This window comes from Streptomyces sp. NPDC005799, assembly GCF_040630525.1.
Taxonomy (GTDB): domain Bacteria; phylum Actinomycetota; class Actinomycetes; order Streptomycetales; family Streptomycetaceae; genus Streptomyces; species Streptomyces griseorubiginosus_B.
Map to the genome: position 1 here is coordinate 10061 of NZ_JBEXXQ010000010.1, position 57015 is coordinate 67075.

Here is a 57015-nt window from a genome sequence, read left to right on the forward strand (position 1 = left end):
GGGGGCTCTCCTTCTCTTATCTCGGGTTCCGGGCGCCGTGCCTTTCCGGCGCGGGCCCCCCGCCCCCCCTCTGTCGGGTCGGCGGGGCCCCGCTCGCGTCCGGAGTCAGCAGATGCGCGGCAGCTGCTCACCGAGCGGCAGGTCCACCACCCGGGTGCCGCCGAGTCCCGTGGCGACCACGACCATGCCGGGGTGGTCGGCGACGCACTCACCGATCAGCGTGGCCCCGGTGCCCTGCGGGTGTGCGCGCATCGCCGCGAGGACGGCCTCCGCCTCCGTCGGCGGCACGAAGGCGACCAGCCGGCCCTCGTTGGCGACGTAGAGCGGATCGAGCCCCAGGAAACCGCAGGCGTTCGCGACCGCGTCCGGCACCGGAATGGCCCGCTCCGTAAGTCGGACACCGGTTCCGGAGGCGCGGGCGATCTCGTTGAGGGACGCGGCCAGACCGCCGCGGGTGGGGTCGCGCAGGACGTGAATGTCCGGGGTGACCGCCAGCATGGACGCCACCAGGTCCGCCAGCGGCGCGGTGTCGCTGGCCAGCTCGACCCCGAACTCCAGCCCGTCCCGGACGCTCATGATCGCCACCCCGTGCAGGCCGATCGGCCCGCTGACGATGACGGCGTCACCGGGCCGCGCCCGCTGGGGCCGGATGTCCACCCCGTCCGGGACGAGCCCGACCCCGGCGGTGGTGACGTACACGCCGTCGCCGTGCCCCGACTCCACCACCTTGGTGTCGCCCGTGGCGATGGTGACCCCGGCGGTCTCGGCCGCGGCACCCATCGCGCGCGCGATCCGTTCGACGACGGTCAGCTCCACGCCCTCTTCCAGGACGAAGGCGGCCGACAGGTAGGCGGGCCTGGCTCCGCTCATCGCCAGGTCGTTGACGGTGCCGTTGACCGCCAGGTCACCCAGACTGCCGCCGGGGAAGAACAGCGGCCTGACGACATAGGAGTCGGTGGAGAACGCCAGCCTGGCGCCGCCCAGTTCGAGGACGGCGGAGTCGGCGAGGCCGGCCAGGGTGGCGTTGCCGTACGCGGGGACGAAGACCTGCTCCAACAGCTCCGCCGACAGCGCTCCGCCCCCGCCGTGCCCCATGACCACGACGGGCTGGTCGCGCAGGGGGGCCGGGCAGGTCCAGTTCGCGGGGTCGACGGTTTCGACGAGATCAGCCAACGGGGTTCACCTCCTTGCCCGCCGCCCCGGCCGCCTGCGGCGTCGCGGAGTTCATCCGGCGGTACAGGTAGTACGCGGCACAGGCACCCTCGCTGGAGACCATGGTGGCGCCGAGCGGGGTGCGCGGGGTGCAGGTGGTGCCGAAGGCCGCGCATTCGGTGGGCTTGATCAGGCCCTGGAGCACCTCGCCCGCGCGGCACTCGGCGGGTTCCTCGGTGCGGATGTCGGTGACCTGGAAGCGGTGCTCGGCGTCGTACGCGCGAAACGTCTCGGTCAGCCGCCAGCCGCTGTTCGGAATGGGCCCGATGCCGCGCCAGTTCCGGTCGGTGACCTCGAACACCTCCTCGATCATGCGTACGGCGGCCGGGTTGCCGTCCTCGCGCACGGCACGCGGGTAGGCGTTCTCCACCCGGTGCTCCCCGCGTTCCAGCTGACGCACCGCGCGGCGGATGCCCTCGAGGATGTCGAGCGGCTCGAAGCCGGTCACCACGAGCGGTACGCCGAACCGCTCGGCCAGCTGCGGGTACTCGGCCGTGCCCATCACGCTGCACACGTGCCCGGCGGCGAGGAAGCCCTGCACCCGGCAGGACGGCGACGTCATGATCGCCTCGACGGCCGGGGGCACCCGTACGTGCGACACCAGGAGGCTGAAGTTGGTCAGGCCCAGGCGGCGCGCCTGGTGCACGGCCATGGCGTTGGCGGGGGCCGTGGTCTCGAAGCCGATGGCGAAGAACACCACTTCCCGGTCCGGGTTGCGGCGGGCGAGCTCGAGGGCGTCGAGCGGTGAGTAGACCACCCGTACGTCGCCGCCCTCGCCCTTGACACGGAACAGGTCCCGGCCGGTGCCCGGCACCCGGAGCATGTCACCGAAGGAGCAGAAGATCACCCCGGGACGCGAGGCGATCTCCAGCGCCTTGTCGATGACCTCCAGGGGGGTGACACACACCGGACAGCCGGGACCGTGGATCAACTCCACCTGTTCGGGCAGGAGTTGGTCGATGCCGTGCCGGATGATGGAGTGGGTCTGGCCGCCGCACACCTCCATCAGGGCCCAGGGCCGGGTGACGGTGGCGCGGATGTCGTCCACCAGCCGCCGGGCGAGGTCCGGGTCGTTGAACTCGTCGATGTACTTCACGCGGTTCCCGCCTCCTTCGCCGCCTGCTCCCAGGCGTCACCGAACTCCTCCTCCAGCAGCCCCAGTTCCTCGAAGAGCTGCAGGGAGGCCAAGGCCGATTCCTCGTCCAGTCGCTGGAGCGCGAACCCGACGTGGACGATGACGTACTCACCCACGCGCACGTCCGACACGTACTCCAGACACGCCTGCTTCTGCACACCGCCGAAGTCGATCAGCCCGGTGAGCGGGTCGGCACTGTCGTCGATCGAGACGACCTTGCCGGGCACTGCCAAACACATGGGTCACTCCTCCTGTCGTTCGTGCGCCGCGACCACGAGTTGTCCGAGGGCCAAACCGCCGTCGTTCGGGGGGACTTCGCCGTGCCGCAGCACCGCGAAGCCGTCCTGGGCGAGAAGCCGCGCGCACTCCTCCTCCAGCAGTGCGTTGGCGAACACCCCGCCGCTCAGCGCGACGGTCGCCACGCCGGTCTCCCGGCGAGCCCGCCGGCAGATCTTCGCCACGGCCAGCGCGACGCCACGGTGGAAACGCGCGGCGAGCACCGGGACCGGTGCGCCGCGACGCAGGTCGGCGACGAGTGCGCCGAGCACGGGCGCCGGGTCGCACAGGCCGGAGACCAGACCGAAGGCGTACGCCGTGTCGTCGGCGTCCCGGGCCGCAGCGGCCGCGGCCTCCAGCTCCAGGGCGGCCTGGGCCTCGTATCCCGCGCGATGACACACACCCACCAGGGACGACACCGCGTCGAAGAGCCGGCCCATGCTGGAGGTCGCCACGCAGGCCACTCCGCGCGCCAACTGGTGCTCCAAGAGGCTCAGTTCGGCGGGTGAGCAGGCGGCGACGCAGGGCAGGTCCGGCTCCCACGCCAGCCCCGCGGCCCACAGCCGGGCCAGGGCCAGCCGGCAGGGGTTGGCCACCCCCGCGTCACCGCCGGGCAGCGGGGCCGGGGCGAGGTGGGCGAAGCGGCGGTGCCCCGTGTAATCGGCGAGCAGGAACTCGCCGCCCCAGACGGTGCCGTCGTCGCCGTAGCCCGTGCCGTCGAAGGCCACGCCGATCACGGGTGTGGTGCCGTCGAGGCCGTGCTCGGCCATCGCCGAGGCGATGTGCGCGTGGTGGTGCTGCACGAACACCGGTGCTGGAAGGGGCAGTTGGGCGGCGTGGCGACGGGCCCAGCGGGAGGAGTGGTAGCCGGGGTGGCGGTCGGCGGCGACGAGCTCGGGGGTGACGCCACTGAGCCGCCGCATGTGTCCCTCGGCCCGCTGGGCGGCCTCCAGCGTCGTCAGGTCGCCCATGTCGCCGATGTGCGGGCCCAGCCAGGCCTGGTCGCCCTCGCCGACGCACAGCGCGTTCTTGAGGTCGCCGCCCACCGCGAGCGCGGGCCGCACGGCGACCGGCAGGCGCAGCGGGCGGGGCACATACCCGCGGGAGCGCCGCAGCACCTGCTCCGTGCCGTCGGCGCGCACCCGCAGCAGGGAGTCGTCGCACGGGGAGGAGATGACCCGGTCATGGGCCAGCCAGGCGTCGGCCAGCCCGGCGAGGCGGGTCAGTGCCTCCTCGTCGTCCGTGACGATGGGTTCGCCGGAGCGGTTGCCGCTCGTCATGACCAGCACCCGAGGGCCCGGAGGGTCACCCGGCAGGCCCAGCAGCAGCGTGTGGACGGGGGTGTAGGGCAGCATCACACCGAGGTGCGGGCTGCCCGGACAGACACCAGGCGCGAGGGGGAGGCCCGCTGCCCCCGTCCGCCGGCGCAGCAGGACGATGGGGCGGCGGGGGCCGGTGAGGGCCGTCCGCTCGGCCGAGGAGACCTCGGCGATCCGCTCCACGGTGTCGAGGTCGGCGCACATGACCGCGAACGGTTTGCCGCCGCGCTCCTTGCGTGCGCGCAGCGTGTCCACGGCCCGTGCGTCGGTGGCGTCGCAGGCCAGGTGGTAGCCGCCGAGGCCCTTGACGGCGAGGATCCGTCCGGCCGCCAGCAGAGCCCGCGCCGCCGCCAGGGCCTCGTCGTCCCGTGCGGGGCGCGGCCCGCTGCCGGGGGCGGGCACCAGGCGCAGCCGGGGCCCGCAGTCCGGACAGGCGACGGGCTGGGCGTGGAAGCGGCGGTCGGCGGGCTCGCCGTACTCCCGGGCGCAGGCGGGGCACATCGGGAAGCCGGTCATGGTGGTGAGCGCCCTGTCGTACGGCATCCCCGTGGCGATGGTGAAGCGGGGTCCGCAGTGGGTGCAGGTGACGAACGGGTGGCGGTGGCGGCGGTCGGCCGGATCGGCCAGTTCCCGCAGACAGTCGGCGCAGGTCGCGGTGTCGGGCGGGAGCTGGGTGCGCCCCGAGGAGTGTTCGGTGGCACGGATGGTGAAGGAGGCGTCGACGCCGGTGACGGGCAGGTCCTCGACCCCTACGCCGGTGACGGTGGCCAGCGGCGGGGGCTCGGCGGCCAGCCGCTCACAGAACCGGGCGACCTCTTCCGGCAGGCCCTCCACCTCGATGAGGACGCCGCTCGCCGTGTTGCTCACGAAGCCGCAGAGCGCGAGGTCGGTCGCCAGACGGTGCACGAACGGACGGAAGCCCACGCCCTGCACGGTGCCGCGCACGGTGACGCGACGGCGCACCGCCTGTGCGGCGGGCGCGGTCACGAGACGCGGCCGGCGGTGAGGCCGGGGTCCTTCCGCGCATGCCGGTGGGGGTGCGGGGCGAGGGGCGGACGGTGCACGGGGGCCCCGTCCCGCACGGCGAGCACCCGTTCCAGTACGGTGCCGACGCCGTCGCCGTCCCGGGCGCAGGACCGGACGACCTCCACCCCGGGGTTGACCCGCCGCACATGGGCGAGGAAGGCGGCCTCGTCGAAACCGGCGGCCTCGGCCAGGTCGGTCTTGGTCAGCACGACGAGTTGGGCGGAGCCGAAGGCGGTGGGGTACTTCAGCGGCTTGTCCTCGCCCTCCGTCACCGCCATGAGCACGATGCGCAGGCTCTCGCCGAGGTCGTAGGAGGCCGGGCAGACGAGATTGCCGACGTTCTCCACGAACAGCACCGCGGTGTCCTCGGGCAGCCAGTCGCGCACATGGGTGCTCAGCTGCCGGGCCTCCAGATGGCACAGTCCGTCGGTCAGCAGCTGTTTCACCGGTGCCCCTGAGCGGGCCAGCCGCCGGGCGTCGTTCTCGGTCGCCAGGTCGGCGGTGAGGGCGGCCACCGGGACGCGCCGCTCCACCGCGAGGGCCAGCACCCGTCCCAGCAGCTCCGTCTTTCCGCTGCCCGGGCTGGACAGGAGGTTGACCACGCATACGCCGCGCCGGGCCAGTTCCTCGCGCAGGCTCGCGGCCAGGCCGTCGTTCTTCGCCAGGACGGCCTGGGTGACGTCCTCCATGGACTCGCACATGGGCGGTGCTCCTCGCGGTCGGTGAGGGGGAGAGACCGGGATGTCGGTGCGTCACCGATCCTCGACGCCGCCGGCCACCGGCAGCGGGAGCCCGGCCGCGGACGGGCCCGTGGATTCGTCCGGGCGGCTCAACGCAGGTGTGGCCAGGGGGTCGGCGAGCAGGGCCGGGACCAGGGTGTGCAGGGCCTCGACGGCTCGCTCGACCGCGTCGCGGACCGTCGCGCTGATGCCCGGGGTGATGTCCTCGTCGCCGCTCGGCCGCAGTTCGGGCTCGCAGGCCAGGACGAGGACGCGCGGCAGCGGCTCGTCGCCGAGGTGGGCGGCGAGGGCCAGCACCTTGGCCGGATCCATGCCGTGCGCCTCGGGCGGGGCGGCGCTCTCGCCGCCGTCCGGGAGATCCGGTTCGATCAGCGACAGGGTGCCCGGCCGGTGGCCCCGCACGGCCGCGTCGACGAGGACGGCGGTGTCGTAGCCGTCGAGCAGTTCGTACGCGAGATCCAGGCCGCGGATGCCGAAGTCCCGCACCCGCACCTCGGCGGGCAGCGGCCGCCGCTCCAGGGCGCGGATCACCTCGGGGCCGAAGGCGTCGTCGGCGAGGAAGATGTTGCCGACGCCTGCCACCAGCAGGCGGATGCCGGACCCGGTCACCGGTCACCCCCGGCGACGGGCTCGCCGACCGGGGCGAGGGGCCGGGCCGAACCGCCCGGCAGCTTGCGCACGAAGGCCGAGCGCAGGGCGTGGTACGGGGCCCGCGCATCGAAGAAGATGGCCCGCATCCGGGCGAGTTCGGCCCGCCGATGGTCGGAGAGCGGTCGTCGTTCCTCGTCGGCCCGGCGTGTCGCGGCCTTCGCGGCGATCTGCCGGGCGAGGTCCGGGGCACCGGCGAGCGCGGTGGCCAGCCTCTCGACCTCGGCGGCGAACGCCTGGGCCGGCACCGGCAGCAGACGGTCCACCATCCCGAGCCGTGCGGCGGTGGCCGCGCTCACCGGCAGCGCCTCGGTGGTCAGCCGCCGCGCGGTCTCGCCTCCGACGCGGCGCGGCAGCGTGTACGTCCAGAACTCCGAGCCGTACAGGCCCATCCGCCGGTAGTGCGGGTTGAGGACGGTGCCCGTGCGGCACCACACCTGGTCCGCCGCCAGCGCGAGCATGACGCCGCCCGCCGCCGCGTTGCCGCCGAGCGCCGCCACCACCAGCCGGTCGGTGGTGCGCAGGACCGCTTCGACCAGGTCGTCCATGGCGTTGAGATTGGACCAGGACTCACCGGCGGGGTCGGCGGCGGCCTCGATGACGTTGAGGTGGATGCCGTTGGAGAAGAAGTCGCGGCATCCGCCCAGCACCAGCACCCGACTGGGCCGGGTGAGCGCGTGCCGGTAGGCGGCGAGCAGCCTGCGGCAGTGGTCGGTGCTCATCGCTCCGCCGGGGAAGGAGAACGTCAGGAAGCCGATGTCGCCGTGCTGCCGGTACCGGATGTCGGTCCAGGTCCTGCGGCCGGCGGGCAGCTCCAGCGGGGCCGTGACCTCCGGCAGCGACGGAGCGGAGAAGGCGGCGAGCACGGAGGCCGCGGGACGGCGGAACGGCGCCGGGTCGCCGGAGCTCTTACGGGGCCGCAGCTGCGTAATCCACACCGCGCCGTCCCGGGTGGCCCGGCAGACCGCCCCGGCGCGCGTGGCGAGCAACTCCCCGGGGGCTCCGCGCAGTTCGTCCTCGGGGTGGCCGCCGTGCAGGAACACCTCGTGGCCGAGGAGTTCGTCCAGAACGCCCGGCTGCGAGTCGGCCCCACGGAGCTTGCGCAGCACCGTCCCGGTGCCGTCGTTCTCCCAGTCGATCCCGCGCCGCTCCTGGCGGAAGAAGTCGCGCCACACCACGCGGACCGAGGGATCGCTCTGCGGCTGCGGCTTGAACGCCCCCTCGGCGTAGCGCCGTACGGCCAGGCGGACGGCGGCCATGGCGGCGTCCGAGGTCTCGTTGCGGTACAGGTCGCTCTTGCCGACCGGCGCCGTCGGGAAGGACTCGGACGCCCACACGTCGCCCGCGTCCATGCCCGCCTCCGCCTGGAGCACCGTGACTCCCCATTCGGGCGCGTCCTCGGCGACGGCCCAGTCCAGGGAGGACGGGCCGCGGTCGCCGGGCGGCCCCGGATGCACGACGAGGCAGGTGTGCGCCCGCCAGACGTCCTCCGGCAGCGCTGTCCTCAGCATCGGGGCGATGATCAGTTCCGGACGCACCTCCCGTACGGCGGTCCTGATCGCCCCGGTGCCGTGCGAGGCGAGAACGACGTCGACCCGGTGCCCTTCGTCCGACAGTTCCGCGTACACGCGCTGGGACAGGCTGTTGAACGCGCTGGCGACGAGCAAGATGTCCATGACGCGGCATGATCGTCGGTGCGCCGGGGGGCGAGAAGGACCCGGGCGGCGTTTCGCCGTCCTCCGCGGGCTTGCTTCCACCATCCGGAGCGCATCCGAGGTTCTCGGACGCCTCGCCGGCCTCGGTCGGCCCGCCGTGCCGCACCGATGGACCGCGGCGAGCACCGGAGCCACACCGTCCTCCCCGCGGACGCGTGCCCCCGGATCGGCGGCGCGAGGTGCGAACGCCTGATCGCGGGTGGCCCGCATCAGGGCGGTGGCCAGGGTGTCGGCCGTCAGGTGGCGCAGCGGCAGGGCGCGGGGAACGACGCCCAGGGCGGCCGGGCGCGTGGCCCAGAAGCCCTCGTCGAACGGGATCGGGACCGGCACCGTCGGCACGTCGGCGCGCAGGGCGGCCGCTGTCGTACCCGTCGCCCGCGTGGTGGACCACGGCGGCCATGCGCTGGAAGAGCACCGAATGGGCGACCTCGGCGACCGTCAGCGTGTCCGAGTCGGAGGCATCGAGACCGGCCCAGCCCCGCTGGATCACGCCCGCAGCCCGGCCCGGCGCGCAGAGCGCGTACGACAGCCCCGCTCAGCCGCTCGGGGTCGGGCACGGTCGCGCTGCCCAGGCCGACGTACACCGGCGGTGGTCCCGCTTCGAGGAAGTCCCGTAGCGCGGAGGGGAGTTCGCTGTCGCCGTCGTACGGCCACCAGTAGCCGGCCACGGTGAGGCCCGCACCCCCGTCGTCCGGCCGCCGCACCACCAGCTCGCTGAAGCCGTGCAGCACCGGCCGCGCCTGCCGCTCCCGGGCCCGCCATGCCGCGGTGGCGCTCGTACGGGGCAGCCCCAGCCGCTGCCGTACGGACGGCAGCGCCCCGGCGAAGACCTGCTCCACGGCCAGGGTCACCCCGTGCCCGGCGATCCGGTTGCCCACCGCTCCGAGCGAGCGCACTCCGAGCGTGGGCGGCCCGAACTCCCGTGTCGGAGCGAGTGGTTGGAGGGGAACGTCCAGATACGGCAGGGACAGGCCCTCGGCGACGGTACGGCCGAGCGGGCCCACCGAACCGGACAGGAGCAGCAGATCGCTCGACCGGGCGGCCGCCACGAGGTCGTCCGCCATGCGCCCGACCAGCGCCCGCGCCATCGCGACCACGCGTACCAGCGTGCCCACCCCGGTCGCGCTGCGATGCGGCCCGCGTCCCCGCGCGGATTCCAGTTCGGCCCGCGGGTCGTGCCCGGCACGGACGAGTCCGTGCCCGAGGCCGGTGTAGGGGGCCACATCGCCCCGGGATCCCGCCGTCATGATCGCTACGCGCACGACGGCCAGTATGACGCCGTGTCAGTTCGTGCCGCGACAACGACCCGTGCGGAGCGGCCACTTCACCCCTGTCACATCCGTTGACTTGGCTCTCCCGGTGGCTCTACTTTCGGCGCGCGATACGTTCGGTTAACCGATCCTCGTTCGGTATCTCGAATAAATGCCTTGGTCTGCCTGAGATCCCCTCACACCGCAGGAGCCGCATGTACCCCCCGCCGCACCAGCTCCGCCGAGGTGCCCACGTGCGCCTCAGAACCGCCGCCGTACGCCTCCTCGTCCTCGTCCTGACCGCGACCGCCGCCCTTCTGTTCGCCGGGCCCGGTCCTGCCCAGGCGGCGACGAACCGTCAAATAGCCGTACCGACCGCCCCGATGGGCTGGGCCTCCTGGAACAGCTTCGCCGCGAAGATCGACTACAGCGTCATCAAGGAGCAGGTCGACGCGTTCGTGGCGGCCGGCCTGCCGGCGGCCGGATACAAGTACATCAACATCGACGAGGGCTGGTGGCAGGGCACCCGCGACAGCGCGGGCAACATCACCGTCGACGAGTCCGAGTGGCCCGGCGGCATGAGCGCCATCGCCGACTACATCCACAGCAAGGGCCTCAAGGCAGGCATCTACACCGACGCCGGCAAGAACGGCTGCGGCTACTACTACCCGACCGGCCGCCCCGCCGCGCCCGACACGGGCAGCGAGGGCCACTACGACCAGGACATGCTGCAGTTCTCCGAGTGGGGCTTCGACTTCGTCAAGGTCGACTGGTGCGGCGGTGACGCGGAAGGGCTCGACGCCGCGTCGACGTACCAGTCGATCAGTGACGCGGTCGCCAGGGCGTCGGCCACCACCGGCCGTCCGCTCACCCTCTCGATCTGCAACTGGGGCAAGCAGAACCCCTGGAACTGGGCGCCGGGCCAGGCCCCCATGTGGCGGACCAGCACCGACATCATCTACTACGGCGACTCGCCCTCGATGACGAATTTGCTGTCCAACTTCGACCAGACCCTGCACCCCCTCGCCCAGCACACCGGCTACTACAACGACCCCGACATGCTGATGGTCGGCATGGACGGCTTCACCGCCGCCCAGAACCGCACCCACATGAATCTCTGGGCGATCTCCGGCGCCCCGCTCCTCGCCGGCAACAACCTCGCCACCATGACCTCGGAGACCGCCGGCATCCTCAAGAACGCCGAGGTCATCGCCGTCGACCAGGACCCGCGCGGCCTCCAGGGCGTCAAGGTCGCCGAGGACACCAGCGGACTGCAGGTCTACGGCAAGGTCCTGTCCGGCACCGGCAACCGCGCCGTCGTCCTGCTCAACCGCACCTCCTCCGCCCAGAACATCACCGTCCGCTGGTCGGACCTGGGCCTGACCAACGCCTCCGCGACCGTCCGTGACCTGTGGGCCCGCACCAACCTGGGCTCGTACGGCACGAGTTACACCGCCGGCGTTCCGGCGGGCGGCTCGGTGATGCTCACCGTCACCGGCGGTACGGAAGCGGCGAGCAGCACCTACACCGGGACGGCGAGCTTCTCGGGCGTGGTCGCCGGAAACACCGGGGTCAAGGTGGTGGACGTCGCCTACACCAACAACACCTCCACCGCCCGCACCGCGACCCTCAAGGTCAACGGCCAGGGCTCGACGACCGTTTCCTTCCCGCCCACCGGCTCCGCGCAGGGCACCGTCTCGGTGATGGTCGGCCTGTCCAAGGGCTCCTCCAACACCCTTGCCTTCACCGGCGCGCCGACCCTCGCGGACATCACGGTCCGTCCGCTGCCCGGAGCCAACGGCACCCAGGTCGTCGGCAAGCAGTCCGGCCGCTGCCTCGACGTCTACAACAACACGATCACCAACGGCACCCAGGCCGAACTCTGGGACTGCAACGGCGGCCAGAACCAGGCCTGGACGTACACCTCCCGCAAGGAACTCGTCGTGTACGGCGACAAGTGCCTCGACGCCTACAACCTCGGCACCACCAACGGCACCAAGGTCGTCATCTGGGACTGCAACGGCCAGAACAACCAGAAATGGAACGTGGGCAGCGACGGCACGATCACCAACGTCAACGCCGGGCTGTGCCTGGACGCGTACAACAACGGCACCGCCAACGGGACGTTGCTGGACCTGTGGAGCTGCAACGGCGGCGACAACCAGAAGTGGACGCTCAACTAGCGCCGGTCTGGGTGCACGCCAGCACCACCAGACCCGCGGCCGCGACCCCGGTGCAGGCCAGCAGTCAGCCGGCCAGCAGTCGGTTGCGCAGGCCGCGGTAGGCAGCCTCGTACTCGCCCCGCATCTGACGGGCACGCTCCGCCGTGTGCTGCCAGGAGGCGCGGGCGAGTGCGAGGTACTCCGCCTCGAACCGCCCCTCCATCTCCGCCCGTTGGGCCGGAGTCAGCCAGTCGAAGGGGGCGCTGAAGCGGGCGGCGGCGCTTCGGCCCTCCTCCCGGGCGGCGGCGATCAGGAGGTGCCCCTCGATCTCGTTGAGAAGCGTCCGGGTGTCCTCGCTGCTCATGGGACGGTCAAATCCCGCTCGGCGACCGGCTTCTGTCCGTGGTGGAGGTCGAACGCCGGGGATTGACTGCGGATGCGGGGGAGTTGGACGAAGTTGTGCCGTGGCGGCGGGCAGGAGGTCGCCCACTCCAGGGAGCGGCCGTAGCCCCACGGGGCGTCGACCTCGACCTTCTCGCCGTACCTGGCGGTCTTCCAGACGTTGTAGAGGAACGGGAGCATCGAGGAGCCCAACAGGAACGAGGAGATGGTCGAGACCGTGTTGAGCGTGGTGAACCCCTCGGCCGCCAGGTAGTCCGGTATACGGCGCTGCATGCCCTGCGCGCCTAGCCAGTGCTGGACCAGGAAGGTGCCATGGAAGCCGGTGGACAGCGTCCAGAACGTGATCTTCCCGAGCCGCTCGTCGAGCATCCTGCCCGTGAACTTGGGCCACCAGAAGTGGAATCCGGCGAACATGCCGCACAGCCCTGACGACCCCGGAACTCCTCCACGCCGTCGCCGACCTGCTCGACCACTGGACCCTGGGTGCCCGTGAGAACGCCACCCTCGTCAGGCTGCTGGCCGGCACCCGGGGACTGCGGCCGGTCGGCGAGATCACCGACCGGCTCGGGCGGCGCGGACAGGCCTACGTGTACGACGGATCCGGCACCCGCATGATGCTGATCATGGACCCGTCCGAGGGTGCCGTACTGGGCCTGGAGACCACCTTCTCCCGGGCCGATCCCGAATACGGTGTCAAGGCCGGCGACGTGATGTCGTACAGCGCCTGGATGCGCTGATCACACCCCGAGCTGCCGGGCGGCGGCGTCGACGGTCTGCTCCAGCAGCGTGGCGATGGTCATCGGGCCGACGCCGCCGGGCACCGGGGTGATGAGCCCGGCCCGCTCCACGGCGGAGTCGAAGTCGACGTCGCCCACGTTGCCCGGGTTGTACCCGGCGTCGATCACGACGGCGCCGGGCTTGATGTCCTCGCCCCGGACGAGCCGCGGCCGGCCCACCGCGGCGACCACGATGTCCGCCTCGCGCACCACCGACGACAGGTCGGCGGTGCGCGAGTGGCAGTACGTCACCGTCGCGTCGCGGGCGAGCAGCAGCATGCCGACCGGCTTGCCCAGGATGGCACTGCGGCCCACGACGACGGCGCGTCGGCCGGCGGGATCGACGCCGTACTCGTCGAGGAGCCGCATGATCCCGCCGGGCGTGCACGAGACGAACCCCGGCAGGCCGAAGCTCATCGTGGCGAACGAGGCGAAGGTGACGCCGTCGACGTCCTTCTCGGGCGCGATCGCCTCGAAAGCGGCCCGCTCGTCGACGTGTTCACCCACCGGATGCTGCAGCAGGATGCCGTGCACGGTGGGATCGGCGGACAACTGCCGCAGCGCGGCGACGAGTTCCGGTGGTCGTGGCGGCCGGCAGGGCGACATGCCGGGACTCGATGCCGGACTTGCGGCAGCGGTTCTGCTTCATACGGACGTAGGTGACGGAGGCAGTGTCCTCGCCAACCAGAACGGTCGCGAGACAGGGCGCCGTTCCCGTGCGTGCGGTGAGCTCGGCCGCCTTCTTGGCGGTGTCCTCGACGATGCGCCCCGCGAGCGCGGTGCCTTTCATGAGCCGGGCCTGCGACATGATCCACTCCTGGGCCGGTGTGACGGGATCGCCCAGGCGCACGGCATCGACTGTTCGCGGCCGCTCCCCGGTGGTGCTCCACCCAAGCGCCAGTCACGGCCCGCCACGAGCCTAGCCGACCGGCTCCTCCCGCACCGGCGGGGCCGCCGTCGGGTCGACACCGTCGAGGAAGCCGGACGCCTGGGCGTGCAGACGCCCGGCACCGACGGCGCCGGCCCAGCGGGCGACCTCGGACGCAAGGGCCCTGGCCCCGGCCTCGTCACCCGTGGCGCGCGCCACCACGGCCAGCAGCAGCTGCTGGGACAGCGTGCCCGCGACGAGGCCCGCGCCGGCGCCGAGCGCGGTGGCCCGCCGCCAGCGTTCGAGGGCGCGCTCGTGGTTCCCGCCGTCGTGGTCGTGCATGCCGAGGTGCCGCAGTGCCTCCCGGGCCAGCAGCGGATCGGGGCCGGACTCCCCGGCCGCCAGGGCGGCCGCGTAGTGGGCCGGCGCGGCGGCGAGGTCGGCGAAGAGGTTGTCGGTGATCAGCCCCAGGTACATCGAGGCCCAGCCGCCTCGCACCTCGTCGGGCGCGCCGTCGCGCAGGTCCCGCGCCTGCCGCCTGAGCCCTGCGAGGACCTCGGGGTCCTTTCCCTCGGGGCCGAGGTGCGGGGTGCCGTCGACGACCAGCAGACGGCCGTAGGTGTGCCGCAGCCGTGCGAAGCCGAGGTCCCAGTCGGCCTCGGGCAGCAGTTCGGCCGCGGTCTCGAGGCGGGGCCCGGCGATGTCGCTGCCCGTGAACCAGTCGCTCTCCAGGGCGACTTCGGCGGCCGCCCGGGCGAGCCGGGCTCGGTCCGCCCGGTTGTCGGGAACGGCCGAGTCCAGCAGCCGCAGGGCTCTGGGCCAGCGGCCGGCGAGGGACAACTCCTGTGCGGAGGCGATCAGTTCGTCGATGGTGACGGATGTGCGCAAAGCGCTCGTCGCGTTCGTCATGACGAGAGAAGGTAGTTATGCAGAAAACCATCCACAAGAAAACCACTGCGGGAGACAGACGATGGAGGACTCGGCGGACCGGCATGTCGAGGATTGGGTGAAGGAGCTCGACTGGATGGACCCGGTGAAGGAGGCGATCTTCGTCCGCCTGGCCATCCTGTCCCGGCACGCGTCCAAGGCCCGGCGCGAGATGCTCGACTCCGACGGGCTGCGGCACTGGCAGTACAAGGTGCTGCTCACCCTGCGCCGGCTCGGCCCGCCCTACACCGCGAGCCCGTCACAGCTCGCCGACCGGCTGGGGCTGACCCGGGGCGCGCTGTCGGCCCGGCTGGGACCGCTGGAGGAGGCGGGCCTGATCCGCCGTACCCACGAGGAGGGCGACCGCCGGCGGGTGCGGGTGCGGCTCACCGAGGCAGGGGACGCCGCCTTCGAGCAGCATGCCGCGTCGGAGGAAGCGGGCGAGGTCGCGCTGCTCTCCGTACTGACCGCAGAAGAACAGCGGACACTGGCCGACCTGCTGCGGAGGCTGGTCGTCGCCGCCGAGTCAGGCCCAGAGCCGCTCGAGCCGAAAAGGTCCAGGTCAACCGGGAGCTGACCTGGACCCTCGCGGTTCCGGCTCCTACTCGTCCCATGCCTGGATCAGGATTTCCTCGGCGATCTTCCCGTCCCGCAGCGTGATCATCGACTCGGCCAGGACCCGGGTCCCGTCCGCGTACTCGCACGACTGGCTGTAGGCGGCGTGGTCGCCCTGGACGATGCACTGGTCGACCCGGTGCGTCATGTCCCGGCTGTAGATGTCCTCGAACAGCGCGCCGATCTCGTCGCGGCCGTGCAGGACCCGGGGTTTGCTGGGCTGGGTGTTGCGGTCCACGATGCGCACTTGCGCGTCGTCCGCGTAGAGCGACAGAAGGTCTGCCGCCGTGTGTCCCTCGACGCCCCTCTTCAGCGTGTCGGCGTTGAAGCTGCTGCTTGCCGCGGTGCCCATGGTGACCTCCTTCGAGGGCCGCGACCCGGTCGGGAGCGGGCCGCGAAGGCCCCACCTTCGAGACTCCTCCGCCCCGGCGGGCTCGGCAAGCGCAACCGTGCGCTACGCCTCGCGGGTGAGTGGAGGCGAGCGCCCGTGTCCGGCGGGCCGCGGTGGCGTTGCTCACAGCATGATCTCAACACGACGTATCGTCGCCGCCGTCGGTCTCGCCGCGGGCCTGACCGGGCTGGCGGCGCCGCTGGCCTCCGCGGCCGAGGCGGCGGCACCGGGCACGGGCGCGGTCCACCCGATGGCCACCCTCGACTCACTCACCGTGAGCGACCTGCCCGCGGCGCACAAGGCGGAGATTCCGCGGCCGTCCGGGCAACTGCAGCAGCTCAACCGGCTCAACGACCTCGGCCAGCTGCACCAGCTCACCGACTTGGCCGCGCCCGTGACCGGTCTGCTCGGCGGCATCCAGTAGTCGACCGCGTGCCGCGGAACGAGGGCCGCCCGGATCCGGGCGGCCCTCGTCGCGTGTCAGCCCGCCGTCGCCAGGAACTGCGTGGCCGCGAGCTCCGCGTAGAGCGGGTCGGCGGCCACCAGTTCACGATGGGTGCCCACGGCCCGTACCCGGCCCGCGTCCATGACGACGATCCGGTCCGCCATCGTCACCGTGGACAGCCGGTGGGCGACGACGAGGACCGTGGTCGTCCGGGCGACGTCCGCGACGGTGTCCCGCAGGGCCGCTTCGTTCACCGCGTCCAACTGGGAGGTCGCCTCGTCCAGGAGCAGCAGGCGGGGGCGGCGCAGCAGCGCGCGGGCGATGGCGACCCGCTGCCGCTCACCGCCCGAGAGCTTGGTGCCGCGGTGCCCCACCAGGGTGTCGAGGCCCTTGGGGAGACGGGCGACCAGCCCGTCCAGCCGGGTCGTCTTCAGCACCCGCGTGAGCGTCGCCTCACCGGCCTCGGGATTGCCCAGCAGCAGGTTGTCCCGCAGCGAACCCGACAGGACCGGGGCGTCCTGCTCCACATAGCCGATCGCGGAGCGCAGCCGGGGCAGCTCCCACGCGGCCAGATCACGGCCGTCGAGCGATATGGACCCGGACTCCGGGTCGTAGAACCGCTCGATGAGCGAGAAGACCGTGGTCTTGCCCGCGCCGGACGGACCGACGAACGCCGTCATACCGCGCGCGGGCACCTCGAAGGTGACCCCGTGATGGACGTACGGCAGGTCGTCGGCGTACCGGAAGCGGACCTCGTCGAAGGCGAGCGAGGCCGGCTCGGCGCCGGCCGCGGGCAACGGCGCCGCTTCGGCCGGGGGTTCGGCGGGCAGGGCCAGCGCCTCCTGGATACGGGCCAGGGCGGCGGCGCCCGTCTGGTACTGGGTGATCGCGCCGACCACCTGCTGGATCGGGGACATCAGGTAGAAGACGTACAGCAGGAACGCCACCAGCGTGCCGACCTGGATGGCGCCCGTCGCCACCCGCGCCCCGCCCACCGCCAGCACCGTGATGAAGGCGATCTGCATCGCCAGACCGGCCGTGTTGCCCGCCGCGGCCGACCACTTGGCGGCCCGTACGCTCTGCCGCCACGACTCCTCGGCGGCCTCGTGCAGCGTCCGCTCCTCCCGGTGCTCCGCGCCGGACGCCTTCACCGTCCGCAGTGCGCCGAGGATGCGTTCCAGCGAGGCACCCATCACCCCGACCGCGTCCTGCGCCTGCCGGCTCGCCCGGTTGATGCGCGGCACGATCACGCCGAGCACCGTGCCCGCGCCCAGGATCACCGCCAGCGTGACCCCGAGCAGCACCGGGTCCACCAGGCCCATCATCACCACGGTCGCCACCAGCGTGAGCCCGCCCGTGCCGAGGCCCACCAGGGAGTCGGTGGTGACCTCGCGGAGCAGGGTGGTGTCGGAGGTGATCCTGGCCATCAGGTCGCCGGGCTCGCTGCGGTCGACCGCCGTGACGCGCAGCCGCAGCAGATACGACGACAGCGCGCGCCGCGCCCCGAGCACCACCGACTCCGCCGTGCGCCGCAGCACGTACGAACCCAGCGCGCCCAGCGCCGCATTGGCGACCACCAGGGCCGACATGGCGAGCAGCGCGCCGGTGATCGCCCGGTCGTGGGACAGGTCGTCGATCAACCCCCTGGCCACCAGCGGCAGCAACAGCCCGGCGGCACCGGTGAGCAGTGACAACAGCCCGCCGGCCAACAGGGCCCAGCGGTGCGGGCGTACATAGCCGAGGAGGAGCCGCCAGGCGGGTGAACGGGTCCCGGTGTCTGCGATGCTCACGGCGCTCCTCGACGGTCGTGGAGCATTCAGGCTACGTCGGCGCCCACCCCCAGCCGCGGCCAGTCCCGGACCGGCCTGTCCGGAGCGTCCGCCCGCCGTGTCGCCGGCACCCTGGTCCACGTCCCGTACCGGCTCCCGACCGTGGGCGGTTCCTCCACTGACCGATGTCGTGTCGTTACTGATCAGTCACGCGTAGGGTCGAACGGACCGACAGTGGCCGATGAAAGGGTTCAGCACCATGGCGCAGGAAGTACGCGGCGTGATCGCACCGGGCAAGGGCGAGCCGGTGCGGATGGAGACGATCGTCGTGCCCGATCCCGGCCCGGGGGAAGCGGTCGTACAGGTGCAGGCGTGCGGGGTGTGCCACACCGACCTGCACTACAAGCAGGGCGGCATCAGCGACGACTTCCCCTTCCTGCTCGGCCATGAGGCCGCGGGTGTGGTGGAGTCGGTGGGCGAGGGTGTCACGGACGTGGCACCGGGCGACTTCGTGATCCTCAACTGGCGTGCCGTGTGCGGGAACTGCCGGGCCTGTTTGCGCGGGCGGCCCTGGTACTGCTTCAACACCCACAACGCCGAGCAGAGGATGACCCTCGCCTCGACCGGTCAGGAACTGTCCCCGGCGCTGGGCATCGGCGCCTTCGCGGACAAGACGCTGGTGGCCGCCGGACAGTGCACCAAGGTCGACCCGGGCGTGGCCCCGCAGGTGGCCGGCCTCCTGGGCTGTGGCGTGATGGCCGGGATCGGTGCGGCGATCAACACCGGCAACGTCGGGCGCGGTGACAGCGTGGCGGTCATCGGCTGCGGCGGGGTGGGCGACGCGGCGATCGCCGGGTCCCGGCTGGCGGGCGCGGCGAAGATCATCGCCGTGGACATCGACGACCGCAAGCTGGCCACCGCCCGGGAACTGGGGGCCACCCACACCGTCAACTCCCGCGAGGGCGATCCCGTCGAGGCGATCCGCGAACTGACCGGCGGCTTCGGCGCCGACGTCGTCATCGAGGCGGTCGGCCGCCCCGAGACGTACCAGCAGGCCTTCTACGCCCGCGACCTGGCCGGCACGGTGGTGCTGGTCGGCGTGCCCACCCCGGAGATGAAACTCGAACTGCCCCTGCTGGACGTCTTCGGCCGCGGCGGCGCGCTCAAGTCGTCCTGGTACGGCGACTGTCTGCCCAGCCGGGACTTCCCCATGCTGATCGACCTGCACCTCCAGGGCCGTCTGCCGCTGGAGAAGTTCGTCACCGAGACCATCGAACTCGGTGAGGTGGAGAAGGCGTTCGAGCGGATGCACCACGGTGACGTGCTGCGCTCGGTGGTGGTGCTGTGATGGCCGCCCGCATCGAACGCCTGGTCACCTCGGGTACCTTCGCCCTGGACGGCGGCACCTGGGAGGTGGACAACAACGTGTGGCTCGTGGGGGACGACCATGAGGTCGTCGTCATCGACGCGGCCCACGACGCCGACGCGATCGCCGAGGCGGTGGGCGACCGCTGGCTGACGGCGATCGTGTGCACCCACGCCCACAACGACCACGTCAATGCCGCACCCGCCCTCGCGGAGCGCACCGGTGCCACCATCTGGCTGCACCCGGACGACCTGCCGCTGTGGAAACTCACCCATCCCGACCGCGACCCCGACGCCCATCTCGTCGACGGTCAGGTCATCGAGGCCGCCGGCGCCGACCTCACGGTGATCCACACCCCGGGGCACGCGCCCGGCGCGGTCTGCCTCCACGACCCCGGCCTGGCCGCGGTCTTCACCGGCGACACCCTCTTCCAGGGCGGACCGGGCGCCACCGGCCGCTCCTACTCCCACTTCCCGACGATCATCGACTCCATCCGCGACCGCCTGCTCACCCTCCCACCGCAGACCAAGGTCCTCACCGGCCACGGCGATCCGACCACGATCGGCGCCGAGGCACCGCACCTGCAGGAGTGGATCGCCCGGGGCCACTGAGCGTCCTCGCCGCTGCCCGCCCGGGACGACGGCGAACCCCGTCCGCGGCGGCCACATGTGTGGCTCCGAACGAGTGGACTCGCTGCGAGGCCCGGGTAAGGGCGCCTTTCCGATCGGCCGCCGATGGTGATGTTGCCGTCCCGGCCCGTGACTGGAGAGGCGCCCCCGCATGCGACGTACCCCCCGCCGCCGACTGCTCGCCGCGACCCTGTTCGTGGCGTCCGTGCTGGTCCCGGCAGCCGTGGCCCCCGCCACCGCCGTCCCGGCCGGCACCGCCCATCCATCCGGTCGGCACCACTGTCCGCCGGGCGGTCTCGGGCAGGGCATGACCGCACGGCTGGACCGGACGATCGAGGACGTCCGCCGGCAGGCGGGCATCCCCGGTGCCGTCGTCGGACTGTGGATGCCGGGCAAGGGGTGCTACGTCCGGGCGAGCGGCGTCGCCGACAAGGCGACCGGCAGGCCGATGACCCCCGACGTCTCCGAGCGGATCGGCAGCGAGACCAAGACCTTCACGGCCACCGCCCTGCTGGAACTCGTCGACGACCATCGCGTCCGGCTGGACGACCCCATCTCCCGCTACGTCCACGGCGTGCCGGGCGGCGGCCGGATCACGCTGCGCCACCTCGCCGAGATGCGCAGCGGCCTGTTCCCGTACAGCTCCGATGCGGACTTCGTGCATGACCTGCTGAGCGACCCGGAGCGCTCCTTCACTCCCCGGCAACTGCTCGCGTACGCGTTCAAGCACAAGAACACCTTCGCGCCGGGCACGCGGTTCCAGTACTCCAACACCAACTTCGTCCTGCTCGGGCTGGTCATCGAGAAGGTCTCCGGTCAGCGGCTCGCGGACTTCATCGACGCGAGGATCCTGCGGCCGGCCCGGCTGCACCACACGCTGCTGCCGCGGGGGACGGAGTTCCCCGACCCGCATCCGCACGGCTACACGGACCAGACACTGACCGGCGCGGTCGCCGACGCCACCCGCTGGAACCCCAGCTGGGCATGGGCGGCCGGGGCGATGATCTCCGACCTGCACGATCTGCGCCGCTGGGCCGAGGTCGTCGCCACCGGGAGACTCCTCAGCCCCCGTACCCAGGCGCAACGACTCAGGATGCTGCCGACCGGTCTCCCCGGCCTCAGCTACGGCCTCGGCCTCTTCGACGCCAACGGGTGGATCGGGCACAACGGCTCCATCCCCGGCTACGAGACCGTGACCGTGTACCTGCCCGCGCGGCGGGCCACCCTGGTGATCATGATCAACACGGACTCGACCGTCCAGGGCCAGGAACCCTCCACCCTCCTCGCGCGGGCGGTCACGGCGATCGTCACCCCGGACCACGTGTACGACGGCGCGGTCTCATCGCGCTGAACCGGCACGCACCGGCAGGAAAAGGCGACAGAAGATGTCCGGCTTCCACGGCACCCTCGGCAGTGACCGACAACCGAGGCCAACGGGAGGCCGGACATGTCCGTAGCGCTGAACGGCAAGGTGGCGCTCGTCGCCGGGGCGACGCGGGGGGCGGGCCGCGGGATCGCGGTGGAACTCGGCGCGGCGGGCGCCACCGTGTACGTCACCGGACGCAGCACCCGCGCACGGCGCTCCGAGTACGACCGCCCCGAGACCATCGAGGACACCGCCGACCTCGTCACCCGAGCCGGCGGCCGGGGCATCGCCGTACCCACCGACCACCTCGAACCTGACCAGGTCCGCGCCCTGGTCGACCGCATCGCCGACGAGGAGGGCCGCCTGGACGTCCTCGTCAACGACATCTGGGGCGGCGAGAGTCTCTTCGAGTGGGACCGTCCGGTCTGGGAGCACGACCTGGACAAGGGCCTCAGACTGCTGCGGCTCGCGGTCGAGACGCACGCCGTCACCAGCCATCACGCCCTGCCCCTGCTGCTGCGCCGGCCCGGCGGCCTGGCCGTGGAGGTCACCGACGGCACCGCCGAGTACAACCGCGACACCTACCGCGTCTCCTTCTTCTACGACCTCGCCAAGACCGCCGTCCTGCGTATGGCCTTCGCCCTCGGCCACGAACTCGGCCCGCGCGGCGCCACGGCCGTCGCGCTGACACCGGGGTGGCTGCGCTCGGAGATCATGCTCGACCAGTTCGGCGTACGCGAGGACAACTGGCGCGACGCCCTCACCGAGGTCCCGCACTTCGCGATCTCCGAGACCCCGCGCTACGTCGGCCGCGCCGTCGCCGCCCTCGCCGCCGACCCGGAGGTGGCCCGCTTCAACGGCCGCTCCCTGTCCAGCGGCGGCCTCGCCCAGGTCTACGGCTTCACGGACCTCGACGGCAGCCGGCCTGACGCCTGGCGCTATCTCGTGGAGGTGCAGGACGCGGGGAAACCGGCGGACGTGACCGGGTATCGGTGAGGTCAGGAACCTGGCAACACCGGCAGCGGCCAGCGCGCGGAATGGCCCGGGGGCAGCGCGAGGTCCTCTCGGACGGCCTCGTAGTAGCCTTCGCGGCCGGCGCGCTGGCGTTCCAGCAGGACCTGCCAGGCCGCGGGGTCCCGTGTGCCGTCCCGCACGAACCGCTCCATCTCCAGCACGGTGACGATCCATGCCCGGGCCCGCTCCACGGCCTCCGGGCTGCCCAGCAGGATCAGCGCCTCCCCGTGCGGCTCACGGGCGGTCTGCACCTCGGCCAGCAGCGGCTCCGCCTCCCGCGGGGTCAGGGGGTGCGGGTGCGGGTCGTTGCCGAGGTGCGCCGCCACCCGGTAGGTCAGCGCCACCTGCTGCTTCAGCGCCTGGGCCCAGTCGGCGTACACCGCGAACCGCCGCTCCTCCCACCGAGCCGCCCGCTCCCGCCGGAACCGCGCCTGATCACCCCGCACCACCGCCAGATACGAGCCGAGGGCACCGATCACCACACCTATCAGCGCGGGGAGCTGCTGCAGAAAAGCGGACATGGACGCACGCTATCTGTCCCGTGGATCTTGCGGGGAGTAGGTTCGGGCCATGGCTGACATCAAGCGCTTCGAGGGGTACGGGGTTCTCGTCACGGGCGCGGCCCGCGGCATCGGCGCCGCCGTCGCCCGGCGCCTGGCCGAGGAGGGGGCGCGGGTTCTGCTCACCGACGCGGACCCGCCCGAGGTCGAGAAGACGGCGGGGGCACTGCGCGAACGGGGCCTGGCCACCGAGGCGTTGGCGTGCGACGTGGGGGACCGGGCGGCGGTGGAGGCGGCTGTCGCGCACGCCGTCGACGCCTTCGGCCGCCTCGACGTCCTGGTCAACAGCGCGGCCTCCTGCACCCCCGACACCCCGCTCTTCGAGGACGGCCCGGACGAGGCGTGGGCCCGCGACCTCGACATCACCCTCACCGGCGCCTACCGCTGCTGCCGGGCCGCGCTCCCGCACCTGGCAGCCTCCGGGCGCGGCGCGATCGTCAGCATCGGCTCCGTCAACGGCCGGATGGACTTCGGCAACCAGGCCTACAGCGCCGCCAAGGCCGGCCTCGCCTCCCTCACCCGCACCCTGGCCGGACAGGCGGCCGGACGGGGAGTCCGCGTCAACCTCGTCGTGCCGGGCACCGTGCGCACGTCCGCGTGGGAAGGCCGGGAGGACGACTTGGAAGCACTGCGCCCGCTGTACCCGCTCGGCAGGGTCGGCGAACCGGAGGACATCGCGGCGGCCGTCGCCTTCCTCGCCTCCCGCGACGCGGCCTGGATCACCGGCACCGAACTGACCGTCGACGGCGGCCTGACCGCGGTCCACACGGGGTTCAACGCGGTGACGGGGGTGCGCAGCGGCACCTGACCCTCACCGTCGGCGCAGCCCCGATGCGGCGGCCTAAGAAGTCGCGTGCGGAAGGCAGGAGTTGGGGGCCGAGGCAGCCCTGGGCGGGTGTGCGGTGTGTGTCCTCGGGGTAGGCAGCGGACGACCGCTGTGACCTGGCGCACTGCGAATGTCACCGTTTCGTCGTAACGTGCGGCGACTTACAACCGATCGCGGCGGACATCGGTCTAGCTGGCAGAGATCGCAGATCGGACGACCATTCCGCGCGAAAGGCAAAGGCAGACCATGGGGGACATCCGCAGACGGGGAGCCGTCGCACTCGGGATCACCGGACTGGTGGCACCGCTCACCCTCGCCCTGGGCACCGGTTCCGCCCAGGCGGCCACGAGCTGCACCACGCAGGCTGGGCCCTATCAGAAGCAGGTGGAGAAGTTCCTCGGCCGGCCGGTCGACGGAAAACAGTCCGCCGCCGACTGCCAGGCCATCAAGGCCTTCCAGACCAAGCACGGCATCACCCCGAACATCGGGTACGCGGGTTCCGTCACCTGGGGCGTGATGGACCTCATGAACAAGCAGAAGGCCGTGGGGAACAACCCCAACAAGGAAGGCAAGTGCCCGACGAACAAGGGGCGCATAGCCTGCGTGAACCTCACGCTCCAGCTCAGCTGGATCCAGGACGGCAGCAGGCTCGTCTACGGCCCGGTGCCGGTCCGCACCGGCCGCAAGGGGTACGTCACCCGCACCGGTCTGAAGAAGATCTACTGGCGTGACAAGAACCACGTCTCGAACATCTACAACGTGCCGATGCCCTACAGCCAGTTCTTCGACGGCGGCCAGGCCTTCCACTCGGTCAACCTCAGCATGTGGAACCCGCCGGGCTCGCACGGCTGCGTCAACATGACCACCGCCACCGCCCAGAAGTACTGGTCCCTGCTGAAGGCCGGCGACGACGTCTTCGTGTACGGGCGCAAGCCGGGCACCTGAGCAGGCACCCGGCCCGGCGTCCCGCCTACTGCGGGGCGTCCCCGAAGTCGGGGATCTCCAGCCGTACCCCACCCTGCCGCGCCGACTCGTGCGCGATGATGCCCGGCAGGGTGTAACGGGCGGCCACCCATGCGTTGACCGACGGCAGGGACCGCGTGTTGACGGCGGTCACGAAGTCGTCGACGAGGAAGTGGTGACTGCCCTCGTGCCCGTTGTGCAGGTTGTCGAACGCCCGCGGCAGCCGCGCCCGGTCGTGCACCGGTGCCGAACCGGAGGTGAAGGCCGCCCGCAGCTCCGGCGCGATGTGCTGGAGCGACGGATCGTCGGGGGACATGGTGGGCTTGGGCTCCAGTAGTTCACTGATGTCCTTCACGCCCTTTTTGTCCTGCCACAGAGCCACCGTGGCGAGCTGCTCCATGCTCGCCTCGGTGCCGAAGAAGCGGAACCGGGACTCGCGGATGTGCGAGGGGTAGCCGACGCGACGGAACTCGTTCGTACGGAAGGATCCGCCTCCCGCGACCTCGAACAGCGCGGTGGCGTTGGAGACGTCGTTGTCGAACTGGCTGACGGAGCGGTCGAAGACGCCGTCGCCGCGGTCGTCTCGGACGCCGATCGCCGACACGCTCACCGCGTGCGTCTGCCAGGCACCCAGCACCCCGCCGACCGCGTGCGTCGGGTACAGCAGCGGGGGATAGCTGGCGGTGGCCTTCCAGTTCTCGCCGCCGCTGTACTGGTAGGCGTCGTAGAAGCCGAGGTCCATGTCGTGGACGTAGTCGCCCTCGGCGTAGAAGAGCCGCCCGAAGGCGCCCTCCGCGATCTGGTTGCGGGCGTGCACCGTCGCCGGGTTGTACTGGCTGGTCTCGCCCATCATGTACGTCAGTCCGGTCGTCCCGACAGCGTCGATGATCGCGGCGATCTCTTCCGTGGTGATCGCCATGGGGACCGCCGAGTACACGTGCTTGCCGGCGTTCAGGCCCTGCAGGACCAGCGGGCCGTGCGTCCACCGCTGGGTGAAGATCGCGACCGCGTCGACCGCCGGGGACTCGAGCATCGCCTCGTAGCTGGGGAAGGTGCCCGCCAGTCCCTGCGCGGCGACGAGCTGTTCGGCTCGTTCGGGCAGCAGGTCGGTGACGTACACGTCGCTGACACCGGGGTGGGCCTGGAACAGCGTCGCGAACTGACCGGAGAACTGGCCGGCGCCGACGATGCCGAGGGAGAACGTCATGAAAGGCGTGCCCTTCACTGGGAGAGGATCGGACACTTACTTTTGTCGTGAAAGAATCCTGGCGTCAAGAGTCGGGTGGACATGTTTTCGTCAGGGTCTTCGGCGTCTTAGAGTGAGCACGTTGATTTCGTGATGAAAAAAATCATGTGGGAGCCTGACCTCCATGACCACAGTTGCCGCCAGCTGGCTTCCCCTCAGCCCCGGCGAGCGCTCGGTGGCGATCGAGGTGCTCGTCAACGGCCCCCTGTCGCGCACCGAGCTCGCCCGGCGGCTCGACCTCTCCGCGGGCAGCCTCACCCGGCTCACCAAGCCGCTGATCGAGTCCGGCCTGCTGGTCGAGGTGATCGAGGCCGGTGCCCCGGCCGAGGTGCGCCAGGGGCGGCCCTCCCAACCGCTCGACGTCGTCGCCGAGTCCTGGTCCTTCATCGGCTTCAAGATCACCGAGGACATGGTCTACGGCGTCGTCACCACCCTCCGGAGCGACATCGTCGCCCGCCACGACCGCCCGCTCACCACCCATGACCCCGCCGAAGTCGCCGACGTGCTCGCGGAGATGGCCGGCGGGTTCACCGCCGCGCACCCGTGCCCGGCGGGCATCGGCATCGGCGTGGGCGGCCGGGTCGCGGACCGGGCCGTGGTCGCCGAGTCCCCCTTCCTGGGCTGGCGGGGCGTGCCGCTCGCCGGGCTCGTCGAGGAGCGCACGGGGCTGCCCGTCGTCGTCGAGAACGACGTCGCCGCCCTCGTGGAGGCCGAGACCTGGTTCGGCGCCGGGCGGGGCCTGGACCGCTTCGTCGCCCTGACCATCGGTGCCGGCATCGGCTACGGCCTGGTGCTGGGCGGCAGACGGGTGCCGAACGCCGAGGAGGACCGCGGCTTCGGCCGCCACTGGATCGTCGACCCCAGCGGCCCGCTCACCCCGGAGGGGGAGCGCGGCAGCGCCGTCTCCCTGCTCGCCATCCCGAGCATCCGCTACCAGCTCCGGGCCGCCACCGGCCGCGACTGGACCTACGAGGAGATCCTCACCCGGGCCGCCGCCGGGGACCCCATGCCCGCCCGGGTCATCGACGAGGCGGCGCGCGCCCTCGGCACGCTGGTCGCGCAGATCTCCAACTTCGTGATGCCGCAGAAGATCCTGCTCGCCGGAGAGGGGGTCGGGCTGATGGATGTGGCGGGGAACACGGTGGGGGAGACGATCAGGACGCTCCGGCATCCGATGGCCGCCCCGGTCGCCCTGGAGACGAAGGTGTCCGATTTTCACGACTGGGCCCGCGGTGCGGCCGTATTGGCGATCCAGGTGCTGGTGCTGGGAGCGGCGGAGTCCGAACTGGCCGGTGGATCTTGACAGATGGACGTGATCAGTAACACGGTCCGATATGCCCCTTTCCAGGGTGATTACTCACGGCGCCTTCACCTCCGGCGCCGTATGCTTCACACCATGTCCACCACTGTTGAAACCGTCTCCGAGCGTTCGGCGGACGAGGTCAACGAGGAGATCCGGGCCCTGTGGCGCCGGTCGGGCGGGACACTGAGCGTCGAGCAGCGCGAGGAGTACCAGCGGCTCGTCCTGGAGTGGGCCGCCGCGGCTCCCCAGCCCGCGCGGGCGGCCTAGCCTCATCTGACGCCCGCCGCGCATCGGCGCGTCGGTCCGGGGCACCCCTGGTCGAATGGGTCCCCTCCTCGCACTGGCCTCGGCCGTCTGTTACGGCCTCGTCGACTTCGGCGGCGGGATCCTCTCCCGCCGGGCCTCCTTCACGGCCGTCACCTTCCTCGGCCAGGTCGGCGGTCTCGCGTTCGCCTGTGTCACCGCACTCCTCGTTCCCGCCGACGCCGTCCACCCCGCCGACCTGCTGTGGGGCGCCCTGTCCGGCCTGGGCAGCGGCACCGCCATGCACTTCCTCAACCGCGGCCTGAGCCGCGGGGCCATGACCGTCGTCGTCCCCCTGAGCGCGGTGACAGGCGTCGCCCTGTCCGTCCTGTGCGGCGTCCTCCTCCTCGGCGACCGGCCCGACCCGTCGGCCTGGGTGGGCATCGCCGTGGCGGTGCCCGCGCTCTGGTTGGTCTCCGGGGGCCGGTCCGGCGCGGCCCGCGGCGCCGGCGACGGGCTGCTCGCCAGCGCGGGCGTCGCCGTGCAGTACGTCGCCCTCGGCCTGGCAGGTGCGTCCGCCGGGCTGTGGCCGGTCGTCGCCGGCCGTGTCGCCGCCGTACTCCTGCTGCTGCCGACCACCCTGCGCCACGGACCCCTGCGAGTTCCGCCCCGGATCGCCGCCCAGGCGCTCCTCGTCGGGGCCGGGGCCGCGCTCGGTCTGATCCTCTATCTGCTCGCCGCCCAGCGGCAGTTGCTGGCCGTCGCCGTCGTCCTCGCCTCGCTCTATCCGGCCATCCCGGTGATCCTCGGCCTCGCGCTGCTGCACGAGCGCGTCACCGCCCGGCAGACCGCCGGACTGCTCGGCGCGGCGGCCGCCACCGTCCTGATCACCCTCGGCTGACCCGTCAGCCCCAGCTCGCGGAGTAGGCGCGCCGGTAGTCCTTGCGGTCCTGCTCCGCCCGGATCCACCGCGTGGCCACCAGCGCGATCATGCTGCCGCCGATGACCAGCATCCCGGGGCCGATGTTCCGCGGGTCGCTGAGCCGGGCCAGCAGGGTCGTGCCCGTCGAGGTGCCCGTCGCCGGAGTGGTGGAACCAGGGGACGTGGTGTTGGGCGCGATCGCGCTGTGCGTGGCCGACGCGGACGGCGCCGGTGAGGCGCCCTGCTGGGCGGCCGCCTGCTTGGAGACGATCAGCTGCACGTTGAGTGCCTGCATCGCCTTCGTCACCGGCTGGAAGAACGTCGTACCGCCCGAGGTGCAGTCGCCGCTGCCGCCCGAGGTGATGCCCAGCGCGATGCCCTCGGAGAACAGCGGACCGCCACTGTCGCCCGGTTCGGCGCACACGTTCGTCTCGATGAGCCCGGTCACCGTGCCCTCGGGGTAGTTCACCGTAGCGTCCAGCCCCTTGACCTCGCCGTCGTGCAGACCGCTGGTGCTGCCGCTGCGGAACACGCGCTCCCCGACCACCGGATCGCTCACGCCGGTGATCCGCACCCCGTTGCCGTTGCCGATGGCCACGATGTCCGCGCCCTGCCCGGCCGTACCGCTCGCGTACTGCACGAGGGAGAAGTCGCTGCCCGGGAAGTTCTGCTGCACGGTGGTGCCGAGCTGCTGGTTGCCCTGGCTGTTGGCGAACCAGATGGAACCGTTCGGCCCGCAGTGCCCGGCGGTGAGGATGAAGTCGGTCTGCCCGTTGGTCACGTTGAACCCCGCCGAGCAGCGCCCGCCGGTCGACAGGATCGGCGCCGCCCCGTTGAGCCGGGTCGTGAACGTGCCCTTGGTGCGCTCCATCCGCACGAAACTGCCGATGCCGGACGCCACCTTGGTCATGTCCGACCAGTCGGAGGCGGAGACGGTGCTGTCGGCCTGCACCACCACCTGGTTCGTCCGGTAGTCCATCACCCAGGCCGTGCCCGCCACCCGGGGCGCCGAACGCAGCGTCGCCGTGGCCGCCTTGAGCTCGTTCATGCTGTGGCCGACCATCTTCGCCTCGGCGCCCGCCCGCTCGACCTCGGTCGCCGCCTTCTTGTCGGTCACCGCGACCACCGTGCGCCCGTCCGCGCCGACCCACGTCCCCGCCGTACGGGCGGTACCCAGCTGCGACACCAGCGAGGCACCCGTGCCGGGCGTGTTCCCCTTGGCGCTGAACGGAAGGGCGGAGGTGCCGGGAGACTCGCTCGCCATGGCGGCCTGCGTCACCATGGCTCCCCCCAGGAGGAGTCCGCCGACGGCCGCCAGTCGTGTCACTCGCCGGACCATCCGTCGTCGTGCGTGCCTCATGCATGGCTCCCGAACCAGTACGCGCGGTGCCAACACCGCGGGGCCCTCCGGTCGTTGAGCACCCTCTCTCCATACGTTCCGGGAGCCGACCGCGTTCAGCGCGCCGGTGATCTGCTACGGCTTGCGCCCCACCCCGCCGTACATCGCCACCTCCACGGGCTCGTCCCCCTCCTCCGGACGCCAGCGCGAGCACGACACCACACCCGGTTCCAGCAGCTCCAGGCCGTCGAAGAACCGCGCCACCGCCTCGGGCGTGCGCTGCGTCAGCGCCGGCGTGCCGTGCTCGTTCCAGAACCGCACCGCCTCGTCCACCTCGGGCAGCGCCGGAGTCGTGATCGTGTGCGACAGCACCAGGTGGCTGCCGGCGGGCAAGGCCTCCATGAACCGCCGCACGATGCCGTACGGGTCCTCGTCGTCGCCGACGAAGATGACCACCCCGAGCAGCATCAGCGCGACCGGCCGGGACAGGTCCAGGGTGGCGGTGGCGCGCTCCAGGACCGCCTCGACATTGCGCAGGTCCTCGTCCAGATGGTCGGTACGGCCCTCCGGCGCGCTGGTGAGCAGGGCGCGGGCGTGCGCCAGGACGAGCGGATCGTTGTCGACGTACACCACCCGGGACTTTGGGGCCAGCCGCTGGGCGACCTCGTGGGTGTTGTCCGCGGTCGGCAGCCCCGTGCCGATGTCGAGGAACTGGCGGATGCCCGCGTCCGCGACCAGATGACGTACGGCGCGGCCCAGGAAGAGCCGGTCGGCGCGGGCGTACTCGCCGATGGAGGGATGCAGTTCACGGATGCGGTCGCCGGCCACCCGGTCGACCTCGTAGTAGTCGCCGCCGCCTAGCCAGTAGTTCCAGATCCGTGCCGTGTGCGGGCGCAGGGTGTTGATGCGTCTGCGCAGCGCCTCGGCGGGATCTTCGGTGGCTGCCGGGTTGTCCGTCACGTGCTCAGCTCCTGGAGGGCCTGGTGGTCGGGCGCGGGGGGCAACCGGCAATCTAGACGGCGGAGTTGATGTCTGCCGAGGGTGCGGCGCGAGAGATTTTCCCAAGAAGTGCCGCCCGGCCGGTCTCGTCGCCCCACACGGACGCCGGATCGACGTAGGGCCGCAGGAGCGCGGTCAGTGCCGGGTCCGCACGGCGGTTCAGTTCGTCCGAGGCGAGCTTGCGGGCGATCCCGGCGAGGAAGTCGGCCAGCTGCACCCGCGGATCCTCGCCGGCCACCACCAGCCGCAGCCCGACGAGCCGGATCCCGGCCCGCCGGGCCGTCTCCTCGATCCAGGCGATGCGCTCCGGCGTCAGCAGGTTCTGCCGGTCGTGCACGAGCCGGACCTCCTCGCCGCCCGCGCTCCAGTACGCGGCCGTGCGCACGATCGCCGGCAGCAGCGGATTGAGCAGCGGAATCAACGGCGGTCCGGCGAGCAGTCCGGCCCGGTAGCCGTCCGCCCGGGAACGGGCCGCCGCCAGCCTGTCCAGGACCGCTGCGACGGCCGTACGGGCATGCGCGCGCCGCAGGTCGTCCACCCTGCGGAAGAACAGCTCCGTCGGTTCCGAGGGCTCCCCGTCGTGCCGTACCCGCAGCAGCCGGTTCGCCGCCCGCACGAACTCCCGCCACCCCGCCTCCCCGAACGTCCGCCGCCCGGCCCGGTACAGGAACAGGGCCTCGGCCGTGTCGCCGAGCAGCAGGTGGACCGTCCGGTCGACGACGAAGAACTCCTTCTCGACCAGGTGCACATGGGCTCTGGTGTGGATCGGACCCCCCGGCGCGAGCAGCCATTCCAGCACGGCCCGGTGCTTCTCCCGCAGCAGGTGGGTCGCCTTGTACTCCTCCGCGGGAGAGCGGATGCGGTCCCGGATCTCCCGCACGCACGCGGCCGCGGCGTCCACCGGCAGCCCCACCCCGGCGTGCGCGAACACGTCGGTGTTCCCACCGGTGAGGTTCTCGCCGTCCGACCCCGACTCGTCGCAGGCGACTTCACGGTCGTTCCAGGTCACAGCACGGCCCCCTTATCTTGTGCGACATGACCAGGATCCCGCACGACACGTCCGGCGAACCGAACCCCCTGCGTGCCCTGTCCCTGGACCGGCTCCGTCGCCGTACGAGCATGAAATGGCGCACCTACCCGGCCGACGTACTGCCGCTGTGGGTGGCCGAGATGGACGTTCCACTGGCCGAGCCGATCGTCCGGGCGGTCACGGACGCCCTCGCGCTCGGCGACACCGGCTACCCGGCGGGCACCGCCTACGCCGAGGCGCTCGCCGCCTTCGCCGACAAGCGGTGGGGGTGGGACGGGCTCGCCGTGGAGCGCACGGCGATCGTGCCCGACGTGATGCTGGGTGTCGTCGAGATGCTGAAGCTGGTCACCGGGCACGGAGACCCGGTCGTCGTCAACTCGCCGGTGTATCCGCCGTTCTTCCAGTTCATCGCACACATGGACCGGCAGGTGGTCGAGGCCCCGCTCGGCGCGGACGGACGCATCGACTTCGGCACTCTGCAGGAGGCCTTCGAGCGGTCGGCCGCCGGCGGGCGCCGGGCCGCCTACCTGCTGTGCAGCCCGCACAACCCGACCGGCGTCGTGCACACCGCCGGGGACCTGGCCGCCGTGGCCGCCCTCGCCGAGCGGTACGGCGTCCGTGTGGTCGTCGACGAGATCCACGCGCCGCTGACCGCCTCCGGCGTGGACTTCGTGCCGTATCTGAGCGTCCCCGGCGGGGAGAACGGCCTGTCGCTCATGTCCGCGTCCAAGGCGTGGAACCTCGCGGGCCTCAAGGCGGCGCTCGCGATCGCGGGCCCGCAAGCCGCGGCCGACCTGGCGCGCCTGCCGGAAGAGGTCGGTCACGGCCCCAGCCACATCGGCGTCATCGCCCACACCGCCGCCCTGACCGAGGGCACGCCCTGGCTGGACGCCCTGCTAGCCGGGCTCGACGACAACCGGCGACTGCTGTCGGACCTGCTCGCCGAACACCTCCCCGCCATCACCTGTCGCCCCGGCCAGGCCACCTACCTGGCCTGGCTGGACTGCCGTGCGCTGGGCCTCGATCAGGACCCGGCGGACGTCTTCCTGGACCGCGGCAGGGTGGCCCTGAACTCCGGGATCCCCTTCGGTACCGGGGGCGCGGGGCACGTACGCCTGAACCTGGCGACCTCGCCCGAGGTGATCACCGAAGGCGTACGGCGGATGGCCGCGGCGCTCCGCTGACCCGCGCGGCGTCCTCGAACTCCCCGAGGCCGCACGCCGTGCCTAGACTTCCGGCATGGAGGACAGACAGCTGGAACGACTCGGCTCGGGCAAATATCTGTTGATCACCAGCTACCGCAAGAACGGCACCCCGGTCGCCACCCCGGTGTGGGTGGTGCGCGACGGTGACACGCTCGGTGTGTGGACGGCCGCCGACTGTTGGAAGGTCAAGCGGATCAGGGCCCGCGGTGACGTCCTCGTCGGCCCCTGCGACCTGCGCGGCAACCCCACGGGGGCGCAGATTCCCGCCACCGCCGAGATCACCGACGAGGCGACCGTCGCCCGCTACCGCGACCTCATCGCCCGCAAGTACGGCATCGTCGGCCGGCTCACCCTGCTCGGCAGCCGACTGCGCCGGGGCCTGAAGGGCACCGTCGGCATCCGCGTCACACCGCGGCCCTGAGACGCGGACGGCCGCGCGGTCCGTGGAAGAGGACCGCGCGGCCGTCATGGGGACACGTTCTGGGCTACGAGGCGTCCAGCACCGTGCCGTTCAGCACCGGGCCGCCCGGCAGCGGGTTGCCGACCTCGTCGCTCAGCTGGAACCGCACCGACTCCGCCGGCTCCGCCACCTGGTCCGTGACCGTCGGCAGGGACACCTCGGCGCTGACCTGCCCGGGAGGCAGGCCCGCGGCCACGGCCAGGTACTGCACCGAGGACAGCGGCCGCTCGGGATCGGGCTGCTGGCCCGAGACGTCCGCCAGCCACTGCGGATCCACGTCCTTCGTGGACAGCTCCGGCCTCCCGGTGACGGGCACCACGCCGAAGGACTCGAAGAGGTCCACGTCCGCCGCGGCGGACAGCGTCACCTTCCACTTCAGGGTCTGCCCCTCGGTCACCCGGTCCGCGACCGGCGTCACGGTGACCGTCGGCATCGGGTCGTCGTTCCGCACGGTGACCCCACCGCGGTAGGAGCCGACGACGGTGCCGTGCACGGCCTTGACCAGCACCGCGTTGTCGACGTCGTAGGCGAACCGCGTGTTGCCCTTGACCTGCACCTTCACATCGATGTCGTGACCGCCGGGACGGACCGTGACGAGGCTCTGCTTCTCCTTGCCGGTGACCGGGTCGATGACGTACACCCGCACCTGTCCGTCGCCCCGCCCGGACACCCGTACGGGGACCTGGTAGGTGCGGACGCCCGAGTCGCCCTCCTTCACCGTCGTACGGCCGATGTCGACGCGCGGCAGCGCGGCCTCCCGCACCGCCGGAGTGCCGGGGCGCCAGCCCCAGGCGTCCATCAGCCAGGCCTGGCCCCGGGCCGACCGGGGCGTCAGCTGCAGGGACGTGACGTGCTTCAGGTCCAGGCCCGCCCGGGACGCGGCGGTCAGCGGGACGCGGACCTCACGGGCCCAGTAGGAGGCGGTGCGTTCGGTGCCGGGCAGTCCGTCGACCGTGACCGCGCCGAGGGCGGCCCGCTTGCCGTGGGTGTCGGTCAGGGACACGTCGATGCGGGTGCCGGTCGAGTTCGGCGGAACGATCAGCCGCAGCGCCAGGTCCTTGGAGCCGGCGAGCGTGACCGGCGCGCCAGGACGGATCCGCGCCGGGGAACCGGCCGCCGACCACTTCAGCACGACGGCGCGACGGCCGACCTCGCGGGTGGGCTCCCACGTCGCGAAGTGCGGGGAGACGCCCTTCGCACCGGAGGGGAGGCAGGCCACGTGCTGGTCCGGGTCGACGGCCGAGCACAGCCGCCCCCCGGTCACCGACAGCTTGCCGTCCGGCAGGAGACCGCCGACGCGGTTCGCCCCGACGGCGTGGGTGAGCACGCGCGCCGGGTCCGCCGAGGGCGCCCGCCGGCCGGAACCGTCCAGCAGCGGCCGTACCCGGTCGTCCCCGGTGACGAACAGCCGCGCCGCCGCCGCGATGTACGTGCTGCCCGCCCGGTGCTGCTGGTCGGCGGTCAGCCGGGTCGCGGTGCCCGGCGAGCACACCGGGTCCCGGTGCTCGTCGTCGTCGAAGAAGTCGTCCTCCGAGGGCGCCTGGGACTGGCCCGGAGTCCACTCGGTGTTGAAGAAGTTGTGGTCGGCGCCGACCACGTAGACGGCGCTGTGCAGCGCGCCGCCGCGGCTGACCGAGCGGGTGCCGTCGACGTACACCTCGCCCTGCAGGTCGGAGACGTCGCCGTCGCAGCCCGGCAGGATCGTCGTCGAGGGGACGTCCGCGACCGGATTCTGGCCGAAGATCGTCGGTCCGATGAGCACGGTGCCGCTGATGTGCCAGCGCACCGGCCCGTGGTAGCCGTCCTGCGCGGCCGGCGGCGGGTAGAGGCTGTCCATCGCCGCCCGGTTGACGCCCTCACCGCCGCGGGAGTGGCCGACCAGCAGGACGTGCGAGAGATCCGCCGTCGGGGCGTCCCGGACGACCGCGGGGGCCGAGGCGGAGTGGGCGGCCCAGTCGGCCCAGCGGGCCAGGTGCTGCCGCACCAGCGAGGAGCGGGCCTGGGCGCCGCCGTCCTCGGCCGCCCAGTCCTGGCCGTTGATGCCGTTGGCGGCGATGGAGACGGTCACATAGCCCTGGGAGGCCAGGAGTTGCTGGTCGCGCAGGTAGCCGCGGTAGCTCGGGATCGGCTTGGTGCCGGCCGGGCAGGGCCAGTCGCCGCTGATGTCGTCGCCGTTGTAGCAGGTGCTGTGCCGGCCGTGCAGGAACAGGGCGAGCGGACGCTTGCCGGTGGCCCCCTGGGGCGCGACGACCACGGCCTTCATCTCGACGGGCTGCGGGAAGTCGGGCAGCTTCACCGGGTCCAGGTCGTACTCGCCGGTGGACGTACGGTACGGGCCCGGCTTCCCCGGATCGACGGAGTTCGCCGGCAGCCGCGCGGGCGGCTGGGCGGCCGCCGTGTCAGCCCGGCCCGGCGCCCGGGTGCGGCCCGCCGCGTCCAACTGCCGTCCCGCGGCCCGCACCTGAAGTCCCGTCAGGTGACCGGCGGTCTTGCCGAGCGCGAGCCGGAAGGTCCTGCCGTCCTTGCCGGGGGCCGGGTGGCCGAGCAGCCGCCCTCCGGCGTAGAAGTCGACGCGCGTGTCCCCCATCGGCACGGGTGCGGTCGAACGCCACACCAGCTGCCGCGCCGCCCCCTCGCCGGCGATCCGCCAGCCGGGCGGGAGGGGGCTGCCGCTGTCTGCCGTCGTCCTGAGCGGTCTGGCATCGGGCGGTCCGGCCGCCTGCGCCAGCCCTGGCGATCCCCCCGCCACCGCGAGCACCGCCACCGCGGTCACCGCTATTCGCCGGGCACGGAACAAGGTCTTTCCTCCTCAAGTACCGAGCGCAGGCGCCCCGTTGGTCAGCGGGGGCCTCTCGTGTACCGGAGGACGGCGGGTGGGAGCTGTGGGTTGCCTGTGTGCGCGGATTCGATCACCGGGCGCGAACAGGATCAGGCCATCGGAGTGCCGGAGGTCAGGTCCAGGCGCGGTACGGCTCGTCGACCAGTTGGAACACGGGCTCACCGCGCACCGGGTCCTTCACCGTCGACAGGCGTACCCGGTCGCCGCTGTGGATGCCGATCAGCGGGCCCATGACGCGGCCCCGGACGACGAACCCCTCGGCCATCTCGACGAGGGAGACATTGCGCGCGGCGGGGGTGTTGCGGTGCACCACCGTGGCGTGCCGGATGGTGCCCGTGCCCTCGCTGCGCTCCGTCCTGAGGTCGCTGCCCTGGCAGACGGGGCACAGCAGCCGGTGGTACATGGCGGTGCCGCACCAGGTGCAGCGCTGGAAGAGGAGGGTGTCCGTGTCGCGCGGGGCCGGATCGAGGAGCCCCGCCGCGGAGCCGGCGGTCTGACGGGCGACGCCTACTGAGTGGTGGTACACGCTGGTCAACTCCCTGCGCTCGGCCGGAATCCCACGTGCGCGGTTCGCCGTGCCACCGTGCACGGCATCAATGTATGACACTCAGTGTCATCCGTAAAGGAACTGCGTACCCTCAATATGAACTCGCCTTCGTCACTCCTTTTCGAGGGCGCCCTCGATCTCCTGGACGACCCGCCACAGGGGTGCGCCGCGCCGGGAGACGACCACCACGACCTCCTCGGTCCCCTCCTCGCCGTCCGGCGCCGAGGGGGCGGAGAACGCCGACTGCACGTATCCGAGGGCATGGTCCAGCGCGGCGCTCGCGTCACCCTGCCCGTCCGAACGCAGCCAGGAGCGCAGCGCGTTGTTGTGTGCCGCGGCCACCGCCGCCGCGATCACGTCGGCCCGCAGTGTCCCGTCCGGCCGGCCGGCCAGGCGCCCGCGCAGATAGTCGGCGAAGGCACGCTCGTAACGCCACACCACCGACAGCTCGTACGCCCGCAGCCCGGGCACCTTCTTCGTCAGGCGGTAGCGCTGCACGGAGAAGGTCGGGTTCTCGGTGTACATCCGCAGGACGATCCGGACCGCGTCGCACACCCGCCGTACCGGCTCCTGGTCGTCGGTGCTCTCGGCGAGGAACGCCGTCATCTCCGCCAGGCACCGCTCGTGGTCGGGGAAGACCACGTCCTCCTTGGAGGGGAAGTAGCGGAAGAACGACCGCCGTCCGACGCCGGCGAGCGCCACGATGTCGTCCACGGTCGTCTGCTCGTAGCCCCGCTCGAGAAACAGCTGGAAGGCCGCCGCGACCAGGGCGTCCCGCATGGGTGGCCGTGTGGCCGCCGGCTCCGTCTTCATGACCGCGAACGTAGCATCCGAGCGGGGCGAATGACACTCAGTGCGCTCCTGGCAGGGAACTCGGTGTCGCCCGAGGGATGGGCGAGGCCTCCGGCTGAACTGCCGGGGACGTGGGCGCGTATCACTCCCCGGGAACGGCGAAGAGTCCCGTCCCGGCACGGAAGGAGAGCAGTGTGCCCACACCTCCGGCATCCGGATCGCCCGACGACCGCCCGCCGCTGGAGCCCATCGTCGTCCTGCGCCCGCGCCGCACCGACGCCCTGGCGGAGCTGTTCAAGGAGATGGAGCAGGGCGCCGCCGGTCTCGAGCCGGTCGCCGTGCCCGACCCGCACTCCTGGGACGAGGGCGAGACCCAGGAACTCCCGCCGGTGCGCGCCCCCGCCCCGGACGGCGGACGCCGGTTCGGCTTCGGGTCCGGACTGCGCCGCGCCGCCGTCACGGTCGCCGTCGCTGCGGCCGCCCTCGTCGGTTTCGGCTGCGCCCTGCTGCTGCCCGGCCGCAGCGGCGAGGCCGCCACCCCCGCACCGTCACCCAGCCCGACGGCCTCGGCCGAGCCGACGCCGACGGCGTCCGGCGCGGCCGACCCCGACGGCGCGGGCACCCTCCGCGAGGGCGACAGCGGCCCCGCCGTCATCGACCTGCAGCAACGCCTGCGCGACATCCCGGACGTCTACCACAACGGTTCCACCGACGGCCGCTACGACGCCACCCTCGAGGCGGCGGTCGCCCGTTTCCAGCTCTGGTACGGCATCCGCGGCGATGAGACCGGCGTCTACGGCAACGACACCCGGCAGGCCCTCGAATCCCGGACCGCCGCCACCGGCTGACACCGTGGGACCAGGAGGAGGACGAGGGCCCGCCGCGGGGCTACTCCGGGTCGACCGGGACCCTGATGTCCACGATGCAGACGTCGTCGCGCCGGTCGCCCTCCAGCATCCCGGCCAACAGGGGTGCCAGGGAGCCGGGTTCGTCGGTGTGGTGGGCGAGCACCGCCTCGGTGAGCCGTGTCAGGCCCTTGTCGATGCCCTCGCCGGGCCGCTCGACCAGGCCGTCGGTGTAGAGGACGACGCGGTCGCCGGGCTCCAGCCGGCACTCCGCCTCCTCGAAGGCGGGCGTTGCGCTCGCGCCCAGCAGCATGCCGCGGGGGCGGTCGAGGTAGCGCGCGACTCCGTCGCGCAGCAGCAGCGGCGGCGGATGGCCGGCCTGGGCCCACACCAGGCGCCGCTCGGCGGCGTTGTAGCGGGCCAGCACCATGGTCGCGGTGCCGTGCGAGTCCCGGGAGTGCAGCAGCAGGGTGTTGAGCCGGGCCAGCGCGCCGGTCAGCGAGGAGCCGGTGATGACCATGCCCTTGGCGGTGAAGCGGAGCAGGGCCATCGAGGCCACCGAGTCGATGCCGTGCCCGGCGACGTCGCCGACCACGAACAGGGCGTCCCCGTTGGGCAGTTCGATGGCGCTGAACCAGTCCCCGCCCACGTGGATGCCCGACTGGGCGGGCAGATAGGCGACGTCGACCCGCAGCCCGGCCAGCGGCACCGGGCGGGTGGGCAGCGGCAGCAGCGCGTGCTGGAGCCGGCCGGCCAGGGTCCGCTCGGCCCGCAGCACGTCGTGCTGGGTGAGGATGGCCCGCTCGCTCTCGATGAGGGCGAGTTCCGTGCTGCGCTGGGCCGTGAGGTCCTGGATGACGCCGTGCACCTCGACGGTCGCGCCGTGGGAGTCCGGCACGGCCTCCGCGACGGCGCGCAGATGGCGTAGCCTGCCCGCCACCCGGATGCGGAAGGGCACGTCGAACGACCGCCCCGCACGCAGGAGTTCGGCGATGGCCTGGGTCAGGGCGGCCGCGTCCTCGGGCAGCGCGAGGTCGGGCAGCCGGGTCAGGCCGATCGGGCCGTCCGCCGGGTCCCGCCCGAACAGGGAGAAGACCTGGGAGGACCAGGTGACCTCCTGGGTGAGCAGGTTCCAGCTGGCCCAGCCCAGGTTGCCCAGCCGCTGCACGTCGGCCAGCCGCTGTTCCTGCCGGTCCGAGGAGCCGTGCCGGACCCAGGTGACGACGAGCCGTTGGTCCAGGCGTGCCGCCCGCACCGAGTAGGTGGACAGCTCCGCGATGCCGTCCACGACCTCCTGGTGCGCGAACTGCTCGCTCTCGTACGGCTCTCCGGTGGTGAGCGCACGCCGGAAGCCCTGCCACACCGGCTCGCCCAACAGCGTCGGGCAGCACTCCCGGAAGCCGCGGCCGACCAGTTCGCGTCCCACGTGGCCGACCACGTCCGGGGAGTGGGCCGTGGCCGCGTCGATGCGGTAGTCCCTGACGTCCCCGGAGGGGGTGCGCAGCGGGGTGAGCAGCATGGTGGCGCCGGGCAGCGCGTCGAACACCGCCCGCACGACGTCCATGGCGTCGTCGGCGGAGACGGGGGGCCGGGTGTCGAGGGCGCGCAGCCGGCCGGCGCACAGCCGGGCCACCGCCCGCAGGTGCTCGCGCGTCTCGTCGGCGAACGGCCCCCCACGGGCGCGCAGCACGCCGATGCACACGTCGCCCGGTGCCGCGGCGGTGGCCGTGCGCGTGACCGTCGGCCCGTGGGCCGGTACGGGCAGCCAGGCGCGGGTGGGCCACCGGCTGGGCGGATCCCCGATGAGCAGGTAGCGCTTGCGGTCCGACTCCAGGTCCTCCAGCCAGCGTGGTTCGCCCGCGCGCAGCGAGTCGAGCGCGGCGACCCCGCTCAGCGGCGGCACGTGCTGCCACTGGGCGGCCAGTTCCTCGTCGACACCGGCGTGCCCGATCAGGTCCAGTCCGCCCGTGGGCATCAGTGCGTAGAGCATCACCGCGTCGGCGCCCACTTCGGGCCCGAGGTGCTCCAGCAGACAGCCGGCGAGCGCCTGCGGGGTGGCCACATGGACGAGTTCCCTGCCGAGGGTGGCCAGGGTGGCGGAGCTCTCCTCGGCCGCGGCCGGCTCCCTGAGGGGCAGGGAGAGGGAGGCGGTGAAGGCGGCGGTGTCGGGTTCCGGGGCAGTGGCGGACGACGGCGCCAGGGAGCCGAGCGTGATCCAGCACTCCTCCAGAAGCGTGTGACGGCCCGCCTCGGCCCCCTTCTGCAACTGCTCCTCGGCGGCGTTCGGAGAGCAGCCGGTCAGCGCCATGACGGCACCTTTCGCGCGCTCCAGGACGGCCGACGTCGCCGCCAGGTCGCGCAGCCGGTCCAGTTCCGCTCGCTGCCTGGCGACGATCTTGGCCAGCGCAACGGTGTCAGCCGCGGTCGGGGACTCCGCCGGCGTGGCGGGCTCGCTCGTCACGCGTCGAGCATCGCACATCGGACACGCTTCGATCGCACCCTTGCCTGCCCGGGCTTCACTCGAAAGAGGACCATGGGTGTGTCGTGGTGGACATCCCGAAGGGGTGTGCTCCGGTCACTCGTCGGGCTGCCGGTACAGCCACTGGCGCACCATGCGGCTCAGCAGCGGCATGACGAGGTACGTCAGCACCGGCAGCAGCACGAGGGGGAAGACGGCCGCCCGCAGCGGCAGCGGCCAGGCCGTGGTACGGGGCGTCACCAGGGCCTGGACGAGCAGGGTGAACGGGTAGGCGCCGAGGAAGGTGGTGAGGACCATCTTCCAGCGGGGCGGGGACCGCACGGTGGTGCCCGGCAGGCTGAACCAGGTCTCCAGGCCGGTGGTCGACTGCCGCTCGCTGCCGACCTCGGTGGCGACGCCCTCGATCCGCTCGTGCCACTCCGCCCGCTCGGCGGACTCCAGCCAGCGGGTCAGCCGGCGCGGATCCGACCAGCGCAGCACCGCGTGGTAGCGGTGGCCGTCCTCGGGCCGCAGCCAGGAGACGCCCTCGTTGCCCGGGAACCGTCTGGCGCAGCGTGTGACGCCCTCGGTCCACTCCTCGAACTCCCGCTCGTGGCCGGGGCGCACCTGCCAGGTCAGGACGGTGGTGACCGGTTCCCCGCTGCGCAGCTCGGTGGTGCTCATGGTCACCACGTGTGCCACGCGCGGCGCGGATCATGCGCCGGGGGCCGGGCCGGTGTTCAGCGCCCGGCCTCGACCAGGGCCTGGGTGACCGCGCGGACGCTGCGCGCGATGTGCTGGAGCTGCAGCACCTCGGCCGCGTACAGCTTGATCGTGTGCTCGATGACCGACTCGGGCAGGCCCAGGCGGGGCAGGTCGGCGCGGGCGGTCTGCAGCGCGGTGCGGGCGACCCGGATCTCGTGCTGGACCTGGATCTGCGCGTGGCGGGCGAGCAGCACGGGGTGGCGGAGCATGGCCGGATAGCCGGCGTAGCGCGCCGGAACCAGCTCCCGCAGCCACTTGGCCGCCGAGCGCTCCCAGTCGTAGGAGCCGGGCTGCTTGACCTGGCACGGCCAGTCCGGGCTGAGGCGCGTGGTCGTCAGTTGCATGGGTGATCGCTTCCGGTGTGCGGCGTCGTGAGGGGTGGTCCGACGGGTGCGTGCGGGCGGCCCCGGCCTAGGGGATGACCGGGGCCACCACGGGCGCTCGCACGGACGAGGCCCGCCCGGAAGCCCGCGCGCCGACGCGGGTAGGAGACGGCGGCTACGGATGTCCGGGTGACGCGTGAGCAGTATTTATATATGCCGTCTGCTTTGCAAGACGTATGAAAACATTCATGCGCGATATGTTGTGAAAGGTCCCTTTGTAATTCGAGACGGTGCGTGGGGAAGGTGTTACCGAAGGTTACGGTGGACCCGCTCCGCCGTCAGTCCCGCAGGAAGAACTGGTGCTGGTCGGAGATCTGTTCGTACTCCTCCAGCCGGGCCTGGGTGCGCTCCGGGTCGGCATCGGTCATGGCCTGCAGCAGCGCGGCGGCGATCAGCCCGGGCGCGGCATAGGAGTCGAAGACCAGCCGGGAGCCGGTGCCGGTGGCGAAGACGACGTCCGCCTCGTCGGCGACCGGACCCAGCGCCAGATCGGTCACCAGGGCGACCTTCAGTCCGGCGCTGCGCGCCACCTGCACGGCCGTGAGGGTCTCCTGGGCGTGCCGGGGCATCGAGAACGCCAGCACCCAGGTGCCGCCCGCCTCCCGGGACTGCAGCAGGGCGTCGTAGGCGACACTGCCGCCCCGCGTCACCAGCCGCACGTCCGGGTGGATCCGCCGGGCGGCATACGCGAAGTACTCGGCCAGTGAGACCGAGATGCGCAGCCCGAGAACGGTCAGCGGAGTGGAGGCCGACAGCTTGCGGCCGACGTCGATCAGCTGGTCCGGGTCGGCGAAGTCGCGCCGCAGGTTCTCCAGGTTCTCGATCTCGGCGTCCACCGCCGACTGCAGTTCGTTGCTGCCGTTCTCCTCGGGCGCTCCGGGCCCGCCCGCCAGATGGCCCAGGGCGACCGACTGGAGCTTCTCGCGCAGCGCCGGATAACCGCTGAAGCCGACCGCCGCCGCGAACCGGGTCACCGACGGCTGGCTCACGCCGACGCGCTCGGCGAGATCGGTGATCGACAGGAACGCCGCCTCGGTGATGTGCTCGATCAGGTACTGGGCGATGCGCCGCTGGCCCGGGGAGAGCCGGGGCCGGTCGAAGAGGGTTCTGAGCTGGGACGCCGGTGCGGCCTCGGCCTCCGGAGCGGTCCTGCCCGAGGTGATCGCGGATGCCTGTGCGCGTGCCTGCTGCGGCGATGGCACCGGTGCGCCTCCTTTGTCTCCCACAGTGCTTCAACATAGCTCACACACCGCCGTGACCAGGGCTTGTACGGGCGCATCCGGCACCCCCGGACGGACCCTCGGATCGCCTTCCGGGACGCCGGTGTCACCGGCGGTAGACCGTGATCGAATGACCGACCTCGTCGACCGGGCGACTGCTGTCGATCAGGGTCCTGAGCTGCCCGCGCGCCTTGTCGACCGCCGTGTCCGACACGACCAGCAGGCCGTGCACCTGACGCGCCGGCACCTTGCGCGGATCGGACGCGTCGATGCCGTAGTACGCCGGCACACCGCTGCCCTTGTACACCAGCCAGACCCGCTCGCCCCGATAGCGCTCGCGCAGCCGGTCCGCGAGCCGGCCGAGGTCCTGCCCCCAGTCCACGTTGGAGTCGTGCAGCCGCAGATAGGTCCTGGACGGACCGCCGAACGCCTCGTTGGAGTACGGCAGGTAGTAGGGGAAGGTCCGCAGGGAACTGACCGCGACGAACACCATCAGCGCCCCCGTCGCGAGCGACGCCCACCGCCACCGCACCAGAAGCACACACCCGGCCGCCACTGCCAGGAACATCGGCATGAAGAGGGCGTAGCGGGTCCCGAAGTCCCGCGAGCCGGTCATCGCGGAGGCCATCAGCACGGCGGCCGGGACCAGCACATAGGGCGCGGCGGGCCGCAGCCGCCGTACCATCACCAGCACGACGGCACCGGCGGCCCACAGCGCGAGCATGCCCAGCGGTGTCTTCACCAGCAGCGCGGCCGGCAGGTAGTACCAGCGGGACCCGGTGTACAGATGCCCGAACAGGAAGCCCTGCCACGGGTACTTCTCCAGCCCGAACTGGATGCGCATCCCGTCCCGGTAGGACTCGGGGACCGGCATGAGCTGCACCAGCAGCCCCTTGAGCCCGTGCACGGCGGGCACCTGCTGCCCGGCCGGCGACCACCGCAGCCGCGGATCGACCACGAGATACGACGCCCATACGACGGCCACGGCGGCCACCGCGACGACGACGGCGGCCCCGAGCGAGCGCACCAGGGCCCGGCGCCGGTCCGCGGACCCCGGCCGCCACACCGCCCACGCGGCCAGCGCCACCAGCACGGGAACCACCGGCAGCACGCTCATCTTGGTCGCCAGGCCCGCCCCGAGGGCCAGCCCCGCCAGGGGGACGTACAGCCGGGGCCGCCGACGGGCCCGCCACAGCAGCCAGGCCGAGGTCAGCACGAATCCCGCGGCCGGCACGTCCAGCGTGGCCAGCGATCCGTGGGCGATCAGGTCGGGGGAGAAGGCGTACAGCGCCAGGGCCGCCAACCCGGCCGCGCCGCCCGCCAGTTCACGGGCGAAGGCGAACACCACGAGCCCGAACAGCAGCGTCAGCACGATCACCGGCAGACGGGCCCAGAACATCAGCCGCCAGGGATCGTTGCCGGAGGCGTACAGCAGATGCTGGGCGAACCGGCTCTGGTCGCCCTTGTAGGACGTGTCCAGGTGCGGGTCGGCGATCGCCACCCCGGCGGCGATGACGAGCTTGCCGAGCGGCGGGTGCTCGGGATTGAGGCGGACGCGGTGCTCGTGGACATAGTCGGCGGCCGCGGCGACGTAGATCGGCTCGTCGATCGTCGGCGTCTGCTGTACGGCCGTGGTGACCATGGCGGCGGCCATCTGGGCGAGCAGCACCACCACCAGGAGCGGCAGCAGCAGGCGCCGCCAGGGTCGGCCGGGCGGCGGGGCGACCGTCACCGGGGGTGGCGGCCGTTCCTCGCCGTCCGGCGCCCGGGGATCGAGGACCGAGTGCTGTTCGTGCGCCATCATCCGCCCCGCGGTGACAGGGACCGCGGGCGGGCGGGAGTGATCCGGGCCCTTCTCATGGCCCTACTCTCGCATCAGCTCCCGCCCTCGGGCGTCACCGCTTCAGGAGTCGTACCGACAGACCTTCCGTCGTGTAGACGGGTACGGCCCGCAGCCGGTCGGAGTTCAGCTCCACGCGGTCGAACTGGCCGCGCAGCGACGGAGCCGCCAGGACGCGCACCGTGCGGCCCGCGGCCGGCGGCCGGTCGGCGTCTAGCTGCAGCGACAGCACGCTGCCCGCGCCGAGCAGCGCCCGGCGCGTCACCTCAAGGGCGGGCTCGTGGCCCGAGCGCAGCGTGAGCGCCAGCGTGGCGGACTCCTGGGAGTAGACGCCGTGCACCTGCACCGGTCGCTGCACCCGCAGCGAGCCGCCGGACACCCGCACGTCTCCGTGGCCCAGCGCGTGGGACGAGGCGGCGACCAGCGTGCCGTCCTTCACCACGGTGCCGCCCGTGTACGTGTTGTGCCCGGTCAGGGTGAGCGTGCCGGTGCCCTGCTTGGTCAGCCCGCCGTCGCCCTCGATGTCGTTGCGCCAGCTGTCGGCCGCGCCGAAGCCGCCCGCGGCCGCGTCCAGCGTCACGGTCACGTCGGAGTCGAAGGCGCCGTAACCGTCGGCGGCGGCGAACAGGTTCAGCCGCCCCCACTGCTCGAAGCCGTCCAGCAGCACGTACCCGGAGGGCAGCGCGGTGGTCCGCAGCACCTCCCGGCGCTGGTCGGCGTCCAGGTAGGGCAGCCGCGTCTCCAGCAGCACCTCCGCGCCCTTGGGCACGGTCAGCGGCACGCTGCGGCCCTGGCGGGTGAGCACGTACGTCAGGCGGGGCTCGACCGCGCAGGCGTTGGCGTCCCGGTCGGCGTAGGCGTCGGAGGCGTCGGAGTGCGCGTAGGCGAAGAGGGTGTCGGCATTCGTACCGGTCTTCTGGGTGAAGTAGGCCAGGGCCTGGGCACGGGCGGCCGCCTTCAGGCTCGCGTTCGCCGGGTCGGCCAGGGTGGCGGCAGCGAGCGCGGTGGCCATGATGCGGCCCCCGATCACGTCGACCGTGGAGTGCATGCCCGCCACGATCCGGGTGTGGCTGAGTTCGAGGGCCCGCGTCACCAGTTCCTGGAAGCGCTCCGGCACGGCGTACGCGTAGGCGAGGCCGGCCAGGTGGAAGGCGTTGGTGTGGCCGCTGGGGAAGCCGCCGTCGTCCGTGGGGGAGGTGTTGCGCTGGCGCAGCAGCTGGGGCGCGACGACCACCTCGGAGTCGTAGACCGGGTAGCCGAGCGCGTCCGTCTTCCCGGTGTCGACGACCTGGCTGTTCTCGTTCATGCGCCAGGGCCGCGGGTACTGGTAGGCGTACTTGGACGGATTGCCCGACGCCCAGGTGCCGCGGACGGTGTCGACCAGCTCGGCCACCTTGCCGAGATCGGAGTCGTGCGAACCGGCGCCCTGCGCCGAGCCCGCCGGGGCGTCGGCCGGAACGGCGTCGCTGACGGTGGTGGGGGGAGTGCCGTCGGGGGCGCTGGTGATCGAGGTGACCGCCTTGGCGCCGGCCTTGTACACGTCGGCCAGCGGACCCAGGCCCGCGATCATCGCGTAGCTCTGGTGCTGGCGGTCGTAGATGAACGCCTCCTTGGCCTGCTCCTCCGTGCGCGCATGCGTGATGCGGACGCTGTAGCGGACGTTGGCGCGCAGCAGTTCGGGCTGCAGTGGCGTGCCGGTGTTCCAGGCGCCGCCCGTCTTCCACACCTGAGCGAAGCCGCCGAGGATCCGGACGACCGCGTTCGTCTCCGGCGTGAGGTTCGTCGGGAGGTTGGTCCTGTAGTCGTCGACGAACGCGGCGGGGCCGGTCGCGGCCTTGGCGTCCGCGGCGGCCAGCCAGGAGGCGAAGGTGGGCGCGGCCAGCACACCCGCCGAGGCGCCCAGGGAGGTCTTCAGGAAGCCCCGTCTGCCGACGGAGGGGGAGCGGTGCCCGGCAGATGACGGCATGCGTGTGCCTCTCTTCAGTTCTGCGGCCGTGCGGCCGAAGGGGGTGACATGGCGTGCGCTCGTGAGGGACTCGTGGACGGTGCGTGAGCCGCCCGGGTCGACCGACGCGTCTGTGCGAAGATCTACGGCCGGTTCGTGTCCCGGCGGAGGGGGTTGGGCGGCCGGGACCTGTCGTGCGGGTGAACGCGGTGTCAGTCGGGGCGCCGGCCGGACATGCTGTCGTAGAACGGCGTGCCGGGAGCGACGTCCGAGGGCGTGACGGGACGGCCGACGGCGCCGGAGGCGTAGAGGGCGGCCACCAGGGAGAGGGTGCGCCGGGACTCGGCCAGCGGCACGGGCGGCGGGGTGCCCTCCCGCAGACTGGTGAGCACCTTGGCGAACTGCGCCCAGTGACCGCTGCGGGAGTTCTGGGCGCCGGCCCCGTCCCCGGCGCCGGCCATGGCGGCCTTCCACTCGGTGAGGACGTGGTCGTGTCCCGGTGCCGGGGTCACCCGCCAGTCCTCGTCCCGGTAGCCGTACAGGTGGGTGACCTCGACGGTGGCGTACTCGAAGTCGTAGCGCAGATAGGACTCCTGGCGCGGCGAGAGGGAGCTGTTGACCACCGAGGCGACGGCGCCGTTCGCGAACGTCACGTGCGCCATCGAGACGTCCTCGGTCTCGGTACGGCGGGCCTGCGTCCTGGTGAGGGCCTGTATCTCGGTCCAGTCGCCGAGCAGGTCCAGCATCATGTCCATCTGGTGGATGCCGAGCCCCATGGTGGGCCCGCCGCCCTCGGTGTCCCAGCGGCCGCGCCAGGGCACGTCGAAGTACGACTGGTCGCGGAACCACGTGGTGTGGCAGACCGCCAGCAGGGGGCGGCCCAGCGCACCCGAGGCGGCCAGGGACTTGAGCGCGGCCTGGCCGCGGCCGAAACGGTGCTGGAACACGGTCGCGAACCACGGCGGTCCGCTCGCGGCACCGGCGATCTCGTCGAACTCCCGCAGGGACAGCGCGGGGGGCTTCTCCACCAGCACACTGGCACCGGCGCGCAGACAGGCGAGGGCCTGGTCGCGGTGGAGGCCGGGGGGTGTGCACAGGTACACCAGGTCGGGGCGGGACCGTTCCAGCAGCACGTCGAGGTCGTCGTAGCCGGCCGGGTTCCCGTGCTTGGCCTGGAAGGCCTCCAGCCGGGGCCGGTCGGTGTCCGCCGCGGCCACGATCCTCGAGGGGACCGGGCCCGGGGCGGTGAGGGCGGCCGCATGGTCCATGGCGACGTCGCCGGTGCCCACGACCGCTATCCGTATCTCTTCGTCCTTCACGCGTGCTCCGTCTTGATCGGGCTTGTGGGGGGCTGGAGGGCGGCTCATGCGAGGTAGGTCGCGGAGCGGGCGTGCTCGATCGTCAGCGCGCTCACGCCGGTGATCGCCGCGTCGAAGCCCAGGTCGCTCACCGCGATGCGCGGCACCCAGGGGATCCGGCCGACGAGGCGCCGGGTCAGCTGCTCCGCCGACTCCTCGCTGTACTGGGCGAAGGCGCCGGCGAGCACGATGACCTGGGGCGAGAGCACGACGGAGGTGGCGACGAGGGCGAGGGCGATGGAGTCGAAGAACTCGTCGCGGGCCTGCTCGGCCTCGCTGTCGCCGGCCCGGCAGCAGGCCATCATCGCGCGGAACGCGGGACCGATGCGCTTGCCGTGCAGACCCTCCCGCGCGGCGAACGGAAGCACCTGTGCCGCCAGGGTGGAGTCGACGTCGCCCTGTTCCGTGAAGTAGCGGGAGAAGGAGGCGCTGGAGGTCAGCAGGAAACCGATCTCGCCCGCCGCCGAGCGGTGCCCGCGATGCAGGCGCGCCTCGTTGATGATGCCCGCGCCGAGTCTGGCGCCGAGCACCAGCGCGACGGCGCTGTGCGCGTTCGCGAGGGCGCCGCTGTGCCACTCGCCGTAGGCCGTCGCGTTGGCGTCGTTCTCGACGAGGATCGGCAGTCCGCTGCGGGCCGAGACGATGTCGGCGAGCGGCACCTCCTGCCAGTCGAGCTCGACCGCCTTGGTCACCACGCCTTCGTGCACGATGCCGGGAACGGTGATGCCGACCGCCACGATCGGCGCCGTCACCCCCGTCTCGGGCGAGGCCAGCCGGTCGACGAGCGCGAGCAGTCCGTCGATGCGCGCGGCGCCCGCGTCCTGGCCCTCCAGGGCGAAGGTGTGGCTCTCCTCGTAGAGGGTGCTTCCGCCCAGGTCGACGAGGCGACCGCGGGCCGTGTACTCGGTGACGTCGACGGCCATGATGGCCCGGGCCGACGACGCGAAGCGCAGCAGGGTCGAGGGCCGGCCGACCGACTGGCGCACCTGGCCCGCGGCCTCGACCGCGCCCTCCTCCATGAGGGCGGAGCACAGCCGCTCGATGGTGGCCGAGCCGAGGCCGGTGCGCTGCTGGATGTCACGCCGGGACAGTGGGCCGTGCTCCCGCAGGACGTCTAGTATCGCGGTCCGGTTGATCTGGGTGACGTGCCGAGTTGTCGCCGTACGTGGCGCCGGTCGCTTCACAACCCTCCCCCATAATCCATCGGACTGAGGATAAGTCCCGTCCGTATACGTCTTCCCTGGCTGTCCGGAGGTTACCAGTCTTCGGCCCGTTGCCAAGGGTGGCTGAGGATTTCGGATCCGCAACGGGGCGCGATAACCCTTGTGGGTATTCAATCGCAGTGATAGGAAACGGGGACCTGCAACAACCAGCGGCCGGCGCCGGGCTCCGTCCGCTACGACGAAAAGGGATCGAAATGACCCGTGTGGGTGTGCGGCGCTCCCGCCGACTCGGCCGTGGCGGCATACGCCGCCTGGTTCCCCTCGCTGCCGTGGCCACGGCAGGTGCCCTGCTGCTCTCCGCCTGCGGGTCGGGTTCCGGCTCGGGCGGCAACTCCAAGTCGCTGACGTTCTGGATCTCCACGGTTCCGGGCCAGGACGCGGGCTGGAAGAAGCTGGTCTCCCAGTACAAGAAGGAAGCCGGCGTCACCGTCAAGCTCGTCAACATCCCCTACGACGGCTACACGACGAAGCTGCACAACGCCGCGCAGGCGAACTCCCTGCCCGATGTGGCGGCCGTGCCGGCGCTGGACCCGATCTGGTCGAACAAGCTGATCGACCTCAAGTCCATCGCCGACAACAAGAGCTACAACATCAACGCCAACTTCCTCGCCAAGGACTCCTCCGGCAAGGTGCTGTCCATCCCCTCGGACGTCACCGCCTCCGGCCTGTTCATCAACGAGTCGCTGTTCAAGAAGGCGAACGTCTCCTTCCCGAGCTCGCCCGACAAGACGTGGACGTGGACCGACTTCATCGCGGCGGCCAACAAGGTCCGCGAGAAGACCGGCGCCAAGTACTCCCTGGCGTTCGACCAGTCGCCCTCCCGGCTGCGCGCCATGGTGTACGAGATGGGCGGCAAGTACGTCCACGCGGACTCCTCCGGCACGTTCTCGGTGGACGACGCGACGAAGAAGGCCGTGAAGACCTTCGTCGGCTGGAACGACGACAAGACCATGCCGAAGTCGGTGTGGACCAGCGGCGCCGACCCGTCCGCCATGTTCCAGAGCGGTGACGTGGTCGCCTACTGGTCCGGCGTCTGGCAGGTCGCGTCCTTCGCGGAGAGCATCAAGAAGTTCGACTGGGCGAGCGTCCCGACTCCCGCCCAGCCGGTGCAGGCCAGTGACGTCAACAGCGGCGGCATGATGGTCGGCTTCAACAACAACGGCGCCGCGGCCACCGCCGCGAAGAAGTTCATGAACTGGATCTACGACCCGAAGCAGTACACCGAACTGGTGCAGTCCTCCGGGTTCCTCCCGGTCGAGAGCGGTCTGAACCCGAAGTACCCCTTCACCTCCCCGGCGGCGCAGGCGGCGTTCAAGCTCTACAACCAGGAGATCCCGCTCTACGCCCCGATCTCGGGCTACTTCAACAGCGCGCAGACCGAGTGGGCGCTGAAGGGCAAGAGCATCACCGAGGACCCGACCAAGACGGAGCTCGGCAAGGCGATCAACGGCCAGCAGTCGTCCGACAAGGCCCTGGAGAACATCGTGGCCGGCTACAACCAGCAGGTCGGCGGCGCATCGTAGGACAGTGGGTCGGGCGGCGGACCGAGACTCCGCCGCCCGGCCCCACGCGTGCCCACGTGATGTCGGGCTCATCGGCGTGAGCCCACAGGAATCCATTCCACCAGCACGGAGTCAGGAAGATGACCAAAAGCGCCTCGGACGTGTCCGTGAGTCCGCCCAGGAGACGCAGCAAGTACACCCTTGCGCCGCTCGTCCTCATCGCGGCCAATGTCGTGCTCTTCGGGCTGTTCTTCGTGTGGCCGGCGGTGATCGGGCTCGTCTACTCCTTCACGAACTACACCGGTGTGGGGGCGTTCCAGTACATCGGCCTGGACAACTACCACCACCTGTTCGGGGACTCCACCTTCTACGACGCCCTGATCCGGACGGTGTTGTACGCCGTCCTCTTCGTCCCGCTGAACTTCGCGCTCTCCCTGCTCGCCGCCAACCTGGTGGTGAACAAGCACGCCAAGGGCGCGTCGGTCGCCCGCGTCATCTTCTTCATCCCGTGGCTGCTGTCGCCCATCGTCGTGGGTGTCCTGTGGCGGTGGCTGTTCGGTGAGAACTTCGGCCTGGTCAACTACGTCATCGAGAAGCTCGGCGGAAGCGCCGTTCCATGGCAGTCGAACGCGGACCTGTCGCTGCTGGTGGTGGTGATGGCGGCATCCTGGATGTGGACGGGTTTCACGATGCTGCTGTTCATCGCGGCGATCAAGAACGTGCCGGTGTCGTACTACGAGGCGGCCTCGCTCGACGGCGCCGGGCCGTGGCGCCAGTTCATCAGCATCACGCTGCCGAGCATCGCGCCCACCTCGTTCATCGTCATCCTGCTCAACACGATCAACGCGATGAAGGAGTACCCGGTGTTCGTCGCCCTCAACAACGGCGGACCCGGAACCTCGAACAACCTGCTCGTCCAGTACATCTACGAGACCGGCTTCAAACGGGGCCAGATCGGCTACGCGAGCGCCGCGTCGTTCGTGCTCATGCTCATCCTGATGGCCGTCGCGATCATCCAGCTGATCGTCAACCGGCGGGTGGAGAACCGATGACAACCACAGACATCCCACGCCCGGTCGAGAAGGGCTCCGGACCGGCCGTCTCCAAGAAGCGGTCCGGCGGCACCGCCACCGGTGGGCTGCGGCAGGCGGTGTCCGCGACGACACTGCTGTGGATCCTCGCCTGCCTCTACGGGCTGCCGGTGCTGTGGTTCATCCTCAGCTCCCTCAAGCCGGCCAGCGACCTGTTCTCCTATCCGCTGACGCTGGTCCCGCACCACCCCACCCTGTCGGGCTACCTGACGGCGTGGCGCAGCGCCAACTTCTCCCAGTACTTCATCAACACGACCCTCGTGTGCGTGATCACGACGATCCTCACCGTGGGAGTCAGCTGCTGCACCGGATACGCGCTGGCCAAGTACGACAACAGGTGGCTCAAGGCTTTCTTCATCTGCATCCTGGCCACCACGATGCTGCCCGGCGAGGTCATGCTCGCCCCCGAGTTCCTGGTGGTCCGCAACCTCGGCCTCTACAACTCCTTCGCCGGCATCATCCTCCCGGCCGTGCTCACCGCGACCGGATGCTTCATGTTCCGCCAGTTCTTCCTGACGGTTCCCGACGAACTCGTGGAAGCCGCGCGCATCGACGGCGCCCGCGAACTGTCGATCTTCCTGCGGATCATGGTGCCGCTCTCCCGGCCCATCATGCTGACCCTCGCCATCCTGTCCTTCCAGTGGCGGTGGAACGACTACATCTGGCCCCTGCTGATGCTCAACGACCCCAACAAGTTCACCGTGCAGATCGGCATCCAGAGCATCGTCGGCGCACAGAACATCAACTGGTCGGTCCTGCTCGGCGCGTCGGTCATCTCCATGATCCCGCTGATCGTGATCTTCCTGGTCTTCCAGCGCTACGTCATGAGCGCCGACATCAACGCCGGACTGAAGGACTGACCCTTGCCCATCCCGCTCGACCACGAGTTCGTCCGCGCAGCGGCGCTCGCCGCCGACGGGTCGGCCGACCCGTCGGCGGAATTCATCGGGCCGCACCGCGCCCTGGCCCGGCGCGTGAAGACCCTGGTCGCGGCGTACCGCTCGCCGGAGTCGGCCCAGCACGGCAGCGAGCGGGCCGTCGCCGCCGCGCTGACCCACCTCCGTGCCCTGCGGTCCCTGCAGACGGCCTCCGGCCTCTTCGCGGGCGGCGACAACGTGCAGTCGCCGCCGGACTCCGCGTTCACCGTCAACGACGTGTGCGACGCGCACGTCCTCGCCGCGGGCGCGGGGCCGGAACTGGCTGACGTCACGGCGGCGCTCGCCGACATCGCGGGCGCCGCCACCGGTCCTCTCCTGACCGGCGGGGTGCACACCCCCAACCACCGCTGGGAGCTGTCCGCGGCGCTGGCCCGGCTGCACCGCTCGTTCCCGGAAGACCGGCTGCTCGCCCGTGTCGAGGAGTGGCTCGCCGAGGGCGTCGACATCGACGCGGAGGGCCTTTACTCGGAACGCAGTGCCGTCTACGCGTCCATCGTCACCAACCCGGCGCTGCTGTTGCTGGCCGAGGTGCTCGGGCGTAACGACCTGGCGGACGCCGTCGAACGCAACCTCGCTGCGACCCTGGACCTGATCAGGCCGGACGGCACGGTGGAGACCGTCCACTCGCGCCGCCAGGACCAGAGGATGTCGTTCGCGCTGTGGCCCTACCTGCCGCACTACCGGCTGCTCGCGATCCGCACCGGCCGGGGCGACTTCGCCCGCGCGGCCCGCCTGGCGGCCGCCGACGGCATCCACGACCCCGACCTGCTCGCCCAGACGCTCCTCACGCCGGATCTGTGCCGCCCCCTGCCGGCTTCGGACGCGGAGAAGCTCCCGCGCGACCGGTACCTCCCCACCGCACGCCTCGCCGCACACGCCTCGGCCACCGCGCACACCGTGGTGTACGGCGGCTCCGACGTGCCCGAGCACCGGCGCATCCGCTCGGGCCTGGCCTGCAACCCCACCTTCCTGCGCTTGTTCGCCGGTGCCGCGGTCCTCGACGCGGTGCGCCTCTCACGAGGGTTCTTCGACCTGGGCCCGTTCCGCGCCGCCGACATGGAACGGCTCGCCGACCACCGGTACCGGCTCACCCAGACCCTCACCAGCGCCTACTACCAGCCGCTCCCGAAGGACCGCAGGCGCGACGACGGCGCCTACCGCCTGGTGGACGAGGGCCGCTTCTCCGCGGCGATGGCCTTCCCCCACCGCCCTCAGGACGAGGTCTCCCACACCACCCGGGTCGAGGTCGACCTGCGGGACGACGGGGCCGACCTGAGGATCGACATCAGCGGCCCACCGGTGCCCTGGGCCCTCGAACTGACCTTCCGGCCGGGCGGCGAGCCGCAGGGCGCCGTACCGCTCGGCGACGGACGCTGGTGCCTGACGAACGGGCCGTTGACCTACCGCGTCGGCGACGACGAGATCCGGGTCGAGGCCTTCGTCGAGGCGGGCGAGCCGCTGGCCGGACCGGACCGGGGCGACGTACTGCGGTACGACCCGGGGGAGGACTACACCGTGGTCGGCGGCACCGACGCGACGACCGGGAACCGCGTCTACCTCGGTGGGCACGGACCGCAGACACTGACCCTCACACTGCGCGCCACATCTCAGGCATGAAGGGCTGATCTCCGTGCACCTCCCACGCCAGCGCGGTCCGCTCCACGACCTGCCCGACACCCCCGAGGCGTACGACGCCGTCCTCGCCGGCGTCGTGGAGCAGGCCCTCGCCCGGATCACCCCGGAGGGCAACCTCGAGCACCCGGACGCCGACGACGACATCGGCGACACCTCGCTCGGTGTCACCTCCCTGCTGGCCCTCGCCTGGCAGCGCTCCAAGGATCCGCGCCTGCCCGAGGCGGTGCACCGCAGCCTCGCCTTCCATCTGCGCGAGCGGGTCTACCGCGAGGACAACCCCGGCTACCCGAACCTCAGGGTCCGCGACTCCGGTCTGCCCTACGCCCGTTACGTCCTCGAGGCCGGCGCGCACCCCATCGGCGACTGGCCGAGCACGGTGTGGGCGCTGCTGCAGGCGGTCAACCTCCTCGACCTGGCCGAGGGACTCGTCGAGGAGGAGCAGCGGACCGAGCTGCTGGAGGTGGCGCGGGGCTACTGGCGCTGGCTCACCGAGGCGACCTTCTTCAACCCGCAGGAGGCCGGCAACCAGGCCATCGGGTGCGTGGTCGGCGGACTGATGCTCGCCCGCCATCTGCCGGACGCCCCGGCGGACGCGATGCGCGAGCGCGCCCTGCGGCTGTACCTCGACGAGATCCGCGCCCACCGGGTCCCGGACCGGGGCGCGCTGCTGCCGCCCGAGCACCGCGGCGCCTACGACAACAACTACGGTCCGATCTCCCTGTCCTTCCTCGCCCAGGCCCACCGCATCAGCGGCGAGCCGGTCTTCGCCGAGGACGGCGACGCGCTCGCCCGCTACATCGACGCCCGTCTGACGGGCGGCGGCTTCGACAACGGCGGACCGCGCTACAGCGAACAGCACTCCGCCTTCGAGTCGGTGCTCGGACTGCGCTACTTCAGCGCCCGCGTCGGCTCCGACCTCGGCCGTTACCGCGGCGACAGCCGCTGGGCGCGGTACGCCGCCCAACCGGACGGCGGCGTCGACGGCCACTTCGCCTGGATGCTCGTCTGGCAGATCCAGGACACCACCGGCTGGCACCGCGCACCGTCCACGGCACCCGCCCGCCATCAACTGCGCGCCGGCACGGTCTCGGTGGCCTTCGACGACCGGATGACCCCGTCCGTCATCGAGGCAGGCGGCACCTACTACCTGCCCGCCGCCGTCAACCGCCAGCACGGCTTCGGCCCGGTGCTCGACGGCTCCGTCTTCTGCCGTCCCATGGGCGAGGTCCGCGTCCGGGACGTGCGCACCGGCACGCTGACGGCGAAACTCGTCGGCAAACCGGTCGTCGGCCGCGACCACGTGCTGCGGCACGTGCGCTCCCTGTACGTCACCGACGGCACGCGGCTGTGGACGACGGTCGCCCTCGAACGCCTTCCCGGGGAGGCGTACCTGCTCGCCGGACTGCCCTACGCCGCCGACGACGGCGACCGGGTCCGCCGGACGGCGACGGGCGCGGTGGCGTCGGCCGGGACGCTGCGACTGACCCACCCGCGGACAAAGGGGCCGGAACACTTCGACGCCCGCGCCGAACTCACCCAGGAACAGGCGGCGTTCGCCCTCGCCGCCGACCCCCGCGGCTACGGCAACCCCGACGAGGGCTGGCGCCACCTCGTCAGCTCCACCGCCTTCGAAGCGGGTCCGGTGCCGGACGCGCCGGAGGACCTGCACGTGTTCGCCGTACGGTACGGCTCCGCGGAGCCGCTGACGGTGGCGGTCGAACGCACCGGGGAAGGGCTGACCGTACGGACGGACGCCTTCACCGCCGTGCTCGGGGCCGACGACGACCGGGGGGAGCCGACACTGACACTGCGGCCCTGAGCCGGCCGTCTCACACGCCGGGCACCACCAGGTCAGCCCGCTCGCGTGTCGCCGCCACCAGGTCGGCGTTGCGCTGGTCGCTGCCCAGGACCCAGTCCACCGCCTCCTGGTGGCCCTTGCCGAACTCCTCGTGCCGGGCCACCAGACGGCGGATCCGCTCCGCCTCGTCGAGCTCGCAGTACCAGACCTCGTCCAGTTGCTCGCGCACCCGCTTCCACGCCCCCGTGTCCAGCAGCAGGTAGTTGCCCTCCGTGACGATCAGCCGGGCCGTCGGCGGCACCGGGACCGCACCCGCGATCGGCTGCTCCAGCACTCGCTCGAAACCGGGCGCGTAGACGATGTCCTCGCTCTCCGTCTCGTCACGCAGCCGCCGCAGCAGCGCCGCGTACCCCGCCGCGTCGAACGTCTCCGGCGCACCCTTGCGCCGACGCAGTCCCAGCCGGTCCAGCTCTACGTCCGCGAGATGGAAACCGTCCATCGGCACCTGCGCCACCCACGGCCGCCCGGTGCCGTTCAGCTCCCGCACCAGCCGCTCGGCCAGGGTCGTCTTGCCCGCGCCGGGGCTGCCGGCGATCCCGAGGATCGCGCGCCGCCCTGAACCGGTGAGGTCGCGGGCACGCAGGAGCAGGTCGTCGAAGGTCGTCGTCAGCGGCACACCGCAGAGTGTG

General features: G+C 71.9%; 48 protein-coding genes, 4 pseudogenes and 1 riboswitch. Of the genes and pseudogenes, 21 read left to right on the plus strand and 31 right to left on the minus strand.

The window, feature by feature from the left end; genetic code table 11:
* Positions 1-105: 105 nt before the first annotated feature.
* From hypE to ABZ453_RS11970, 8 genes and pseudogenes are all read right to left on the minus strand, one after another.
* Positions 106-1173 carry a hydrogenase expression/formation protein HypE gene (gene hypE, locus ABZ453_RS11935; protein WP_359014102.1) on the minus strand — a complete coding sequence of 356 codons (1068 nt, stop codon included), beginning with the start codon at positions 1171-1173 and terminating at the stop codon, positions 106-108.
* Positions 1166-2308, minus strand: a complete 1143-nt coding sequence (gene hypD, locus ABZ453_RS11940) for a hydrogenase formation protein HypD (protein ID WP_359014104.1) — start codon at positions 2306-2308, stop codon at positions 1166-1168. The genes hypE and hypD overlap by 8 nt, the downstream gene beginning before the upstream one ends.
* The gene (locus tag ABZ453_RS11945) at positions 2305-2586 is read right to left on the minus strand and encodes a HypC/HybG/HupF family hydrogenase formation chaperone (RefSeq protein WP_133043694.1); all 282 of its coding nucleotides are present in this window, start codon (positions 2584-2586) and stop codon (positions 2305-2307) included. The genes hypD and ABZ453_RS11945 overlap by 4 nt, the downstream gene beginning before the upstream one ends.
* A 3-nt stretch (positions 2587-2589) precedes the next feature.
* Entirely contained in the window at positions 2590-4929 is a 2340-nt protein-coding gene (gene hypF, locus ABZ453_RS11950; RefSeq protein ID WP_359014107.1) for a carbamoyltransferase HypF, read from the minus strand.
* A complete protein-coding gene (hypB, locus tag ABZ453_RS11955; RefSeq protein WP_359014109.1) occupies positions 4926-5669 on the minus strand; it encodes a hydrogenase nickel incorporation protein HypB in 744 nt (247 codons plus the stop codon). The genes hypF and hypB overlap by 4 nt, the downstream gene beginning before the upstream one ends.
* Positions 5670-5720: 51 nt before the next feature.
* Positions 5721-6317 (minus strand): hydrogenase maturation protease, encoded by a 597-nt coding sequence (locus tag ABZ453_RS11960; protein WP_359014110.1) that lies wholly within the window; start codon positions 6315-6317, stop codon positions 5721-5723.
* Positions 6314-8032 (minus strand): hydrogenase maturation protein, encoded by a 1719-nt coding sequence (locus ABZ453_RS11965; protein ID WP_359014443.1) that lies wholly within the window; start codon positions 8030-8032, stop codon positions 6314-6316. The genes ABZ453_RS11960 and ABZ453_RS11965 overlap by 4 nt, the downstream gene beginning before the upstream one ends.
* Positions 8033-8176: 144 nt before the next feature.
* Positions 8177-9318: pseudogene (locus ABZ453_RS11970) on the minus strand (nucleotide disphospho-sugar-binding domain-containing protein); the annotation flags it as partial.
* Between the two features lie 218 nt (positions 9319-9536).
* On the opposite strand from ABZ453_RS11970, the gene ABZ453_RS11975 reads away from it, so the two are divergent.
* Positions 9537-11504, plus strand: coding sequence for a ricin-type beta-trefoil lectin domain protein (locus tag ABZ453_RS11975; RefSeq protein ID WP_359014112.1), 1968 nt, complete (start codon positions 9537-9539; stop codon positions 11502-11504).
* A 64-nt stretch (positions 11505-11568) separates the two neighbouring features.
* Here ABZ453_RS11975 and ABZ453_RS11980 read toward each other — a convergent pair whose 3' ends face one another.
* Together ABZ453_RS11980 and ABZ453_RS11985 are read right to left on the minus strand one after the other, a co-directional pair.
* On the minus strand, positions 11569-11847 hold the full coding sequence (locus ABZ453_RS11980) for a hypothetical protein (RefSeq protein WP_359014114.1): 279 nt from the start codon (positions 11845-11847) through the stop codon (positions 11569-11571).
* Positions 11844-12299, minus strand: a pseudogene (locus ABZ453_RS11985) (cbb3-type cytochrome c oxidase subunit I); the annotation flags it as partial. The gene ABZ453_RS11980 and the pseudogene ABZ453_RS11985, both read right to left, overlap by 4 nt.
* 8 nt (positions 12300-12307) lie before the next feature.
* On the opposite strand from ABZ453_RS11985, the pseudogene ABZ453_RS11990 reads away from it, so the two are divergent.
* A pseudogene (locus ABZ453_RS11990) lies at positions 12308-12622 on the plus strand (hypothetical protein); the annotation flags it as partial.
* Here ABZ453_RS11990 and ABZ453_RS11995 read toward each other — a convergent pair.
* Positions 12623-13469: pseudogene (locus tag ABZ453_RS11995) on the minus strand (bifunctional 5,10-methylenetetrahydrofolate dehydrogenase/5,10-methenyltetrahydrofolate cyclohydrolase).
* A gap of 23 nt (positions 13470-13492) precedes the next feature.
* Positions 13493-13576: riboswitch (ZMP/ZTP riboswitch) on the minus strand.
* A 4-nt stretch (positions 13577-13580) separates the two neighbouring features.
* Positions 13581-14438: a hypothetical protein gene (locus ABZ453_RS12000; protein WP_359014116.1), complete on the minus strand. Its 858-nt coding sequence runs from the start codon at positions 14436-14438 to the stop codon at positions 13581-13583.
* A 61-nt stretch (positions 14439-14499) separates the two neighbouring features.
* Between ABZ453_RS12000 and ABZ453_RS12005 the strand changes: the two genes are divergently transcribed.
* A complete protein-coding gene (locus tag ABZ453_RS12005; RefSeq protein WP_359014118.1) occupies positions 14500-15033 on the plus strand; it encodes a MarR family transcriptional regulator in 534 nt (177 codons plus the stop codon).
* A gap of 24 nt (positions 15034-15057) precedes the next feature.
* Here ABZ453_RS12005 and ABZ453_RS12010 read toward each other — a convergent pair whose 3' ends face one another.
* The gene (locus ABZ453_RS12010; RefSeq protein ID WP_359014120.1) at positions 15058-15423 is read right to left on the minus strand and encodes a nuclear transport factor 2 family protein; all 366 of its coding nucleotides are present in this window, start codon (positions 15421-15423) and stop codon (positions 15058-15060) included.
* A 169-nt stretch (positions 15424-15592) separates the two neighbouring features.
* On the opposite strand from ABZ453_RS12010, the gene ABZ453_RS12015 reads away from it, so the two are divergent.
* The gene (locus ABZ453_RS12015) at positions 15593-15886 is read left to right on the plus strand and encodes a hypothetical protein (RefSeq protein ID WP_359014122.1); all 294 of its coding nucleotides are present in this window, start codon (positions 15593-15595) and stop codon (positions 15884-15886) included.
* Between the two features lie 56 nt (positions 15887-15942).
* Here the strand turns inward: ABZ453_RS12015 and ABZ453_RS12020 are convergent, their stop codons facing one another.
* Positions 15943-17697, minus strand: a complete 1755-nt coding sequence (locus ABZ453_RS12020; RefSeq protein ID WP_359014124.1) for an ABC transporter ATP-binding protein — start codon at positions 17695-17697, stop codon at positions 15943-15945.
* Between the two features lie 238 nt (positions 17698-17935).
* On the opposite strand from ABZ453_RS12020, the gene ABZ453_RS12025 reads away from it, so the two are divergent.
* The 4 genes from ABZ453_RS12025 (at position 17936) to ABZ453_RS12040 (ending at position 22033) form a co-directional block, all read left to right on the plus strand.
* Entirely contained in the window at positions 17936-19024 is a 1089-nt protein-coding gene (locus ABZ453_RS12025; protein ID WP_359014126.1) for an S-(hydroxymethyl)mycothiol dehydrogenase, read from the plus strand.
* A complete protein-coding gene (locus ABZ453_RS12030) occupies positions 19024-19653 on the plus strand; it encodes an MBL fold metallo-hydrolase (RefSeq protein WP_359014128.1) in 630 nt (209 codons plus the stop codon). The genes ABZ453_RS12025 and ABZ453_RS12030 overlap by 1 nt, the downstream gene beginning before the upstream one ends.
* Positions 19654-19822: 169 nt before the next feature.
* Positions 19823-21022 (plus strand): serine hydrolase domain-containing protein, encoded by a 1200-nt coding sequence (locus ABZ453_RS12035; RefSeq protein WP_359014130.1) that lies wholly within the window; start codon positions 19823-19825, stop codon positions 21020-21022.
* 96 nt (positions 21023-21118) lie between these two features.
* Entirely contained in the window at positions 21119-22033 is a 915-nt protein-coding gene (locus tag ABZ453_RS12040; RefSeq protein WP_359014132.1) for an SDR family oxidoreductase, read from the plus strand.
* Positions 22034-22035: 2 nt separating this feature from the next.
* On the opposite strand, the gene ABZ453_RS12045 is transcribed toward ABZ453_RS12040, so the two are convergent.
* Complete coding sequence (locus tag ABZ453_RS12045; RefSeq protein WP_359014133.1) at positions 22036-22572, minus strand: hypothetical protein; 537 nt, start codon at positions 22570-22572, stop codon at positions 22036-22038.
* A 49-nt stretch (positions 22573-22621) separates the two neighbouring features.
* On the opposite strand from ABZ453_RS12045, the gene ABZ453_RS12050 reads away from it, so the two are divergent.
* Positions 22622-23419, plus strand: a complete 798-nt coding sequence (locus tag ABZ453_RS12050) for an SDR family NAD(P)-dependent oxidoreductase (RefSeq protein ID WP_359014135.1) — start codon at positions 22622-22624, stop codon at positions 23417-23419.
* Between the two features lie 264 nt (positions 23420-23683).
* Entirely contained in the window at positions 23684-24382 is a 699-nt protein-coding gene (locus ABZ453_RS12055; RefSeq protein WP_359014137.1) for a L,D-transpeptidase, read from the plus strand.
* 25 nt (positions 24383-24407) lie between these two features.
* Here ABZ453_RS12055 and ABZ453_RS12060 read toward each other — a convergent pair whose 3' ends face one another.
* Positions 24408-25607 (minus strand): Gfo/Idh/MocA family oxidoreductase, encoded by a 1200-nt coding sequence (locus ABZ453_RS12060; RefSeq protein ID WP_359014139.1) that lies wholly within the window; start codon positions 25605-25607, stop codon positions 24408-24410.
* 163 nt (positions 25608-25770) lie between these two features.
* Here ABZ453_RS12060 and ABZ453_RS12065 point away from each other — a divergent pair, with 163 nt between their 5' ends.
* The 3 genes from ABZ453_RS12065 to ABZ453_RS12075 all read left to right on the plus strand — a co-directional run bounded on the left by ABZ453_RS12065 (position 25771) and on the right by ABZ453_RS12075 (position 28093).
* Positions 25771-26949 (plus strand): ROK family transcriptional regulator, encoded by a 1179-nt coding sequence (locus tag ABZ453_RS12065; RefSeq protein WP_359014141.1) that lies wholly within the window; start codon positions 25771-25773, stop codon positions 26947-26949.
* Positions 26950-27030: 81 nt separating this feature from the next.
* Complete coding sequence (locus ABZ453_RS12070; protein ID WP_133043718.1) at positions 27031-27216, plus strand: hypothetical protein; 186 nt, start codon at positions 27031-27033, stop codon at positions 27214-27216.
* A gap of 55 nt (positions 27217-27271) precedes the next feature.
* The gene (locus ABZ453_RS12075; RefSeq protein ID WP_359014144.1) at positions 27272-28093 is read left to right on the plus strand and encodes an EamA family transporter; all 822 of its coding nucleotides are present in this window, start codon (positions 27272-27274) and stop codon (positions 28091-28093) included.
* A 4-nt stretch (positions 28094-28097) separates the two neighbouring features.
* Here the strand turns inward: ABZ453_RS12075 and ABZ453_RS12080 are convergent, their stop codons facing one another.
* From ABZ453_RS12080 to ABZ453_RS12090, 3 genes are all read right to left on the minus strand, one after another.
* Positions 28098-29474 carry a S1 family peptidase gene (locus tag ABZ453_RS12080; protein WP_359014146.1) on the minus strand — a complete coding sequence of 459 codons (1377 nt, stop codon included), beginning with the start codon at positions 29472-29474 and terminating at the stop codon, positions 28098-28100.
* 114 nt (positions 29475-29588) lie between these two features.
* Positions 29589-30413: an SAM-dependent methyltransferase gene (locus ABZ453_RS12085; RefSeq protein WP_359014148.1), complete on the minus strand. Its 825-nt coding sequence runs from the start codon at positions 30411-30413 to the stop codon at positions 29589-29591.
* 52 nt (positions 30414-30465) lie between these two features.
* Positions 30466-31461: a hypothetical protein gene (locus ABZ453_RS12090; protein WP_359014150.1), complete on the minus strand. Its 996-nt coding sequence runs from the start codon at positions 31459-31461 to the stop codon at positions 30466-30468.
* 26 nt (positions 31462-31487) lie between these two features.
* Between ABZ453_RS12090 and ABZ453_RS12095 the strand changes: the two genes are divergently transcribed.
* Together ABZ453_RS12095 and ABZ453_RS12100 are read left to right on the plus strand one after the other, a co-directional pair.
* Positions 31488-32666, plus strand: a complete 1179-nt coding sequence (locus tag ABZ453_RS12095; protein WP_359014152.1) for an aminotransferase class I/II-fold pyridoxal phosphate-dependent enzyme — start codon at positions 31488-31490, stop codon at positions 32664-32666.
* A gap of 55 nt (positions 32667-32721) precedes the next feature.
* Entirely contained in the window at positions 32722-33108 is a 387-nt protein-coding gene (locus ABZ453_RS12100; protein ID WP_359014154.1) for a PPOX class F420-dependent oxidoreductase, read from the plus strand.
* A 64-nt stretch (positions 33109-33172) separates the two neighbouring features.
* Here ABZ453_RS12100 and ABZ453_RS12105 read toward each other — a convergent pair whose 3' ends face one another.
* The 3 genes from ABZ453_RS12105 to ABZ453_RS12115 form a co-directional block, all read right to left on the minus strand.
* Positions 33173-35944 carry a hypothetical protein gene (locus tag ABZ453_RS12105; RefSeq protein ID WP_359014156.1) on the minus strand — a complete coding sequence of 924 codons (2772 nt, stop codon included), beginning with the start codon at positions 35942-35944 and terminating at the stop codon, positions 33173-33175.
* 154 nt (positions 35945-36098) lie between these two features.
* Positions 36099-36512, minus strand: a complete 414-nt coding sequence (locus tag ABZ453_RS12110; protein WP_359014445.1) for a zinc ribbon domain-containing protein — start codon at positions 36510-36512, stop codon at positions 36099-36101.
* 132 nt (positions 36513-36644) lie between these two features.
* A complete protein-coding gene (locus ABZ453_RS12115; protein ID WP_359014447.1) occupies positions 36645-37313 on the minus strand; it encodes a TetR family transcriptional regulator in 669 nt (222 codons plus the stop codon).
* A 206-nt stretch (positions 37314-37519) separates the two neighbouring features.
* Between ABZ453_RS12115 and ABZ453_RS12120 the strand changes: the two genes are divergently transcribed.
* The gene (locus ABZ453_RS12120) at positions 37520-38173 is read left to right on the plus strand and encodes a peptidoglycan-binding domain-containing protein (RefSeq protein WP_359014158.1); all 654 of its coding nucleotides are present in this window, start codon (positions 37520-37522) and stop codon (positions 38171-38173) included.
* A 40-nt stretch (positions 38174-38213) separates the two neighbouring features.
* Here the strand turns inward: ABZ453_RS12120 and ABZ453_RS12125 are convergent, their stop codons facing one another.
* The 8 genes from ABZ453_RS12125 to ABZ453_RS12160 form a co-directional block, all read right to left on the minus strand.
* Positions 38214-40631, minus strand: coding sequence for a SpoIIE family protein phosphatase (locus tag ABZ453_RS12125; protein WP_359014160.1), 2418 nt, complete (start codon positions 40629-40631; stop codon positions 38214-38216).
* A gap of 114 nt (positions 40632-40745) precedes the next feature.
* Complete coding sequence (locus tag ABZ453_RS12130) at positions 40746-41312, minus strand: antibiotic biosynthesis monooxygenase (RefSeq protein WP_359014162.1); 567 nt, start codon at positions 41310-41312, stop codon at positions 40746-40748.
* A gap of 56 nt (positions 41313-41368) precedes the next feature.
* Positions 41369-41737 carry a hypothetical protein gene (locus tag ABZ453_RS12135; RefSeq protein ID WP_133043729.1) on the minus strand — a complete coding sequence of 123 codons (369 nt, stop codon included), beginning with the start codon at positions 41735-41737 and terminating at the stop codon, positions 41369-41371.
* A 317-nt stretch (positions 41738-42054) separates the two neighbouring features.
* Positions 42055-42978 carry a MurR/RpiR family transcriptional regulator gene (locus ABZ453_RS12140; RefSeq protein WP_359014164.1) on the minus strand — a complete coding sequence of 308 codons (924 nt, stop codon included), beginning with the start codon at positions 42976-42978 and terminating at the stop codon, positions 42055-42057.
* A gap of 124 nt (positions 42979-43102) precedes the next feature.
* Complete coding sequence (locus ABZ453_RS12145) at positions 43103-44800, minus strand: phospholipid carrier-dependent glycosyltransferase (RefSeq protein WP_359014166.1); 1698 nt, start codon at positions 44798-44800, stop codon at positions 43103-43105.
* Positions 44801-44891: 91 nt separating this feature from the next.
* On the minus strand, positions 44892-46802 hold the full coding sequence (locus ABZ453_RS12150; protein ID WP_359014168.1) for a phosphatase PAP2 family protein: 1911 nt from the start codon (positions 46800-46802) through the stop codon (positions 44892-44894).
* 191 nt (positions 46803-46993) lie between these two features.
* Positions 46994-48100, minus strand: coding sequence for a Gfo/Idh/MocA family oxidoreductase (locus ABZ453_RS12155; RefSeq protein WP_359014170.1), 1107 nt, complete (start codon positions 48098-48100; stop codon positions 46994-46996).
* Between the two features lie 44 nt (positions 48101-48144).
* Positions 48145-49323, minus strand: a complete 1179-nt coding sequence (locus ABZ453_RS12160; protein ID WP_359014172.1) for an ROK family transcriptional regulator — start codon at positions 49321-49323, stop codon at positions 48145-48147.
* Between the two features lie 233 nt (positions 49324-49556).
* Between ABZ453_RS12160 and ABZ453_RS12165 the strand changes: the two genes are divergently transcribed.
* From ABZ453_RS12165 to ABZ453_RS12185, 5 genes are all read left to right on the plus strand, one after another.
* Positions 49557-50885, plus strand: a complete 1329-nt coding sequence (locus tag ABZ453_RS12165) for an extracellular solute-binding protein (RefSeq protein ID WP_359014174.1) — start codon at positions 49557-49559, stop codon at positions 50883-50885.
* Positions 50886-51004: 119 nt separating this feature from the next.
* On the plus strand, positions 51005-51916 hold the full coding sequence (locus tag ABZ453_RS12170) for a sugar ABC transporter permease (RefSeq protein WP_359014176.1): 912 nt from the start codon (positions 51005-51007) through the stop codon (positions 51914-51916).
* On the plus strand, positions 51913-52815 hold the full coding sequence (locus tag ABZ453_RS12175; RefSeq protein ID WP_359014178.1) for a carbohydrate ABC transporter permease: 903 nt from the start codon (positions 51913-51915) through the stop codon (positions 52813-52815). Before ABZ453_RS12170 ends, ABZ453_RS12175 begins: the two co-directional genes overlap by 4 nt.
* Before the next feature lie 3 nt (positions 52816-52818).
* Positions 52819-54510: a hypothetical protein gene (locus ABZ453_RS12180; protein ID WP_359014180.1), complete on the plus strand. Its 1692-nt coding sequence runs from the start codon at positions 52819-52821 to the stop codon at positions 54508-54510.
* A 13-nt stretch (positions 54511-54523) separates the two neighbouring features.
* Positions 54524-56347, plus strand: a complete 1824-nt coding sequence (locus ABZ453_RS12185; RefSeq protein WP_359014182.1) for a hypothetical protein — start codon at positions 54524-54526, stop codon at positions 56345-56347.
* A 10-nt stretch (positions 56348-56357) separates the two neighbouring features.
* Here the strand turns inward: ABZ453_RS12185 and ABZ453_RS12190 are convergent, their stop codons facing one another.
* Entirely contained in the window at positions 56358-56996 is a 639-nt protein-coding gene (locus ABZ453_RS12190; protein WP_359014449.1) for a nucleoside/nucleotide kinase family protein, read from the minus strand.
* Positions 56997-57015: the final 19 nt, after the last annotated feature.

Coding starts and splice junctions, on each gene's coding strand:
- ABZ453_RS11945 (WP_133043694.1), bottom strand. CDS start 2,586: ATGTGTTTGGCAGTGCCCGGCAAGGTCGTCTCGATCGACGACAGTGCC.
- hypB (WP_359014109.1), bottom strand. CDS start 5,669: ATGTGCGAGTCCATGGAGGACGTCACCCAGGCCGTCCTGGCGAAGAAC.
- ABZ453_RS11965 (WP_359014443.1), bottom strand. CDS start 8,032: ATGGACATCTTGCTCGTCGCCAGCGCGTTCAACAGCCTGTCCCAGCGC.
- ABZ453_RS11975 (WP_359014112.1), top strand. CDS start 9,537: ATGTACCCCCCGCCGCACCAGCTCCGCCGAGGTGCCCACGTGCGCCTC.
- ABZ453_RS11980 (WP_359014114.1), bottom strand. CDS start 11,847: ATGAGCAGCGAGGACACCCGGACGCTTCTCAACGAGATCGAGGGGCAC.
- ABZ453_RS12000 (WP_359014116.1), bottom strand. CDS start 14,438: ATGACGAACGCGACGAGCGCTTTGCGCACATCCGTCACCATCGACGAA.
- ABZ453_RS12005 (WP_359014118.1), top strand. CDS start 14,500: ATGGAGGACTCGGCGGACCGGCATGTCGAGGATTGGGTGAAGGAGCTC.
- ABZ453_RS12010 (WP_359014120.1), bottom strand. CDS start 15,423: ATGGGCACCGCGGCAAGCAGCAGCTTCAACGCCGACACGCTGAAGAGG.
- ABZ453_RS12015 (WP_359014122.1), top strand. CDS start 15,593: ATGATCTCAACACGACGTATCGTCGCCGCCGTCGGTCTCGCCGCGGGC.
- ABZ453_RS12025 (WP_359014126.1), top strand. CDS start 17,936: ATGGCGCAGGAAGTACGCGGCGTGATCGCACCGGGCAAGGGCGAGCCG.
- ABZ453_RS12030 (WP_359014128.1), top strand. CDS start 19,024: ATGGCCGCCCGCATCGAACGCCTGGTCACCTCGGGTACCTTCGCCCTG.
- ABZ453_RS12035 (WP_359014130.1), top strand. CDS start 19,823: ATGCGACGTACCCCCCGCCGCCGACTGCTCGCCGCGACCCTGTTCGTG.
- ABZ453_RS12040 (WP_359014132.1), top strand. CDS start 21,119: ATGTCCGTAGCGCTGAACGGCAAGGTGGCGCTCGTCGCCGGGGCGACG.
- ABZ453_RS12045 (WP_359014133.1), bottom strand. CDS start 22,572: ATGTCCGCTTTTCTGCAGCAGCTCCCCGCGCTGATAGGTGTGGTGATC.
- ABZ453_RS12050 (WP_359014135.1), top strand. CDS start 22,622: ATGGCTGACATCAAGCGCTTCGAGGGGTACGGGGTTCTCGTCACGGGC.
- ABZ453_RS12055 (WP_359014137.1), top strand. CDS start 23,684: ATGGGGGACATCCGCAGACGGGGAGCCGTCGCACTCGGGATCACCGGA.
- ABZ453_RS12060 (WP_359014139.1), bottom strand. CDS start 25,607: ATGACGTTCTCCCTCGGCATCGTCGGCGCCGGCCAGTTCTCCGGTCAG.
- ABZ453_RS12065 (WP_359014141.1), top strand. CDS start 25,771: ATGACCACAGTTGCCGCCAGCTGGCTTCCCCTCAGCCCCGGCGAGCGC.
- ABZ453_RS12070 (WP_133043718.1), top strand. CDS start 27,031: ATGCTTCACACCATGTCCACCACTGTTGAAACCGTCTCCGAGCGTTCG.
- ABZ453_RS12075 (WP_359014144.1), top strand. CDS start 27,272: ATGGGTCCCCTCCTCGCACTGGCCTCGGCCGTCTGTTACGGCCTCGTC.
- ABZ453_RS12080 (WP_359014146.1), bottom strand. CDS start 29,474: ATGAGGCACGCACGACGACGGATGGTCCGGCGAGTGACACGACTGGCG.
- ABZ453_RS12095 (WP_359014152.1), top strand. CDS start 31,488: ATGACCAGGATCCCGCACGACACGTCCGGCGAACCGAACCCCCTGCGT.
- ABZ453_RS12100 (WP_359014154.1), top strand. CDS start 32,722: ATGGAGGACAGACAGCTGGAACGACTCGGCTCGGGCAAATATCTGTTG.
- ABZ453_RS12115 (WP_359014447.1), bottom strand. CDS start 37,313: ATGCGGGACGCCCTGGTCGCGGCGGCCTTCCAGCTGTTTCTCGAGCGG.
- ABZ453_RS12130 (WP_359014162.1), bottom strand. CDS start 41,312: ATGAGCACCACCGAGCTGCGCAGCGGGGAACCGGTCACCACCGTCCTG.
- ABZ453_RS12135 (WP_133043729.1), bottom strand. CDS start 41,737: ATGCAACTGACGACCACGCGCCTCAGCCCGGACTGGCCGTGCCAGGTC.
- ABZ453_RS12145 (WP_359014166.1), bottom strand. CDS start 44,800: ATGATGGCGCACGAACAGCACTCGGTCCTCGATCCCCGGGCGCCGGAC.
- ABZ453_RS12150 (WP_359014168.1), bottom strand. CDS start 46,802: ATGCCGTCATCTGCCGGGCACCGCTCCCCCTCCGTCGGCAGACGGGGC.
- ABZ453_RS12165 (WP_359014174.1), top strand. CDS start 49,557: ATGACCCGTGTGGGTGTGCGGCGCTCCCGCCGACTCGGCCGTGGCGGC.
- ABZ453_RS12170 (WP_359014176.1), top strand. CDS start 51,005: ATGACCAAAAGCGCCTCGGACGTGTCCGTGAGTCCGCCCAGGAGACGC.
- ABZ453_RS12175 (WP_359014178.1), top strand. CDS start 51,913: ATGACAACCACAGACATCCCACGCCCGGTCGAGAAGGGCTCCGGACCG.